Origin of the sequence: Stenotrophomonas sp. BR163 (assembly GCF_047520985.2) — a bacterium.
Classification (GTDB): domain Bacteria; phylum Pseudomonadota; class Gammaproteobacteria; order Xanthomonadales; family Xanthomonadaceae; genus Stenotrophomonas; species Stenotrophomonas sepilia.
In genome coordinates, this window is sequence record NZ_JAXBRE020000015.1 from 33,737 (window position 1) to 89,286 (window position 55,550).

Consider the following 55,550-nt stretch of genomic DNA (forward strand, 5'->3'; position numbering starts at 1 on the left):
GCCGGCCGCTGGCCGGCAACCCCATGAATCTTCGCAGACATGAACCCATTGCCGGCCAGCGGCCGGCACTACCATGGCGTTGCGCAGCACCCCGTATAGTCGGCCCATGACCATCACCGCCCCAGCCGACCTTCCCGCCATCCTGCACTCCCTGCGCAGTGCCTGGCAGTCGCAGCGCCCGTCGCTCGACCAGCGCGAAGCCGACCTGCGCCGCCTGCGCGAGGGGCTGAAGCCACGCCTGGACGAAATGGCGCAGGCCATCGCCGAGGACTTCGGGCATCGCGCCCACGTTGAATCGAAGCTGGCCGATGGCATGAGCGTGCTGTCGGCCATCGACCACCTGCGCCGCCACCTGCGGCGCTGGTCGAAGCCGCAGCGGGCATCGGCGGGATGGAAGTTGTGGCCAGCGCGCGCGCAGCTGCGGCCGACGCCACTGGGCGTGGTCGGGGTGATCTCGCCCTGGAACTACCCGGTCACGCTGGCATTGGTGCCTTTGGCCACCGCCATCGCTGCGGGCAACCATGTGCTGCTGAAGCCTTCGGAACACACGCCGCGCACCAGTGCGTTCCTGGCCGATCTGCTGGCCAGCGTGTTCCCGCCCGATCGGGTGGCGGTGGTGCAGGGCGGGGCGGAGGTGGCCGCAGCGGTGTCGTCGCTGCCGTTGGACCATCTGCTGTTCACCGGCTCGACGGCCGTCGGCCGCAAGGTGATGGCCGCCGCCGCCGAACATCTGGTACCGGTCACGCTGGAACTGGGCGGCAAGTCGCCGGCGATCGTTTGCAGCGACTTTCCACTTGAAAAAGCCGCTGCGCGGCTGGCCACCGGCAAGTGGTTCAACGCCGGCCAGACCTGCATCGCGCCGGATTATGTGCTGATCGATACCGCGCGCCAGCGCGAGTTCGTGCAGGCGCTGCAGCAGCAGGTGCGCGAGCGCTATGGCGACTTCAGCGATGCCGACGATTACACCCGCATCATCAATGAAGGCCAGTACCGGCGCCTGCAGGGCTATCTGGTGCAGGCGCGCGAACGTGGCGTGCCGGTGATTCCGCTGGCGCAGGTGGATGAGGCGTGCGCCGACCGCGAGCGTCTGCTGGTGCCGACCGTGGTGCTGGACCCGCCCGACGATCTGGACCTGATGCGCGAGGAGATCTTCGGGCCGATCCTGCCGGTGCGGGCCTACCCGGACCTGGAGGCGGCGCTGGCGGACGTGCTGTCCCGCGACCGGCCGCTGGCGCTGTATCCCTTCAGCCATGACACGGCCACGGTGGAGCGCATCCTCGGCCAGGTGGTGGCCGGTGGCGTGACGGTAAATGACACGCTGCTGCACTTCGCCGCCGATGGCCTGCCGTTTGGCGGGGTGGGGGCCAGCGGCATGGGCGCCTACCACGGCCGGGCCGGGTTCGATGCGATGAGCAAGCGGCTGCCGGTGCTGTGGCAGTCGCGCTGGGCGGCCAGCGACCGGCTGCGGCCGCCGTATTCGAAGATTGCGGGGTTGTTGAAGCTGCTGCTGCGATAGTGCCTGCCGCTGGCCGGCAAATGCGGGGTCCTGCCGACGGTTCATGGGGTTGCCGGCCAGCGGCCGGCACTACCGGTGGGTGCCCACCTGGGGTGGCACGCGTGCCAAGCCCACCCGGGTAGAATGCCCGCATGAAAATCGCCTCGTGGAACGTCAATTCGCTCAATGTCCGCCTGCCGCACCTGGAACAGTGGCTCAAGGACTTCGGCCCGGACATCGTCGGTATCCAGGAAACCAAGCTGGAGGACCACAAGTTCCCCGACTCTGCGCTGATCGCCGCCGGCTACCGCAGCGTGTTCGCCGGCCAGAAGACCTACAACGGCGTGGCGCTGCTGTCGCGTGAGCCTGCGCAGGACGTGCAGATCGGCATTCCCGGCTTCGAGGACGAGCAGAAGCGCGTCATCGCCGGTACCTTCGGCGACCTGCGGGTAATCAACCTGTATGTGGTCAACGGCCAGGACATCGGTACCGACAAGTACGAGTACAAGTTGCGCTGGCTGGACGCGGTGCATGCCTGGATCGCCGAAGAACTGCAGCGCCACCCGAAGCTGATCGTGATGGGGGACTTCAACATTGCCCCGGACGCACGCGACGTGCACGACCCGGAGGTGTGGAACGACAACCACATCCTGACCTCCACCGCCGAGCGCGGCGCATTGAACAAGCTGCTGCAGCTGGGCCTGCACGATGGCTTCCGCCTGCACAACGACGAGGCGGGCACCTTCAGCTGGTGGGATTACCGCGCCGCCGGCTTCCGTCGCAACCTGGGCCTGCGCATCGACCTGACCCTGGTCTCCGATGCGCTGAAGAGCGGTGCGGTGGCTTCGGGCATCGACCGCGAGCCGCGCACCTGGGAACGTCCGAGCGACCATGCGCCGGCGTGGGTACAGATCGGTTGAATGAACAAGGCCCGGCGATTGCCGGGCCCGTTCTGAAAGGCCCGCCGGCCAGCGGCCGGCGCTACCGCCGCGTCAGCGTATGCTCTTGCGGGTGAACAGATTGACGATCGCCAGCAGGATCACTGCACCGATCAGCGAGAACAGGAAGGTTCGAATGGTGATCGCTTCGTTGATGCCGCCGCCGAACAGCCAGCCGGAAATCAGCGCGCCGACGATGCCGACCACGATGTTGAGGATGATGCCCTGCTGGGCATCGCGCTTCATGATGATGCTGGCCAGCCAGCCTACGATGCCGCCGACGATCAGCCAGATGATGATGCCCATGATCGAACCTCCGGTGGGGAACGGTGACCAGTTGACGCGCACGGCCGTGAACCCGTCGTGCAATCGTGTGACGGGCGCGTGCGCATGAGCCTGCCAGCCACCCTCGACGGCCCGTGGCGCTTTGGTCCGGTGACGGTCTGGCGGCGCCCGCACGTGCCCGGCCATCGCGGCGAACCGCAGGCACGCCAGGTGCTGGCGCAGGCCCTCGGGGCCGATCCGGAGACGCTGCCGCTGGTCCGCGATGACAAGGGCCGGCCGGAACTGAGCGGCGCATTGGCCCACTACGGCACTGGCTGGAGCCACAGCGGCGAGGTGTTGCTGGTGGCGCTGGGCGAAGGCGTGCGGTTGGGCGTGGACCTGGAACTGCTGCGGCCGCGGGCCCGCCTGCTGGAGATCGTGCAGCGCTTCTTCCACCCCGAGGAGGTGGCCTGGCTGGAAAGCCTGGACCAGGCCGACCGCGAACACTGGTTCTTCCGCGTGTGGTGCGCCAAGGAAGCGATGCTGAAGGCGCACGGCCAGGGTATCTCGTTCGGCCTGCACCGCCTGCAGCTGGCGCCGGGGGCCGATGGTGCCCTGCACCTGCGCTGGTGCGACCCGGAACTGGGCGAGGCCGCGCGCTGGCACCTGCACGAATGGCAGGCCACCGGCCAGTTCCGGGCGGCGTTGGCCTGGTATCCGCACTGAGGCGGGGAATCAGTGCGCAAAACCGGCGATAATGCCGGCATGAGCGAACACCCACTTCCCGCCAGCGTGGCTGCCACGCTGGAACAGGGCCTGGCCAGCATGGGCCTGGATGCCGCGCTGGCGCCGCCGCTGCTGCGCTACTTGGCCCTGCTGCACCGCTGGAACGGTACCTACAACCTCACCGCCATCCGCGACCCGCAGGAGATGGTCACCCGCCACCTGCTCGATTCGCTGGCGATGCAGCCGTTCGTGGTCGATGGCAGCCTGGCCGACCTCGGCACCGGCCCCGGGCTGCCCGGCATCCCGCTGGCCATCGCCTGCCCGGGCCTGCAGGTCACCCTGGTCGAGAGCAACGGCAAGAAGGCGCGCTTCATGCGCGAGGCCGTGCGCCAGCTCGGCCTGGGCAATGCCCGCGTGGCCGAATCGCGCGCCGAGGCGCTGGACGAGGCCGGCCGTTACGACCAGCTGACCGCCCGCGCGATGGACACCCTGGCCGGCATCGTCCGCGTCGGTGGCCACCTGCTGCGCCCCGGTGGCGTGCTGCTGGCCATGAAGGGCGTCTACCCGCATGAGGAGATCGCGGAACTGCCGGCTGGCTGGCAGGTGCGTGAGGTGACCCCGCTGAGCGTGCCCGGCCTGGCCGGCGAACGCCACCTGGTCACCGTTACAGGTCCCTGATTCCGCCGCCAGCCCTTTGTGGAACAACGGGTTGGCGATCCACGATTTCCGCAAGGGGCCGGTTGTACGCATAATGACCGGTCCCAACCATCCGTCGACGAGGCACACCCGCATGGCCCGCATCATCGCCATCGCCAACCAGAAGGGTGGCGTCGGCAAGACCACGACCGCCGTCAACCTGGCCGCTTCCCTGGCCAACGCACCCAAGCGCGTGCTGTTGGTCGACCTCGATTCGCAGGGCAACGCGACCATGGGCAGCGGCGTGGACAAGCGTGAGCTGGCGGCCTCCACCTGCGATCTGCTGCTGGGCGAGAACAGCGCCGCCGATGTGCGCGTGCAGACCGCCGAAGGCTACGACCTGCTGCCGGGCAACATCGACCTGACCGCCGCCGAGATCCAGCTGATGGGCCAGAGCGAGCGCGAGCAGCGGCTGAAGCGCGCGCTGGCGCCGATCCGCGACGAGTACGACTACATCCTGATCGATTGCCCGCCGGCGCTGTCGCTGCTGACGCTCAACGCGCTGGCCGCCGCCGATTCGGTGATCGTGCCGATGCAGTGCGAGTACTACGCACTGGAAGGCCTGAGCGCGCTGGTGGAAACCATCGAAGCGCTGCGCACCAGCCTGAACCCCGCGCTGGAGATCGAAGGCGTGCTGCGCACCATGTTCGACGTGCGCAACAACCTGGCCAACGCAGTGTCGGCCGAGCTCACCGAGCACTTCGGCGACCGCGTGTTCCGCACCATCGTGCCGCGCAACGTGCGCCTGGCCGAGGCGCCCAGCCATGGCCAGAGCATCGTCGGCTACGACCGCGCCTCGCGCGGTGGCGTGGCCTACCTGGGCCTGGCTGGCGAGATCATCCGCCGCAACAACGAACGCAACAAGGCCGCCAAGGCCGTGGAGACCGTCTGATGACCAGCAGCAAGCCGGCAGCCAAGAAGCGAGGCCTCGGCCGTGGCCTGGACGCGCTGCTGGGCCCGAAGGGCGCGGTCAGCCAGGTGCAGGCCACCACGGCGGTGATCGAGCCGCTGCCGGGGGAAGTGCTGCGCAAGTTGCCGGTCGGCCAGCTGCAGCCGGGCAAGTACCAGCCGCGCCGCGAGATGGACGAGGGCAAGCTGTCCGAGCTGGCCGACTCGATCAAGTCGCAGGGCGTGATCCAGCCGATCCTGGTGCGCCAGCTGCCGGCGGGCAACTACGAAATCGTCGCCGGTGAACGCCGCTGGCGCGCATCGCAGCTGGCCGGGCTGGACGAAGTGCCGGTGGTGGTGCGCGAGCTGGAAGACCGCACCGTCATCGCGATGGCGCTGATCGAGAACATCCAGCGCGAAGACCTCAACCCGCTGGAGGAAGCCGAAGCGCTGCAGCGCCTGATCAGCGAGTTCACCCTCACCCATGCCGAGGCCGCCGAGGCCGTCGGCCGCTCGCGCGCGGCGGTGTCCAACCTGCTGCGCCTGCTGGAACTGCCGGTGGCGATCCGCCTGCTGCTGGAAACCCGCCGCCTGGAAATGGGGCATGCCCGTGCGCTGCTGACCCTGGCCCCCGAACTGGCCGGCAAGCTGGCCCAGGAAGCGGCCGACGAAGGCTGGTCGGTGCGCGAGGTCGAGCGGCGCGCGCAGGCCTTCGCCGCCGGCAAGGTGCCGAGCAGCCGTCCGGTGGCCACGCCGAAGGTGCAGCAGGCCGACATCGCCTCGCTGGAAACCGAGCTGTCCGAGGCGCTCGGCGCCAAGGTGGCGATCAACCACGGCCGTGGCGGCAAGGGCAAGCTGATCATCCACTACACCGATCTGGACACCCTGGACGGCGTGCTGGAAAAGCTGCGTACGCGCCAGGGCTGAACCCGGCGCCACATCACGCCGGCCGACGCATCCCCGCGACGTCGGCCACGCCGATGGCAGCGGGGTGCTTTGATCGAGACCCGCCATGACCATCCTGCTCACCGGCGCTGCCGGCTTCATCGGTGCCTACACCGCCCGCGCGCTGCTGGAGGCCGGCCGGGCCGTGGTCGGCCTGGACAACTTCAACGATTACTACGACCCGCAGATCAAGCGTGACCGCGTGGCCGCGCTGTGTCCGGCGCTTGACCTGCGCACCCTGGACCTGACCGACCAGCAGGGCCTGGCCGCGCTGTTCGACGAGGTGCAGCCGACGGCGGTGATCCACCTGGCCGCGCAGGCCGGCGTGCGCTATTCGCTGGAAAACCCGCATGCCTACGTCGACAGCAACCTGGTCGGCTTCGTCAACATGCTCGAGCTGTGCCGCCACCGTGGCGTGCAGCACCTGGTGTACGCCTCCAGCAGTTCGGTCTACGGCGATTCGGCCACGCCGCCGTTCTCCGAAGACCAGCGCGTGGACCAGCCGCGCTCGCTGTACGCGGCGACCAAGGCCGCCAACGAGCTGATGGCCTACACCTACGCGCAGCTGTACGGCCTGCATGCCACCGGGCTGCGCTTCTTCACCGTGTATGGCCCGTGGGGCCGGCCGGACATGGCACCGCTGCTGTTCTCGCGTGCGGTGCTGGCCGGTCGGCCGATCGACGTGTTCAACGAAGGCCGCATGCAGCGCGATTTCACACATGTCTCCGACATCGTATCCGGTATCCTCGGCGCCCTCGCGCATCCGGCCGACGGTCCGGTGCCGCACTGGGTGTTCAACCTCGGCAACCATACACCGGTCGAGCTGGAGCGCTTCATCAGCGTGATCGAACAGGCCGCCGGCCGCCCTGCGCAGAAGGTCTACAAGCCCATGCAGCCCGGCGACATGGTGCGCACGATGGCCGATACCCGGCGCGCACATGACGCTTTCGGCTTCGATGCGGTGACCCCGATCGAACAAGGCCTGCCGCCTGTGGTGCAGTGGTGCCGCGAGTATTTTGGTGATCGCGCCTGAGAATGGATCCTCACGCCGCCGGGTTCATCTTCGGATAACCTCGGTTTCGGAGAATGCGCGGTCTTTGTCCCCCCTTTGGCCGAGTGCCTTATGAGCCAACCCGAGCTTTCCGTTGTCGTCCCGGTATTCAACGAGCGCGACAATGTCGCCCCGCTGGTCGCCGAAATCACCGCTGCGCTGCGTGGCCGGCTGCCGTTCGAGATCGTCTACATCGACGATCACTCGCGCGATGACACCCTGGCGGTGCTGCAGGGACTGAAGGCGACCACGCCGGAACTGCGGGTGCTGCACCACGTGAACCAGAGCGGGCAGAGCACGGCGGTGCGCACCGGCGTCAAGCACGCGCGCGCGCCGTGGATCGCGACCCTGGATGGCGACGGCCAGAATGATCCGGCCGATATTCCCAAGCTGCTCGCCGCACGCGACGCCGCCGAGGCGCAGGTGAAGCTGTTCGCCGGCTGGCGCGTCAACCGCCAGGACAGCGGCAGCAAGCGCTGGGCCAGCAAGTGGGCCAACGCCATCCGTGCGCGCATGCTGCGCGACGACACGCCCGACACCGGTTGCGGCATCAAGCTGTTCGAACGCAGCGCGTTCCTCGACCTGCCGTACTTCGACCACATGCATCGCTACCTGCCGGCGCTGATGCAGCGTGCCGGCTGGAAGACCACCAGCGTGCCGGTCAACCACCGCCACCGCACCGCTGGCGTGTCCAAGTACAACAACCTCGGCCGTGCGCTGGTCGGCATCCGCGACCTGCGTGGCGTGGCCTGGCTGATCACCCGAAGCAAGCGCACCGCGGTGGAGGAGCGCTGATGGATCTGGAGCTGCACTGGCTGGATCAGCCCCTGACCTGGCTGTACTGGACCGGCCTGCATGTGACCGGCTGGAAGCTGATCGGCTACACCGGCGCACTGATGTTCGGCGGCCGCTGGCTGGTCCAGTTCATTGCCTCCAAGCGTGCCGGCAAGCCGGTCATCCCGCGCCTGTTCTGGTACATGAGCGTGATCGGCAGCCTGATGACCCTGAGCTACTTCCTGTTCTCGGCCAAGCAGGACTCGGTGGGCGTGCTGCAGAATCTGTTCCCGGCGTTCACCGCCCTGTACAGCCTGCACCTGGATATCAAGCACCGCGGCTGGAAGCGCGACAAGGCCAGCCACTGAGGCTGCGCCGGGATGCGGTCTGCCGTGGGTAGAGTCGACTGTCAGTCGACTTTCGCGCGGAGCGCGGGCTTTGCCACGTCTGGCCGAAGAGCAGCCGACTAACAGTCGGCTCTACCACGCGCCTTCGGCGCTGGGGCCCCGGCCTGCGGCCGGTTCCCGGTCCTGCCTGCGCTGCAGGCAGGACCTTCGTCCCATGCCACGGGCCGTGGGCGGTGCCATCATCGGGGCCTGCCTTCCCGGGAACCTGTGCTCGTGAAAACCCGTCTTGCCGTTGCCCTGCTGCTCGCCCTGTCCGCCCCCACCGTGGCCTTGGCCGCTGCGCCCACCGCCGCGCCCGCCAGCGTGGCCACCGAATCGCCTGCAGATGCCGCCTTCCGCGCGCTGTACGAGAAGGAATGGAAGTGGCGCCAGCAGGGCGGTGGTGAAGCCAGCGAGGACGAAGACGCCCCGGCCAACGCCACCCGCATGCCCGACGTCGGCCCGGCCGCGCAGCAGGCACGCCTGAAGGTGTGGGACGAGACCCTGGCCGCGCTGAAGAAGATCGACCCGAAGACCCTGTCGCCGGACAACCAGGTCAACTACGCGATCTATCGCGACCAGGTGTTCAACCTGGCCGAAGAGACGCGCCTGCGCGGCTACGAAATGCCATTCAACGCCGATTCCTCGTTCTGGTCCAACCTGTCCTTCATGGCCCGGCGCGAGATGAAGACCGTGCAGGACTACCAGAACTACATCGCACGGCTGAACGACGTGCCGCGTTACTTCGGCCAGCAGACCGAGAACATGCGCGCCGGCCTGAAGCGCGGCTTCAGCGTGCCGCGCGCGGTGCTGGATGGCCGCGAAGTGTCCATCGCCACCGTCGCCGAGCTGAAGGACCCGACCGAATCGCCGCTGTACGCGCCGTTCAAGAAGCTGCCCAACACCATCCCGGCCGCCGAACAGGCCAGGCTGCAGGCGCAGGCGCGTGAAGCGATCAGCGGCAAGGTAGTGCCGGCGTTCCAGCAGCTGCGCACCTTCTTCGTCAACGAGTACGTGCCGCAGGCGCGCACCACCCTGGCCGCCGAAGCGATGCCCGATGGCAAGGCGTACTACAGGCAGCAGATCCACGACTACACCACGCTGGACCTGTCGCCGGACGAGATCCATCGCATCGGCCTGGAGGAAGTCGCACGCATCCAGGGCGAGATGAACGCCATCATCAAGCAGGTGAAGTTCAAGGGCAGCTTCGCCGAGTTCCTGACCTTCCTGCGTACCGATCCGCAGTTCTATGCGAAAACGCCGGAAGAGCTGCTGTCGCGCGCCGCGTGGATCTCCAAGCGCGCCGATGGCCAGCTGGGCAAGTACATGACGTTGCCGCGCGCGCGCTTCACCATCGTGCCGGTGCCGCCGGACATCGCACCGTTCTGGACTGCCGGCCGCGGTGGCATGGGCACCTACTGGCTCAACACCTACAACCTGCCGTCGCGCCCGCTGTACAACCTGCCGGCACTGACCCTGCATGAATCCGATCCGGGCCATTCGCTGCAGGGCGCGATCGCCGCCGAGCAGAAGAACCTGCCGGAGTTCCGCCGCAACGCCTACATCTCCGCCTATGGCGAAGGCTGGGCGCTGTATTGCGAGAAGCTGGGGGTGGAGATGGGCATCTACGAAACCCCGTACGAGGATTTCGGTCGGCTGACCTACGAGATGTGGCGCGCCGCGCGCCTGGTGATCGACACCGGCGTGCACAGCAAGGGCTGGACCCGCGAGCAGGCGTTGGCCTACCTGCGTGACCACACCGCGCTGAGCGAGCATGAAGTGACCACTGAAGTGGACCGCTACATTTCCTGGCCGGGCCAGGCGCTGAGCTACAAGCTGGGCGAGATTGCCATCGTGCGCCTGCGTGCGCAGGCCGAGAAGGAGCTGGGCGACAAGTTCGACATCAAGGGCTTCCACGACACCCTGCTCAAGCAGGGCTCGGTGCCGCTGCCGGTGCTGGAACAGCAGATCCAGGCCTACATCGCCGAGCGCAAGAAGGCCTGACCGGTACCGGGTAGTGCCGGCCGCTGGCCGGCAATCCGACCCGGTCACGGGGTCGGATCCCTTTCCCGTGGAAAGGGCTCCGACCCCCTCTCACCTCAGCCTACCGCCCGCGGCTTGGCCACCCGTGCTGCGAAGGTCGGCAGCACCAGCAGGGTCAGCACGGTGGCGGTGATCAGGCCACCGATCACCACCGTCGCCAGCGGCTTCTGCACCTCCGCACCGGAACCGCTGGCGATCGCCATCGGAATGAAGCCGACGATCGCCACCAGCGCCGTGGTCAGCACGGCTCGGATGCGGCTGGAGGCACCGTTGATCGCCGCCTGCAGCGGCAGGTCGCCGGCATCCAGGCGTTCGCGGATCGCCTGCATCAGCACCAGGCCATTCAAGGTCGCCACGCCGGACACGGCGATGAAGCCGACCGCTGCCGATACCGAGAACGGCATGCCCCGCAGCAGCAGCGCGAGGATGCCGCCGACCAGCGCCAACGGCACGCAGCTGAACACCAGAATGGCTTCCTTGCCGCTGCGCAGGGCCATGAACAGCAGGCTGCCGATCAGCAGGAACACTACCGGTACCACCGTCGCCAGCCGCTTTTCCGCGCGCTGCAGGTTCTCGAACTGGCCACCCCAGGTCAGGTAGGCACCCGGCGGCAGTGCCACGTCGGCTACCGCGGCCTGCGCTTCGCCGACGAAGCCGCCCAGGTCGCGGCCACGCACGTTGGCCTGCACCACCACGCGGCGGCTGCCGTTGTTGCGGCTGATCTGGTTCGGCCCTTCGCTCACGGTAATGCGCGCCACCGACGACAACGGAATCACCAGCCCCGATGGCGTGGCGATCGGCAGCGATGCCAGCTGGTCCGGATCGTTGCGCGCGGCATCGTCCAGGCGCACCACCACGTTGAAGCGGCGGTCGCCTTCGAAGATCTTGCCCGCCGCAGTACCGCCGATGCCGGTGGACAGTGCATCACTCACATCCGCCGCAGTCAGCCCATACTGCGCCGCCGCCACATGATCGATCGCCACGTTCAGCGTGGGCAGGCCGGAGATCTGTTCCACCCGCACGTCGGCCGCGCCATCCACCGCACGCAGCTTCAGCGCCACCTGGTCGGCCACCTTCTGCAGCTGGCTGAAGTCATCGCCGAAGATCATTACGGCCAGGTCGGTACGCACGCCGGAAATCAGCTCGTTGAAGCGCAGCTCGATCGGCTGGCTGAACTCGAAACTGTTGCCCAGCTGCTGCCCGGCCAGCTTTTCGAAACGGGCCACCAGCGCGTCCTTGGCCAACTTCGGATCGGGCCAGTCCTTGCGTGGCTTCAGCACGATCACGCTGTCGGAGATGTTGGTCGGCATCGGATCGATCGCCGCCTCGGCGGTACCGGTACGCGAGAACACGGTCTCCACTTCCGGCTGCTTGGCAATCACCTTTTCCAACGCCAGTTGCATGGCCAGTGACTGCTCCAGCGACGTCGACGGCACGCGCAACGCCTGCATCGCCACGTTACCTTCGTCCAGCGTCGGCATGAACTCGCGGCCCAGCAGCGAGAACGAGCCGATGCCCACCACCACCATCATCACCGCACTGGCCACTACCGTGCGCGGATGCGCCACAGCCTTGCGGATCACCGGCTCGATGCGCGCGCGCAGCACGCGTATCAGCCTGGTCTCGTGCTCGCCGTCGTCTGCATGTGCATTGCCGTCCTTCAGCTTCGGCTCGCGCACCAGCAGCGCCGTCATCGCCGGCACGAAGGTGAAGGAGAACAGGAAGGCACCGACCAGGGCCAGCATGAAGGTCGCCGCCATCGGGTGGAACGTCTTGCCCTCCACACCTTCCAGGGTGAGGATCGGCGCGAACACCAGCAGGATGATCAGCTGGCCGAACGCCGCCGGGCGCGCCATCTTCAGCGCGGAATCGGCGGCCACGCGCAGCCGTTCCATCGCGGTCAGCGCCCGGCCCAGTTCGGCGCGGCGCTGGCCCAGCATCAGCAGCGTCGACTCGACCACGATCACCGCACCGTCCACCAGGATGCCGAAGTCCAGTGCACCCAGGCTCATCAGGTTGCCACTGATGCCGAAGCGGTTCATGCCGATCACTGCGAACAGGAACGACAGCGGAATCACCAGCGCAGTGATCGTCGCCGCACGCAGATTGCCCAGCAGCAGGAACAGCACCACCACTACCAGCAGCGCGCCCTCGGTGAGGTTCTTGGCCACGGTCTTGATGGTGGAATTGACCAGCACGCTGCGGTCCAGCACCGGTGCGGCCACGATGTCGGCCGGCAGCGACGTGTTCACCTGTTTCAGGCGCGCCGCAGCAGCCTGCGCCACGGTGCGGCTGTTGCCACCGGCGATCATCAGCGCGGTACCCAGCACGGCTTCATGGCCGTTGCGGCTGGCCGCGCCCAGCCGCGGCGCGCGGCTCAGTTCCACCGTGGCCACATCGGCCACGCGCACCACCACGCCATTGCGGGTGGCCACCGGCGCCTGTGCAAGATCCTCGGTGGTCAGCGCCAGGCCATCGGCACGCACCACCAGGCCTTCGCCGGCACGCTGCACGAAGCCGGCGCCGGCCTGCACGTTGGAACGCTGCAGGGCAGTGACCAGGTCGGCCAGGCCGAGGCCATGCGCGGCCAGTTTGGCGCTGTCCGGATGCACGCCGTATTCCTTGACGTAGCCGCCGACCGTATCGACCCCGGCCAGCCCCGGGCTGGAGCGCATCTGCGGCGCGATGATCCAGTCCTGCACGGTGCGCAGGTAGGTCGCGCGCTCTTCCGGCGTGCGCAGCAGGTTGCCTTCCGGCGTGCGGTAGACCTCGTCGGCCTGCCAGCCGGCTTCACCGGGCTTGGCCAGCCTGGCCGGATCGAACGCGGTGAAGTCCACCGTCCACATCAGCACCTCGCCAAGGCCGGTGGTGACCGGCGACAGCATCGGTGATGCACCATCGGGCAGGTCTTCCGATGCCTCGCGCATGCGTTCGGCCACCTGCTGGCGGGCGAAGTAGATGTCGGTGGCATCGGTGAAGATCGCGGTGACCTGCGAGAAGCCATTGCGTGACAGCGAACGCGTGGTGGTCAGGCCGGGAATGCCGGCCAGCGCGGTTTCCAGTGGATAGGTCACCTGCCGTTCGATCTGCTCCGGGGTCAGCGCCGGGGCCACCGTGTTGATCTGCACCTGGCGGTTGGTGATGTCCGGCACGGCGTCGATCGGCAGCTTGCCCAGCTGGAACAGGCCCACGGCGGCGATCAGCGCCGCCATGAACACCACCAGCCAGCGGTGGCGCACCGCTGTTTCAATGATCAGCTTGAACATGGTTGCCTCCTCAGTGGCCGTGCTCGGCTTCGCCCTTGGCCAGCTCGGCCTTGAGCAGGAAGGCGTTGGCACCGACGATGCGCTCGTTGCCGCTCAGGCCACCGAGGATCTCGATGCGGTCACCGGCACGGCGCCCGGCCAGCACTGGCTGCGCCTTGAAGCCACCTTCGACGGCGATGAACACCGCGCTGCTTCCATCGACGTTCTGCACCGCATCGGCGGGCACGCTGAGCGAGCCGTCCTGGCCTTCGGTGACCACCACGGCCGATACCGGCGAACCGGCCGGCGGCAGCGATGCATCCACCGGCGTGGCGCGGATCACTGCGACGCCACCCTGCTGCCGTACATCGGCGGCCGAACCGGTGACGGTAGCGGTGAAGCTGCCACCCGGCACGCTCACTTCCAGCGTCATGCCGGGCATGACCTGTGCAGCCAGCGCTGGCGGTGCGGTGAACACCAGCTCGTTCATCGACGGGTCGGCGACGTCGGCCACCGCACTGCCGGCGGCGACCACACCGCCCGGCGTGACCTGCACGTTGCCGACGATGCCGGCCACCGGGCTGGTGATGCGCACGCGTCCACTGGCATCGGGCGCACCGTTGGCGGCGGCCTGTGCCTGTGCGGCAGCGGCCTGGGCCTGTGCCGCCAGCGAACGCGCACGCGAGGCTTCCAGCTCCTGGCGGGCGACCACGCCCTGGTCGACCAAGGCCTTGTCGCGGCCATAGGCCAGGCGTGCGGCCTCGGCTTCGGCGGATGCGGCCAGCGCATTGGCGCGGAACACGGCTGCCTCGCCACTGACCACGATGGCCAGCGCCTGGTTCTGTTTCACCGCCGTGCCCGGCGCGACCAGCACGCGCTCGACGCGGCCGGTCACGGTCGAGGCCACCGAGGCACGGGCACCGACCGAGGGTTCCACCCGACCGGCGAGGCGGGTGGAACCGCCACCGCCACGGCCGACGGCAACCACTTCGATACCGGACGCCTTGATCTGCTCGGGCGTCAGCTGCACCACGCCTTCGTCGGCGTCAGCAGGCGCCTTCGCGATTTCTGCCTTGGCTTCCTTGCTGCTGCCGGCGTGGCCATGGCCATCGTCGGTGCCGGCCTTGGCCGCAGCGGGGTCTTCATTGGCAGGCGTCTGCGCGTTGCCGGCGCAGCCGGCCAGCAGCACAGTCAGCAGCATGCCGCCGATGAGCGGAAAAGTACGGGAGAGAGTCATGGGGCCTCCACAAAGGGTGCGCGCCCTTCAAGGCGGGCAAGATCGATTTCCGCGCCGACGCGCGACAGGCGCGCATCCACGGCGGCGGCGCGGGCGGCGATAAGAGCGCTGCGCGTGCTGCGCAGTTCCAGCTGCGAGATGCGTCCGGCGTCGAAGCCGATGCGGGCCAGGCGATACGCCTCTTCGGCGGCGACCACGCTTTCATCGGCGGCGCGGGTTCGGCTGCCGGCGGCCTTCAAACCGGCCACGGCCGAGAGGCGTGCCGCCTCGCTGTCGCGGCGCTGCTGGTCCAGGCGCGCCTCGGCCGCGCGCTGGTCGGCATTGGCGGCGCGGATGCCACCGCGGTTGCGGTCGAACAGCGGGATGCTGATGCTGACACCGAGGTTGTAGGCACGCTCGCCGCCTTCGCGGAAGCGTGTCTGCGCGGCGGTGACGCTGAGGTCGGGCAGGGCGCGCTTGCGCTCCACCTCGACCAGTTTGCCCGCCGCATCGGCTTCGGCTTCGGCGATGCGCACGGCCAGTGCTACATCGGTGGCACCGCGCGGCAGCGGCGGCGCACGGTCGAGCAGGCTGTCGTCGATCGACTGCACCGGCGCATCCAGCAATGCAGCACCGGCCAGGCGGGCCAGCGCGGCATCGCGGAAGGCCTGCGCTTCATCCAGCGCGGCGTTGGCGTTGGCCACTTCGCTCTGCGCCTGCACCGCGCGCAGTTGCGGTTCGCGGCCCTGCTTGACCATCGCGTTGACGGCGTTGGCGTCATCGCGGGTGATGCTCAATGCCTCTTCGGCCAGGGTGTAGCGGCGCAGTGCACTTTCCGCCTGTGCGTAGACCACCGCCAGCTGGCTGGCCACGTCGCTGCGGCTCTGCGCGCCACGCAGGTTGGCCGCCTGTGCCTCGGCGCGGGCCGCACGGACGCGCGCGCCACGCTGGCCCCAGACCTCCAGTGGCTGGGACAGGGTGAGCACAGTATCGGCCCTGCCCATGCCGCCATAGGAGCCGGTGCCCCAGGCATTTTCGGCGGAGTAGGAGAGGGAAGGGTTGGGCAACGCACGGGCCTGGTCGGCGCGCGCATCGGCGGCCTCGGCCAGCGCCGCACCGACGCGGGTGCCGGGCAGCTGGTCCAAGCGTTCAAGCAGGGTGTCATAGGAAGGGGCGGCTTGCGCCATCACCGATGCCGCCGGGGCCAGGCCCAGCAACACGGCGACGACCCGCCCGGCCGCACGCAGCGACCGAGGTGTCAGGATCGACATAGGGGGATTCCGGTTGTGAGTGAAACGGGAGCCCGCAATCGCGGGACGCGCTCAACTCACGCCCGGGGGGGACGCGTCAATTCATCCTGGGCGACCGCATAGGTCGCCGCGTCGCCGGCATTCATCCAGCGCGCCGGCAGCGGCGCACCGAAGGCGGCAAGGGTGCTGGCCGGCAGGCTCAGGTTGGAGTGGTGGCAGTGGTTGTGGCTGCAGGCACCGGCGTGCTTGCTGTCACTGTCACCCTCGGCATCGTTGGTGTTGCTTTCCACGTGCACCGCAGTGGTGTCGTGCGGTTCGACCGCGCAGGCCAGCACGTCGGCTACCGGCACGACCACGAATGCCGCCATCAGCAGCAGCATCAGGTACGTACGCAGTTGGCGGGTGATCCGGCGCATGGAAGGGAGGCTAGCAAGCGATTTTCGCCGGATACAATATCAATGGCCGCCTCGGGAATTCGTCGGAATCTCCCGTTCAGGTGGACCGGGCACGGGGTCGGATCCCTTTCCTCCGGAAAGGGCTCTGACCCCACCGCGTTGCCGGCCAGCGGCCGGCACTACCCGTGTCACGGCAGCTTCGCGATCACCTTGATCTCGAACTGGAACCCGTACAGCCAGGTCACGCCGATGCCGGTCAGGGTCGGGAGGCGGACGTTGCCTTGCAGATCGCACCGGCTCCAAGCCATGCGTACCAGCGCCTGCTTGTCGGGATTGGCTCTTGGTGGGAAAGGCCGGGGCGGGGACAATTCCGAAACACGCCCCGGAAGCCCAGGGAATCGACCAGATGAACTACTACGCGCTATCCCAGGCAAATCCGCCAGGATGCCCCTCGTACTATCTGGACGCTCAGCTTCACGACAGGTTCTATCCTTTCCATCCTGCTGTTTCCCATGGCCGATTCCCTTGGTACGCCAGGGCCAGAACTGACATGGCACGGGTCTTTACAGACCCCATGGTGCTGGTTGGCCCTGAGGCGAGTCATTCCCATGACATCGTCCGCATTACCTCGCACATTTACGTTGCAAGCCAGAAGTTCCTGGAAGCCTGCCTGAAATTTGATGCCAAGATGATCGACTTCAGGCGCATTCCCCATGTTTCAGAGGAGGGATGGACGACTTCAAAGAGCGAGTACAGTGCCATCATCTTCCATGAGACCTGCCTCTCCTCCGTCGCCTCTGAGGAAAACCAGATGGCGTATAGCAAGTATGGAGAGTCTCGCAGGATCAAGAAGCTGCGCGTAAAAAGCTCCTTCAATGAACATTTGTTCCGGCTTGAGAACATGGAAGGCTCTAGCAATACCTTGATCTGCTCGGAGGACTTTCGTGCTCACGTTGGCGATAGTCTCAGCGGCGTTGAATTTGTCGATACCACTGATGCGGAATGGCCGCGAATCAAGCCGATCTGACTCACCCGACGATGTGGAAGTAGGCGAGCGTAGCTCAACGCCCGTCGTTGTCGGCCAGCGGCCGGCACTACCCGGGTCACGGCAGCTTCGCGATCACCTTGATCTCGAACTGGAACCCGTACAGCCAGGTCACACCGATGCCGGTCAGGGTCGGGTGCGGCGCCTGGCCCCAGTACTCGGGCACGATCGCCCAGGCCTTCTCGAAGTTCTTCTCCGGATCGACCAGGAACACGGTCACGTCGATCACGTCATCGAACGTGCAGCCTGCGGCAGCCAACACCACATTGAGATTCTCGAAGGCGCGGCGCACCTGGGTTTCGAAGTCCGGTTCGGGCGAGCCGTCCTCGCGGCTGCCGACCTGGCCGGAGACGAACAGGAAACCGCTGGATCGGATCGCCGGCGAGTAGCGGTTGCGCTCGTACAGGGCCTGGCGGCCGGTGGGGAAAACGACATCACGCTGTGACATGGGAAGGAATCCGTGGGAGAGAACGCCATCCTCCGCGCCAGTGCTGTCTGGATAAACCGCGATGATCAGCCTAGATTGATTGCCAATCCCAAACAATCATGGCCCGCCATGGACCGTTTCGAGGCGATGCGGGCCTTTGCCCGCGTGGTGGAAACCGGCAGCTTCACCCGCGCCGCGCAGACCCTGCAGATCAGCCGCACCACGGTCACCCAGCTGGTGCAGCAGCTGGAGGCACACCTGCGGCTGCGCCTGCTCAACCGCACCACGCGCCGGGTCAGCGTCACCGCCGACGGTGCGGCCTACTACCCGCGCATCGCCCGCCTGCTGGCCGAGCTGGAAGAGGTGGAGGGCGGGCTGGGTGACGCAGCCAGCCAGCCGCGCGGCCGCCTGCGGGTGGATGTGCCCGGACCCTACGCGCGGTTGCGGCTGGTGCCGGCACTGCCGGATTTCCAGGCGCGCTACCCGGAGATCCAGCTGGACATCGGCGTCAGCGACCGCGAGGTTGACGTCATCGCCGACAACGTCGACTGCGTGATCCGCGGCGGCACCCCGGCCGACCCGGCGCTGGTGGCGCGGCCGCTGGCGGCGCTGCCGATCGGCTTCCACGCCAGCCCGGGCTATGTGCAGCGTTTCGGCTTGCCGACCGATCCGCGCGCGCTGGAAGGGCCGGACCACCACATGGTCGGCTTCCTCAGCCCGCGCAGTGGCCGGGCGCGGGTGTTCACTGCACAACGTGGCGATGAGCGCATCGAGGTGCAGGGCCGCTACACGGTCGGCTTCGACGACGGCAACGCCTATCTGGCGGCCGCGTTGGCCGGCCTGGGGGTGGTGGCGCTGCCCAGCTACATGGCCGCGCCGCACGTGGCGCGCGGCGAATTGCTGCCGCTGCTGCAGGACTGGCAGCTGCCACCCATGCCGATGCACGTGATGTTCCCGCCGAACCGGCACATGAGCCAGCGGCTGCGGGTGTTCATCGATTGGGTGGTGGAAGCGTTGGGGTGATGCACACGCACCTGTAGAGCCGAGCCCACGCTCGGCTGCTTCTCGCTCCAACGCTCAAGGCCCGCGCTTCGCGCGTGAGCCGAGCACGGGTTCGGCTACAGGGAGGGCTTCCTGCTGCAGGCATGCGAAAATCATCGCGGCACGCAACAGGAACCATCGCCACGCATGAATCGCATCGTCGCACTGGACACCGAAACCACCGGCATCTCCCACCGCCTGGGGCACCGCGTGATCGAAATCGGTGCCGTCGAACTGATCGACGGCCAGCTCAGCGGCCGCCAGTTCCACACCTACCTGCAGCCGCAGCGCAAGGTGGACTGGGGCGCACAGCGCGTGCATGGCATCAGCGATGCGATGCTGGTGGGCAAGCCGCTGTTCTCCAGCAAGGCCGCCGAACTGCTGGACTTCCTGCGCGGCAGCGAGATGGTCGCGCACAACGCCACCTTCGACGTGGGTTTCCTGGACAACGAGCTGCGCCTGGCTGGCATCCCCGGCACGCTGGCCCAGCATTGCCGCATCACCTGCAGCCTGAAGCTGGCGCGCGGGCGCTGGCCCGGCCAGGGCAACAAGTTGGACGATGTGCTGCAGCGCCTGCGCATTCCCAGCCAGCGCGGCCTGCACGGCGCGCTGAAGGATGCCCATCTGCTGGCCCAGGTCATCCCGCACCTGCGCTGAGCCGGCCCGGTCATTGTCGTAGAGCCGAGCCCACGCTCGGCTCAGGCGTTCCGGGACGCAGCAGCCGAGCATGGCTCGGCTCTACAGGGGGCGATCGCCGTGTTCAGTCCCCAGCCTGTGGGTAACTTGCGCAAGTGCTTGAACCGGTGCATAATGCGCGGCTCGCTGTGTCCGGTTTTCTGCCGGGCGGCGCCCCCGGGAGCACGTCCCCGGTCGCCCAACGCCAGCGTAACCCTTTGATTCTCTTGACGTGTGGTGGGCAACCATCGAGGCCGCCGTCTCCCGGGCTACGGGCTGACAACTACTACTATCGAGGTGCGCAATGTCCCGCGTATGCCAGGTTTCCGGCAAGCGAGTGCAGACGGGTAACAACGTCTCGCACGCCAACAACAAGACCCGTCGTCGTTTCCTGCCGAATCTGCACGAGCGCCGTTTCTGGGTGGCCAGCGAGAACCGCTGGGTCAAGCTTCGTGTTTCCGCGCATGCACTGCGCACCATCGACAAGAACGGCATTGATTCCGTTCTGGCTGAGCTGCGTGCGCGCGGCGAAAAGGTCTGAGGAGTAAAGCATCATGGCAGGCAAGCGCGATAAGGTCCGTATGATTTCCTCGGCCGGTACCGGCCACTTCTACACCACGGACAAGAACAAGAAGAACACCCCGGGGAAGATGGAATTCCTGAAGTACGATCCGGTCGTGCGCAAGCACGTCCTGTACAAGGAAGGCAAGATCAAGTAATCCGCACGGATTGCTGATCCCCGCGAAGAAACCCGCCCTTGTGGCGGGTTTTTTCATGTCTGGCACTTCCCCCTGGTGGGTGCCGACCCTGGTCGGCACTGCCGCACTCCCTGCGCACGCTGTCGCCAATGACGCCCTGCGCGGAATGATGGGCCGAATGCGATAAGTGATTGTGTATACCGGTTCCGGCTCTTCGTGCGCTCCAAATCAATTGGAATCACAGGCGTGGCCGTGCCCAAGATGGCAAGCCGCTGCAGTTGCAGCGGTCGGGCTTGCAATCCCGTGAAGTCAATCAATCAGTAGACTCGCCCGCCGTCGCCGGAGATCCCTCCGGCGACGGTTGGTGACCTATCCGCCTCTATGGCGGACGGTGCGTGGGGGCCTCGCGCCCGCCGGTTCGTTTGCTCATTGATTGCTTCCCGGTATTGCAACCACGCATCGTCCGCCACCTTCACGGTGGCCAGATCCGTTGAAGGAGGTTGCATGAACACCCCATCACACCGGCAGGACCTGGAACTGGGCTGGCTGCGCCTGCAGCGCATGCTGGAAGGCATCGAGGGCATGGCGCTGCTGCTGTGCGACCACCACCTGGCACTGGCCAACGGCGCACCGCCGACGCTGCCGGAGGCGCAGCTGGAGCGGGCCGCGCAGGCGATCGCCTGCATGGCGCTCAACGGCCGCCGTCACGCCGAATCGGTGCGGCAGCTATGCGAGGTGCCAGTGCGGCATTGAGGCTCTCCCTTGTAGAGCCGAGCCCACGCTCGGCTGCTCCGCTGTCGGGCCGAAAGGCAGTCGAGCATGGCTCGACTCTACAAATCCTGCTGGGCAGAATGGCCCATCACCTCCCGACGGGCGATACGATGCTGTTCGAGTGGTTGCTGGGTTCCTACCTGCTGCTGATCGACTGGCTGATCCGGCTGGTCGCGCTGTGCTGGATTCCCACCCGCACCACGCCGGGTGCGGCGCGCAGCTGGCTGCTGCTGGTCGGCTTCGTGCCGCTGCTGGGCCTGCCGCTGTATCTGCTGTTTGGCCACCCGTGGCTGTCACGCGAACGCATCCGCCGCCAGGCCGAGGCCTCGCAGGTCATCCGCGAGGAACAGGCGCTGCAGCACCGCCTGCGCTGGACCCCGCAGCCGGATACCGCAAGCGCCGAGATCGTGCCGCTGGTGCAGCGCCAGGGCGACTTCATGCCGGTGCACGGCAATGCGGTCGATCTGCTGACCGACTACGACGAATCGCTGCACACGCTCATCGCCGACATCGACCAGGCCGAAGACCGCGTGCACCTGCTGTACTACCTGATGTTCGACGACGCGGTGGGCGAGGCCATCGTCGAGGCACTGCAGCGTGCCGCCGCACGTGGCGTGCAGTGCCGTGTGCTGCTCGACGCGGTGGGTGCCAAGCGTGGCCTGCGCGCCTATCGCAAACGCCTGGAAGCTCGCGATATCGAAGTGCGTGCGATGCTGCCCGGTGGCCTGCGCTGGCGCCGCAGCGGCCGCATGGACCTGCGCAACCATCGCAAGATCGCGGTGATCGACAACGAAGTGGCCTATGTCGGTTCGCAGAACCTGGCCGGCCCGCAGTTCGTGCCCGGCCACCCGAACCGCGAGCTGGTGGCGCGCGTGCGCGGCCCGGCGGTGGCGCATCTGGAAGCGGTGTTCGCCAGCGACTGGTACATGGAAACCGGCCAGCGCCTGGACGTCATCGCCGATGTGCCCGAGTGCAGCGACGACATCGCCACCCAGCTGCTGCCCAGCGGCCCCGCCTATCCCTACAGCAACGCACGCGATGCGGTGGCGGCGCTGATCCACCTGGCGCGGCGCCGGCTGGTGATGGTCACCCCGTATTTCGTGCCCGACGAAGCCACGCTCAGCGCCTTGCGCATTGCGGCCTTGTCCGGCGTGCAGGTGCAGCTGATCCTCTCGGCCAGCAACAACCAGCGGCTGACGTCGTGGGCGCAGGAGGCCTACTACGACGAGCTGCTGCGCTGTGGCGTGCGCATCGCGCTGTACGAGCCGCAGTTCCTGCATGCCAAGCACATGAGCGTGGACGAGGACATCGCCGTGCTCGGCTCGATCAACATGGACATCCGCTCATTCGCGCTGAATGCCGAGATCGGCCTGGTCTGCTACGACCGCGCGCTGGTGCAGCAGCTGTGTGCGATCGAGGATGGCTACCTGCGCGAGTCGCGGCAGCTGGACCTGCAGCAGTGGCGCAGCCGCCCCACGTGGCGGCGCAGCCGCGAAGGCATCGCACGGCTGGCCGATGCGTTGATGTGAGGCGGCGGCAATCGCCCGCTTCGGCAACCCGGCCCGTCATCGCCGATGGCCTACAATCGGCGCATGACTGATTCACCGCGTAATGGCGAACTGGACCTGGCAATCATCGGTGGTGGTGCGGCCGGGGTGCTGGTGGCGATCCAGGTACTGCGCCAAGCCAAGGCGCCACTGGCGTTGGCCATTCTCGAACCGGCTTCGCAGCTGGCCCAGGGCATCGCCTATGCCACGCCGTGGCCGGAGCACCTGCTGAACGTGCCGGCGGCGAAGATGAGTGCGTTTGCCGACCAGCCGGGCGATTTCCTCGACTACCTGATGGCCGCCAACGCCTACCCGGGGCAGGCGCGCGAGGTGCTGGGCGAGCGTTACGTATGCCGCCACTACTTTGCGGCGTACCTGCAGCAGCGCCTGCAGGAGGCCGCTGCGGCCAGCCCGGCGCAGCTGCAGGTGATCGCGCAGCCGGTGCTGGGCCTGCAGCCGGATGACCATGGCTACCGGCTGACACTTGGCGATGCCCAGGCGCTGCACGCCGTGCAGGCGGTGCTCGCCACCGGCAACAGCATGCGGCCGCTGCCGGTGGCCGGTGCCGAGGCACTGCCCGCCGATGATGTGATCGAGGCCTGGGACTACGACGGCGTGCGTACCCTGGCCGGTGAGCAGGCCGTGGCTATCGTCGGCTCCGGCCTGAGCATGGCCGACACCGTGCTGGCGCTGGTCGCCGCCGGCCACACCGGCCCGCTGCACGTGATCTCGCGCCATGGCCTGCTGCCGCTACCGCATGCGCATGGCGGCCTGCCCACGTTCGACCCAGCCACGCTGCTGCAGATGAACCTGCGCCAGCGCCTGCGCGCGTTGCGCGGGTTTGCGCGCCAGGCGCAGGCCGACGGGCTGCCGTGGCAGGGCGTGATGGACCGCATCCGTCCGCATGGACAGGCGCTGTGGTGCAGCCTCGACGCGGCCGACCAGCGCCGCTTCCTGCGTCATGTGGTGCGCTACTGGGACGTGCATCGCCACCGCATCGCCGAAGAGGTCGACGCACAGCTGCAGGCGCTGATCGAAAGCGGCCAACTGCGCATTCACCGGTCCCGCCTGCAACGCGTCGGCCGCGAAGGCGATGTCCTGCGGCTGTCGGGTCGCGATGCCAACGGCAATGAACAGCACTGGACGATCAGCGGCGTTGTCAACGCCACCGGCGTGGAAACCCGCGCCAGTGCGCTGCGCAATCCGTTGCTGCAGCAGCTGCAGGCCGAGGGCCTGGCTCGCCCCGGCCCGCATGGGCTGGGCTTGGACAGCACGGTGCCGGGCGACCGCCTGCGTGCTGCCGGTGGCCAGCCGCAGGCACGGCTGGGCGTGCTCGGCAGCCTGCGCATCGGCAGCCTGTGGGAAAGCCTGGCGGTGCCTGAACTGCGTCAGCAGGCGCAGGCGCTGGCCAGCCAGGTGGTCGCAGGAGCCGCGACGGCGATGCCGTAAAATGGAGGCATGGATGTCTCCCACCTGCTTGATGGCCTGAACCCGGCCCAGCGCGAAGCCGTCTCCGCTCCCCCCGGCCACCACCTGGTGCTGGCCGGTGCCGGTTCCGGCAAGACCCGCGTACTCACCCACCGCATCGCTTGGCTGCATGAAGTCGATGGCGTGCCGACCCACGGCATTTTCGCGGTGACCTTCACCAACAAGGCGGCCGGCGAAATGCGCCACCGCATCGACGCCCAGCTGCCCCATGGCAGCCGTGGCATGTGGATCGGTACCTTCCACGGACTGGCCAACCGCCTGCTGCGCCTGCACTGGCAGGACGCCAAGCTGCCAGAAGGCTTCCAGGTGATGGACTCGGACGACCAGCTGCGGCTGGTCAAGCGCGTGGTGCAGGCGCTGGAGCTGGACGACGGCAAGTACCCGCCCAAGCAGATCGCGTGGTGGATCAACGCGCAGAAGGACGAAGGCCGCCGCCCGCAGCACATCCAGCCCGAACCGCACGATGCGTGGCTGGAAACCATGCGCCAGGCCTACATCGAATACCAGGCGCGCTGCGACCGCGCCGGCCTGGTCGACTTCGCCGAGCTGCTGCTGCGCGCGCATGAACTGCTGCGCGACAACCCGGCCCTGCTGGCGCATTACCGCGCCCGCTTCCGCGAGATCCTGGTGGACGAGTTCCAGGACACCAACGCCATCCAGTACGCCTTCGTGCGCGTGCTGGCCGGCGATTCCGGCCACGTGTTCGTGGTCGGCGACGATGACCAGGCCATCTACGGCTGGCGTGGCGCCAAGGTCGAGAACGTGCAGGGCTTCCTGCGCGACTTCCCGGGCGCACAGACCATCCGCCTGGAGCAGAACTACCGCTCCACCGCCAACATCCTCGGCGCCGCCAACGCGGTGATCGCGCACAACCCGGATCGCATCGGCAAGCAGCTGTGGACCGACAGCGGTGACGGCGAGCCGATCGACCTGTACGCGGCGTACAACGAGATGGACGAGGCGCGCTACATCGTCGAGCGTGCCCGCCAGTGGGTGCGCGACGGTGGCAGCTACACCGAAGTGGCCGTGCTCTACCGCAGCAACGCACAGTCGCGCGCGCTTGAAGAGGCGCTGCTGAGCGAACAGGTGCCGTACCGCGTGTACGGCGGCATGCGCTTCTTCGAACGTGCCGAAATCAAGGACGCGCTGGCTTACCTGCGCCTGCTGTCCAACCGCAACGATGACGCCGCCTTCGAGCGCGCGGTCAACACGCCTACCCGGGGCATCGGCGACCGCACGCTGGACGAAGTGCGCCGCGAGGCGCGCGCCCAGGGCATCTCGCTGTGGGAAGCAACGATGCTGGTCACCCAGGGCAACGCGCTGGCCGCACGCGCGCGCAATGCACTGGCCGGCTTCCTGGGGCTGGTCAACGAGCTGCAGGCGCAGACCGTGCACATGACCCTGGCCGAGCGCGTGGACCACGTGCTGGCCCGCTCGCAGCTGCGCGAGCACTGGAGCAAGGAAAGCCGCAATTCGCTGGATTCGGAATCGCGCACCGACAACCTCGACGAACTGGTCTCGGTCGCTTCGCGCTTCGTGCGCCGCGCCGACGACATCGAGGAAGTGGGCGAGGACATGGACGAGCTGGTCGCGTTCCTGGCTTACGCCGCGTTGGAGGCCGGTGAAGGCCAGGCGCAGGCGGGCGAGGACGGCGTGCAGCTGATGACCCTGCACTCGGCCAAGGGCCTGGAATTCCCGCTGGTGTTCCTGGCCGGCCTGGAGGAAGGCCTGTTCCCCAGCGCACGTTCGCTGGAGGAAAGTGGGCGTCTGGAAGAAGAGCGTCGGCTGGCCTACGTGGGCATTACCCGCGCGCGCCAGAAACTGGTGCTGAGCTATGCCGAATCGCGCCGCATCCACGGCCAGGACAACTACAGCCTGCCATCGCGCTTCCTGCGCGAGATTCCGCGTGAGCTGCTGCACGAAGTGCGCCCGAAGGTGCAGGTCTCGCGTCCGGCCTCGCTGGGCAGCAGCCGGGTGATGGGCCATGCCTCCATCGAGTTGCCACCGATCAAGCTCGGCGCACTGGTCACCCATCCCAAGTTCGGCGAAGGCATGGTGACCGACTACGAAGGCAGCGGCGCCCACGCCCGCGTGCAGGTCGAGTTCGCCGACGCCGGCAGCAAGTGGCTGGTGATGGCCTACGCCAACCTGACGGTGATCTGATCACCGTCGAGGGGTCGGATCCCTCCCGCAGGGAGGGCTCTGACCCCATCGCGGGGAAGCTCAGCCGCACGTATGGGGTCGGATCCCTTTCCGTTGGAAAAGGGATCCGACCCCGATTAGGCTGCGCTCATGACCCGCAACGTGCTCTTCCTCTGCAGTCAGAACCGCCTGCGCAGCCCGACGGCCGAGCAGGTATTCGCCGATTGGCCGGGTATCGAGACCGCCTCGGCCGGGTTGCTGGCCGATGCCGAGGAAGTGCTCAGCCCCGAGCTGCTGCAGTGGGCCGACCTGGTGTTCGTGATGGAGCGCGCCCACCGCAACCGGCTGTCCAGCCGCTACAAGGCGTGGTTGAACGGCAAGCGAGTGATCTGCCTGGATATTCCGGACGACTACGAGTACATGGACCCGGTGCTGATCGAGCTGCTCAAGCACAAGGTGACGCCGTTCCTGCGTTGACGGGCTGTTGTAGAGCCGAGCCCATGCTCGGCTGCTTCTGGCGGGAAAAGCAGCCGAGCACGGGCTATGCCGGTCGTCCTGACCGGCACCCTTCGGGCCGTCGCAAGCGACGTTGGCAGCGGCTCCTGCCGCTACCTTCGGCTCTACAATAGGCGGCACTTCTTCCAGGAACGCCCCATGACCGAACCCACGCTCCACGTCACCGTGAAGTTGAACGCCCGGTTGCAGCCGGAGCATCGCCACGAGCTGTTCGAAGACCCGCTCGATGCGCTGCTGCAGGCGGCCAATGTCGGCGAGATCACCGGTGGCGGCACCGCGATGTCCGACGACGGCGAGGTCGAATACGGCGATATCGAAGTGGCACTGGTCGACGTGGCCGGGGTGCCCAAGCTGATCGACCTGCTGGAGCAGCTGGGTGCGCCGAAGGGGTCGAAGATCCAGGGGGCAGGCGAAGCTGATCGCAGCTTCGGCGTGACCGAGGGCCTGGGCATCTACCTGGATGGCCTGAACCTGCCGGACGAAGTCTACGAACAGTGCGATTCCAACCACGTATTCGAGCAGCTGTCCGGGAACATCGATGGCCTGGGCGAGATCTGCAGCTGGTGGCAGGGCCCGACCGAAACCGCACTGTACATGTACGGCGAATCGTTCGAGGCGATGCGTGATGCGATTGCCGAATTCGTGTCCAGTTATCCGCTGTGCCAGAACGCACGCGTGGTGCAGATCGCCTGAGCGACATTGTTGTGGAGCCGAGCATGGGCTCGGCTCTACAGAAGTGGGCCGGCCGAGCGCGTCCCTCGGACCACGCGACGGTGCGCACGGGCCCCTGCACAGCGCCGGATTGATCCTGCTCAAGGCGCCGCCTCCACATCCGGTGTGCAATGGTGGCGTTCCCATCTGGCAGACCGCCACGGAGCCCCACCATGTACAAGCGCATCCTGATTGCCACCGACGGGTCCGAGCTGGCCGACAAGGGCCTGGCCAAGGGCCTGGAGCTGGCCAAGGACCTCAACGCCGAGGTCGATATCGTGACTGTCTCCGAGCCGTGGGCCGTCGGCATGTACGACGCCATGGGCTGGAGCGTGGGCTACATGAACAGCCCGGAATACAAGGCTGACCGCGAGGAAGGCGCGCAGAAGGTGCTGCAGCCGGCGCTGGCCAAGGCTGCCGAGCAGGGCATCGCCGCCAACCCGGTGCACGTGCTGGACCGCTACGCGGCCGACGGCATCATCGAGACGGCGGCCGAGCGCAACAGCGACCTGATCGTGATGACCTCGCACGGCCGCCGTGGCGTGACCCGCGTGCTGCTGGGCAGCCAGACTGCCGAGGTGCTGGCACGCAGCACGCTGCCGGTACTGGTCATCCGCTGATCCATACCCGCAGATTCAAGCGTTCCCGGGGAGGGACCCGACGCCGGTGCGCAGGATGCGTGCCGGCGTTGTTTTTTTGTGGGGGGATCGGCGGCCGTGCCGATGGCTTCGAGGGGGTCAGAGCCCTTTCCTGTGGAAAGGGATCCGACCCCGGTCACAACCCCGGTCACCTCACCAGCTGTACAGCTTCCAGTAGACCGGCGAGACACCGTCCTTGTCGTTGTCCATGCGGCCGTCGCCGTTCTTGTCATACATGTAGAACGGGGCACCGCGCGACGGGGTCACCTTGACCATGCGCAGCTGGCCGGACACACGGTATTCCTCGATGGTGTCACCGTTGTCCATGGTGCGCCTGGACACATCCGCGCCCTTGACGTCCACCGGGGGAGCACCCGCGCCACCCATGCTGGCGCAGCCAGCGAGCAGGAGCAGGGAAGCCAGCATCAGGGTCTTCATCGGCGGGGGCCTTTGCCTGGAAAGAGCCCTGATTATGCCCCATCGCGGTGTGCGCGCCGTGTCGCCGCGGTGCAGGCACGGGCGCGTAGAATCGGCGCATGAGCAGATTAGTCCTGATCGACGGGTCCAGTTACCTGTACCGCGCGTTCCACGCGCTGCCGCCCCTGTCCAACGCACAGGGCGAACCCACCGGCGCGCTGTTCGGCGTGGTCAACATGCTGCGTTCGACGCTGAAGGAGCGCCCCGCCTACGTCGCGTTCGTGGTCGATGCGCCCGGCAAGACCTTCCGTGATGACCTGTACGACCAGTACAAGGCCAACCGCCCGCCGATGCCCGATGAACTGCGCAGCCAGGTCGAGCCGATGTGCCGCATCGTCGAAGCGCTGGGCATCAGCATCCTGCGCATCCCCGGCGTGGAAGCCGACGATGTGATCGGCACGCTTGCGCTGCAGGGCCTGGCGCAGGATCTGAAGGTGACCATTTCCACCGGTGACAAGGACTTTGCCCAGCTGGTGCGGCCGGGCATCGAACTGGTCAACACCATGACCGGCAGCCGCATGGATTCCGACGCGGCGGTGATGGACAAGTTCGGCGTGCGCGCCGATCAGATCATCGACCTGCTGGCGCTGATGGGCGACGCGGTCGACAACGTGCCGGGCGTGGAGAAGTGCGGGCCGAAGACCGCTGCCAAGTGGCTGGCCGAGTACCAGCACCTGGACGGGGTGATGGCGGCGGCGCCGACCATGAAGGGCAAGATCGGCGAGAACCTGCGCGCTGCGCTGGAACGCCTGCCGCTGAACCGCGAATTGGTGACGATCCGCACCGACCTCGCGCTTGAGGCCAGCCCGACCAGCCTGGCGCTGCGCGAGCAGGACGTGCCGGCGCTGACCGAACTGTATACGCGCTACGGCTTCACCCAGGCCCTGAAGGAACTTGGTGCACCTGTGCCGGCGCCGGCAGCGGCCAGCGAGGCAACCCCGAGCCTGCGCGGCACTGCGGCCGGCTTCGCACGTGGCAGCGTCGAGGCGCCCGCCGCCGGCACGCTGGATCCGGCACTGTCCGCGCCGGGTGAATACGAGACCGTTCTGACCGCCGAGCAGCTGCAGGCCTGGGTCGAACGCCTGCAGCAGGCAGACCTGATCAGCTTCGACACCGAGACCGACGCACTGGATGCGATGCGCGCGCGCCTGGTCGGCATCAGCCTGGCGGTCGAGCCGGGCAGGGCCGCCTATATTCCGGTCGGCCACGATTACCCCGGCGCGCCGGCCCAGCTGCCGATGCAGCAGGTGCTGGATGCGCTGCGCCCGGCGCTGCAGGACCCGGCGAAGAAGAAGCTGGGCCAGCATGGCAAGTACGACCTGCACGTGCTGCGCCGCCACGGCGTGGAGGTGCAGGGCTACCACGACGACACCATGCTCGAGAGCTTCGTGCTCAACTCCACCGCCACCCGCCACGACATGGATTCGCTGGCCCTGCGTTACCTGGGCTACAGCACCCTCAAGTTCGAGGACGTGGCCGGCAAGGGTGCCAAGCAGATTCCGTTCTCGCAGGTGGGCATCGACGAAGCCAGCCGCTATGCCGCCGAAGATGCCGACATCACCCTGCGCCTGCACCATGCATTGCAGCCGCAGCTGCTGGCCGAGCCGGCGCTGGACAGCGTGTACCGCGATATCGAGATGCCGCTGGTGCCGGTGCTGGCCAGCATCGAAGCCAATGGCGTGCGGATCGACACCGACGAACTGCGCCGGCAGAGCCAGGACCTGTCCTCGCGCATGCTGGCCGCGCAGCAGAAGGCCACCGAGCTGGCCGGGCGCAGCTTCAACCTCGATTCGCCCAAGCAGCTGCAGGCGGTGCTGTTCGACGAGCTGAAGCTGCCGGCGGTGGTGAAGACCCCGAAGGGCCAGCCCAGCACCAACGAAGAGGCGCTGGAGGCGATTGCCGACCAGCATGAACTGCCGCGGGTGATCCTCGACTACCGCGGATTGGCCAAGCTGCGCAGCACCTACACCGACAAGCTGCCGGAGATGGTCAATCCGGACACCGGCCGGGTGCACACCAGCTACCACCAGTCCGGCGCCGCTACCGGCCGCCTGTCCTCGTCGGACCCGAACCTGCAGAACATCCCGATCCGCACCGAGGACGGTCGTCGCATCCGCCGCGCGTTCGTGGCGCCGGAAGGCTGCCAGCTGCTGGCCGCCGACTATTCGCAGATCGAGCTGCGGATCATGGCGCACCTGTCCGAGGACCCGGGCCTGGTGCGCGCCTTCGAGCAGGGTGCCGACGTGCACCGCGCCACCGCCGCCGAGGTGTTCGGACGCACGCTGGAAGAGGTGACCCCGAACGAGCGCCGCGCCGCCAAGGCGATCAACTTCGGCCTGATGTACGGCATGAGCGCCTTCGGCCTGGCCCGCAACCTGGGCATCGACCGTGGCCAGGCGCAGGACTACGTGGCGCTGTACTTCAGCCGCTATCCGGGCGTGCGCGACTTCATGGAACGGATGCGCCAGCAGGCCCGTGACCAGGGCTATGTGGAAACCCTGTTCGGTCGCCGCCTGTACCTGAACGACATCCACGCCCGCAACCAGGGCCTGCGCGCAGGTGCCGAACGCGCGGCGATCAACGCGCCGATGCAGGGCACCGCCGCCGACATCATCAAGCGTGCAATGGTGAATGTGGACCAGTGGCTGCGCGACAGCGGGGCACCGGCACGGATGATCCTGCAGGTGCACGATGAACTGGTCTTCGAAACCGAAAGCAGTTTCGTTGAAGACTTGCGTTTGCAGGTGGTGGAACGCATGTCGCAAGCGGCCAAACTGCGGGTGCCGCTGGTGGTCGACACGGGCGTCGGCAACAACTGGGACGAAGCGCACTGACGGCATTTCAGGCCGAAAACGACGTGAATGTGTTCATGAGTCGGGGGTTTCTGACTCGACCATGAATGTTGCCCCGATTGAATTTCATTAAATGGGGCCCCTTCACGAACCGTTAGTGTTCGGAGTGCTTCTATAACTCCCGACAGGCGCAATGCCTGTTGTGGATCTCTCCCATCCCCTGGAGCAGATCTCGGAACGGGGACTCCTCCCCAAGTGCCCGTTCCCCGGCCCCGTTGACCTCCCCCTGGTCAGCGGGGCTTTTTATTTGTACTGCCGGAACCGCAGATGGGGTCAGGATGGGCCACTGTCCAGCAGGGGAAGACCATGCCCGACCTGTTCGCGCTGGCCATGCCGTGGTGGGAATTCATCCTGCGCGCGGTGGTCGCCTGTTCGAGGCGGTATTTCGCCGCGAGCTGATCAGCCGCGCCGACTTCGATGCCGCGCTGCGCCAGCAGGGCGGGCTGCAGATTGAAGACGTGCAGATTGCCCTGCTGGAGACGACAGGGCACATCACCATCATCGCGCGGAAGGGCAGCTGACCAGCGCCGAGCCCACGTCCCGCGCGACGACACCCCTCAGAGCCAGTCGCGCGGCACCAGGTAGTCGGCCAGGCGCGATTCGGGGCTGCCGGGTTCGGGCGAGAAGCCGTATTCCCAGCGCACCCGCGGCGGCAGGCTCATCAGGATGCTTTCGCTGCGGCCACCGCTCTGCAGCCCGAACAGGGTGCCGCGGTCGTAGACCAGGTTGAATTCCACGTAGCGGCCGCGGCGGTACAGCTGGAACTCGCGTTCGCGTTCGCCATGTGGTGTGTCCTTGCGCTGCTGCACGATCGGCAGGTACGCATCGAGGAAGCCGTCGCCGACCGCGCGCAGATAATCGAAATCGCGCTCGAAATCGCCGTGCAGGTCGTCGAAGAACAGACCGCCGACGCCGCGCGTTTCGTTGCGATGACGCAGGAAGAAGTATTCGTCGCACCAGCGCTTGTGCGCGGCGTAGCGTTCGTCGCCGAACGGCGCACACAGATCGCGTGCGACCCGGTGCCAGTGCTGCACGTCCTCGTCGAACGGATAGAACGGGGTCAGGTCGAAGCCGCCGCCGAACCAGCTGGCTACCACTTCACCGTCGCGCTGCGCCTGGAAGAAGCGCACGTTGGCATGGGTGGTCGGCACGTACGGGTTGAGCGGGTGGAACACCAGCGACACGCCGGTGGCGCGCCAGGAGGCGCCCGCCAGTTCCGGGCGGTTGGCCGAGGCCGACGGCGGCAGGCGGCTGCCAGCGACGTCGGAGAAGCCGATGCCGGCCTGCTCGAACACTGCGCCGTCGCGCAGCACGCGGGTACGCCCGCCACCGCCCTCGGCACGCTGCCACAGGTCTTCCTGGAAGCGGGCCCGGCCATCGACGGCCTCGATCGCCGCACAGATGCGGTCCTGCAGCTCGGTGAGGTAGGCGCGAACGCGCTCGAATTCGTTCATGGCGCGTACTTTACCGCAGGGCCCGGCCAACGCTGCGGACAGGCCCTGGCAGGCTCAGCGCTTGCGATTGGAAGTGCGCGGCGCCGGAGCGTCCTCGGCCGTCGCTTCGTCCACCGCCTCCTGCAGGACGCGACCCAGCTCCAGGGCGCTCCAGTTTCCGGTGTCCAGCACATCGCAGGCGACGTGGCGCCCGCTGCGGTCGGCGGCGCACAGCCGCTCCAGCGTCGCATGGGCGTCGACGTCGCTGCTGCGGCCCTGCGCTGCGACCAGGTTCTCGCAGCCCTCGCGCACGCCGGCACGGCACACGGTGGTGTAGTGCTCTGCCGCCTGTCGCCACTGGCCGGACAGCGCAAGACGGTTGCCAAGAATGTTGCAGCCCTGCAGCTTGCCCTGCGCGCAGCAGGCTTCGGCACCGCCGCTGGCCAGCGCTTGCGGGCAGTCCTGCGGCAGCGGTAGCACCGTGTAGTGTTTCGGCGGGCTGCAGGTGCTCGCGCCCTCGCCGGTCGGCACGAACACCTGGAAGCGTGTCCACGTGTCCAGGCCCAGCAGCTGGCCCCCGGGCAACGGCCGCAGCACGAAGTCGCCGCCCTTGTCGTGGCGGATGCGGACGTCGCCGTCTTCGACACGGGCACGCAGCTGGCTGTCCCAGCCGATGCCGACCCGTCCTGCATCGCCGAAGTCCAGCGTATCCATCAGGCCACCCGCGGCGCGGAAGGTGCCGCAGGGCAGCGCCGTAGCCGGCTGCGGCCGCAACGAGGCGCCCAGCGCCTGCAACGCAGGCAGGCGCTCACAGGCGGCGCTGTCATTGCCGGGCGCGCACGCTGTGGCCAGTGCCTGCACCGCCTGCAAGGGGTCGCCGGATTCCCACGAGAGCTCGGCCACGCGGCTGCAGAAGCCGCCATGGCCGACCTGCTGGCACAACTGCAACAGCTGCTGGCGCTGCGCGGCCGGCACCACCACCGGCGTGGAGGGTGACAGCACGGAGCTCACGGCTTCGACCATCGCCGCACCCATCGCGGCCTTGACGATCTGCTCCTGCAGCGCCGGATCCGCTTCCAGCGCCGCTGCACAGGCCGGTGTCTCGTTGCTGAAGCCGCCATTCCGGCACGGCACGGGCAGTTCGATGCCGGCCAGTGCGGTATCGAGGATGGCCTGTTGCTGCGCCTCATCCGGCGTGGCCGGCGCCCTGGCCTCGTCATGCCAGCGATCGGCCAGCTGCAGGCACATGCCGGGCACGCCTTCCCGGCACGCCGCTGCCAGCGCGGTGGGGGTCGCCTCGTGGCGGTTGTCCAGGCAGGCCGCCGCATCGGCCAGGCAGCTGCCCGCAGCCGGCGCGGCGGCTGCGGCGCACTGTGCAGGGGCCTGCAGGGTGTAGACCGTGCCGTCCACCTCGAGGATGCGGCCACGGTCGCGCACCTGCAGCGCGCTGGGCAGGCCATATTCCAGATTCACCAGCTGCAGCTTGCCTTCGATCTGCTGGAATGCTACCGGGGTCGGTGCGCTGCCGAAGTGCTTCTGCTCGCCACGGTTGGATGAGCTGACGCGCAGCGTGCTGCTGCCTTCGTCGGCCTTGAACAGGCCGCATTGCGGTGACTGTGCCGCGGCCACCGGCGTGGCCAGCAGCAACGCCCAGGCCAGCCAGTGGCGGTACGGTGCGAATGAGAGCATGTCGTCTCCTTGACGATCAAAGGCAAAACGCCGGGTGCTGCCGGAGGCCTTGGCCCACGCCCGGCAGAACTCAGTGGAAGCGCGCGCGCACGTCGGGGCGCAGCAGGCGCCAGGCCAGCCAGCCCTGCAGGCCGAGAAGCACGAACGACATGCCGACCACGGTCAGCGTGATCAGCCAGCGTTTCAGCTGCAGTTCCTGCAGCAGGGCCGGGTCATCGGCCAGCAACGGAATGAAGTCGCCCATGAACAGGTCCAGCCACCAGGCGGCTGCGAAGTTGGTCAGGGCACTCAGCAGCAGCAGTACCACGAAGCTCCACAGGCCCCAGCGACGTTCACGCAGCAGGCCCCAACTGGACACGGTCGAGGCCAGGCAGAACAGCGCGACGATCATTGACGCAGCCACCGGGTGCGACAGCAGCCAGACCAGGCTGTGCATCTGCTGGAGCTGCACTTCGCTTTCCACCAGGCGCCACAGCGCGAGGTTCTGCAGCGGCCACAGCACCAGCCCCTGCAGCACGAAGTAGATCGTCAGCAGCAGTGACAGCCAGAACGAAGCCTGTGCGACCGGGCGCACCCAGGCGTGATAGGCCGGAGAAAGCGGCGAGGGGATCGACGGGATCGACATTGACATCCGATGTCCTTGCAGTCGGCGCCCGCCTGCTCAGCGGGCCGTCGCCCGGGTGGCGACGGCCGGCAGGATATGGTGTTCGCTCAAGGGTGCCAAGGGCAGGCCATGCGGCGGTTGCAGCGGCACCCAGGCCAGTTCGGCAATTTCGGCGCGCGCCTGCGGCGCACCGTCCACCTGCACCCACCACGCCTGTGCCTGCACGCGGTGGCCGGGCTCGTTCACCGCCCAGTCCTCGAACGTGCCCAGCGCGATGGCGGCATCGGCGCGCAGCTGCACGCCCAGTTCCTCGTCCAGCTCGCGGGCCAGCGCCTGCAGGGGCGCCTCGCCGGGTTCGGGCTTGCCACCGGGCTGGATGAAGCGGCGCGCACCCTGCTTGCGCACCACCAGCGCCCGGCCGCGGTCATCCAGGATGACCGCAGCCACGATCCGGATCGTGGCTGCGGCGTTGCTCACTTCAGGTTCTGCTCGAACAGCTTGAGGATGCGCTTGTACTGGTCCAGCCAGGAATCGGCACGCACATAGCCGTGGCGTTCCAGCGGGTATGGGGCGATCGACCAGTTGTCCTTGTGCAGTTCGATCAGGCGCTGGGTGAGGTTCACCGAGTCCTGGAAGAACACGTTGTCATCCATCATGCCGTGGGCGATCAGCAGGTTGTCCTGCAGGTTCTGCGCGTACTCGATCGGCGAGGACACGCGGTACGCCTCCGGGTCGATGTCCGGGGTGTTGAGGATGTTGCTGGTGTAGCCGTGGTTGTAGTTGTGCCAGTCCACCACCGGGCGCAGCGCGGCGCCGGCCTTGAAGGTGCCCGGCGCACGGAACAGCGCCATGAAGGTCATGAAGCCGCCATAGGAACCGCCGTAGATGCCGGCGTGGTCGCGGTCACCCTGCTGGGTGTCGACCAGCCAGTCCAGGCCGTCCTTGTAGTCTTCCAGTTCCGGGTGGCCCATGTTGCGGTAGATGGCCGTGCGCCAGTCGCGGCCGTAGCCCTCGCTGCCGCGGTAGTCCATGTCCAGCACGATGTAGCCCTTCTGCACCAGCAGGTTGTGGAACATCTGCTCGCGGAAATAGGCCGGGTAGCGCTGGTGCACGTTCTGCAGGTAGCCGGCGCCGTGCACGAACATCACGATCGGATACTTGCGGCCCGGTTCCTTGTTTTCCGGTTCGTAGTACTTGGCCCAGACCACGCCGGCACCATGCTTGGACGGCACTGCCACCAGCTTCGGCTGGATCCACTGGCGTGCCTTGTAGTCGGCGGTGCGGGTGTCGGTCAGCACGCGCGCCTGGCCACCGGCACTGGGCAGTACCGCCAGCTGCGGCGGCAGGTAGGCGCCGGAGTAGCGCACCAGCAGCTGCTGGCCGTCGGGCGACAGCGAGAAATCCTCCACGCCGTTGAGGCTGGTCAGCTCGCGCACCTGGCGGCTGCCGGTGTCGACCGCGCAGACTTCGTAGTCATGCGGCGCCTGCTGGTTGCACAGGAAGTAGAAGCCCTTGCCATCGGCCGACGGCACCGGCGCCGAGGTTTCCCACTTGCCGCTGGTCAGCGCCTGCGGCTTGGCGGTGCCGGCCTGGGTGTACAGGTGCGAGAAGCCCGATTCCTCGGACAACAGCCACAGCGTGCGGCCATCGGCCATCCAGCCGAAATCGTTGAAGCCCCAGTTGATCCAGGCGTTGTCGGTCAGGCGGTGGCGGTTCTGCACGCGGCCGTCGGCAGCATTGAGGCTGATGATCCAGCGGTCCTTGTTGTCGTTGGCGCGCAGCATCACCGCGGCCTGCTGGCCGTCGGCGCTCCAGCGGATGCCGCCGCCCATGAAGTCGCTCATCACCTGCACGCTGCGCTCGCCCTTCAGCGCATCCTTGCCGGCCTTGCGGCGCAGTTCGGCCAGCGGGTCGGTGCTGATGCCCGGCAGGCCGGACAGCGAGACCTTCTCGGCCTTGCCGGTGCGCACGTCCACGTACCACAGGGTGTGTGGCTCGAAGCCGTTACGGCCGACGCGGGTGCGGGTGTCCTCGGTTTCCTCGTAGCCCGACTCGGTCACGTACAGCGGCATCTTGCTGGTGCGGCCGTCGTCAAAGTCCTTCGGCTTGGTCACCACGATCAGGTGGGTCAGGTCCGGCGACAGCACGCTGTCACCGATCTCGACGTCGGCGCCCAGGTAGACCGGGCCCGGTGCGCGGGTCGGATCAGCCTGGCGCCAGCGCTGGTCCTGGTCCTTCAATGCCTCGCGCTGCTCGCGGTCGCGGCGCAGGGTTTCCAGCGTGCGCAGCTGCTGGTCGCGCAGCACGTCGGCCTTCGGCGGCGTGCGCGGGTCCTTCTCGGCCTTCAGGCTGGCCACCTGCTGCACGCCGCTGGCGGCGGTCCAGTGGAACCAGTTCTGGCCGACGCGCCAGATCACGCCGTTGTCTGCGGCAAAGTTCACGTTGCCGGCGCGCTCGTTGCTGCGGGTCAGCTGGGTCAGCGCGCCGCTGCGCAGGTCGCGCACGAACACATCGCCATTGCGCACGAAGGCGCTGCGGCTGCGGCTGCGGTCGTAGACCGGATCGGCGACGTCCAGGGTGCCGCGCTGGTCATCGGCCACCTGCGCGGCCACGCCGCCGGCCACCGGCTGGCGGAAGGTGTCGCGCACCGGGCTGCCGTTGCGCTTGAGCTGGTATTCCACCTGCTGGCTGTTCCACGACCACCAGGCCTTCTCGACCGGCGGGCCGATCCAGTCCGGGTCGGCCATGGCCTGTTCGATGGTGATCGGCGTCGGCGCGGCATGCGCGGCCGGTGCGGCCAGCACGGCCGACAGCAGGAGGGACAGGGGCAGCACTCGGGACATGGGCGGACGGCACCAGAAGAGGAAACCGGGCAAGGGTAGCAGCCGTCCGGGCCGGGGGCAGGGGCCACAGGTCATGGCAGCGGAATCGGCAAAACGGCACCGCCCGGGTTGCTGCGACGGCGTGTGCGGCATGATGGTCATTCCGTTCGGATGGAACCGATATGTACCGCTACGACTACAGGATCTCTCTGGGCGTGCAGCACCCGACAGAGGCCGGCGCCGGAATTGCCGCCCGGCTGGATCTGGAACCGGCGTTTTCCCGTGATGTCGGGACCGGATATCGGGATCGCGACGGTACCTTGATCCGGGTTCATGCGGCGACCCGCGTGGTGTTCGTACTGGAGCGGGGCAAGGACGGCTGGCTGATGGATGCCTGGCCGGCGTTGGTCGATCTCCTGCGGGCACGCACCGACGTGATCAGGGAACTGCTGCATGAGGGGGCCGGGATCGGCCTGCGTGTTGGCATCTTTGGAAAGACGGCATGGGCGAGTTTCGAGCTGGATCCGCAGTTGCTGCGGCTGATGGCGGACCTGCAGCTGGATTTTCAGGTGGAGACCTATTTCCCCGACCCGACGGACACGACCGGCGCCAGCGAAACGTCGGCGGACACCTAGTGCAACCGGTTGCCGTGGTCGCGCATCCATTCTCCTGAACCCGCATCATCCATCGAACAGGAGCCCGACCATGCAGGAACTGATCCCGATCACCCTCTTCATCTGCATCGCCTACGCGATCCATGCCATTGCAGATGCGCGCGCGCGCAGCAAGCTGGTGGCCCCGCACGTACCGGAGGAAGTGATCCGCTCGCTGGCCGTGCTGGAAGAAGAGCGCCGCCGCCAGGGTGCGTTGCGCTGGGGCATCAGCCTGGTCTGCCTGGCCCTGGCCATGGCCCTGCTGGAAGCCATCGGGGCCCGTGACCTGACCTTTGGCGCCGCCGCCGCGCTGGTCGGCAGTGCCGGCCTCGGCCAGCTGCTGGCCTGGCACTTCACCCGGCCTGCCGCGCGCAAGGGCTGAGGCAGGCATGCCACGGGCACAGGGGGCGCCCCGCGCATGAGCCTGCTCGGCGAAGCGCTGTCGGCACTGCGGGGCCGTCGCCGCGAGGATACGGCGGCGACGGCGGCCCCCGCCAAAGCGCTGGACGCGGACCAGGCTCTGGTGCGGGCCATCATCGATGGCTCGCAGTCGGCCTTCGCGCAGCTGGTGGAGACCCACCAGCGCACCTGCGCGCATGTGATCGGACGCATGGTGGGCGACCGCGACCAGGTCGCCGACCTGCTGCAGGAAACTTTCCTTGCCGTGTTCCGCCAGCTGCATCGGTTTCGTTTTGAATGCTCGCTGCGCACCTGGGTTTCCCGGATCGCCTACACCACGGCGCTGCAGCACCTGCGCCGGCGGCGGCTGGAGGCGCAATGGAGGGTGGCGGTGGAGGTGCCGGAGGATCTGGGGATCGGCGATGAAGGCCCCGGGCCGGCCGAGTTGAGCGAGGCGCTGCAGGCCGGGCGCCAGCTCGGCGCGGCACTGGAACGGCTGAGTCCGCCGCAGCGCCTGATCGTCGGCCTGCATTACCTGGAGGATTTCGATCTGGCCGAGATCGAACAGGTGACCGGGCTGGCGCGCGGTACCATCAAGAGCCATCTGCACCGCGCGCGCCAGATCCTGAAGCAGGAACTGACGCGGCATGCCACCGCCGGAGAGCTGCTGTGAATCCACCGACCGACCCTCGCGATGCGGAAGCGCGCGCGCTGGCACAGGCGTTGCGTGAGCAGGCACAGCAGGAAGACACGCCGGATGTGAGCGAGGCGCTGCAGAAGCGCATTGCCGCTGAGTCGCGCGACGGTGGCGTGGGTTATGTGGTGGTGCAGGTGCTGTTGTTTGGCGCCCTGCTGGCTGCGGCGGCCTGGTATTTCTGGCACTGAGGCACCCGCCGGGCAAGGGGCCGCTCCAATCGCGGTGGGTAGAGGCCGACCTGGGTCGGCGTTTGGGCGTGTGTGCCAACCAAGGTTGGCAACTACCAGAACGGTTGACCCCTGCGACAAAGTGAAGCAGCGCGTCACCCGGTCGCATCCCGTCTTAACGAAATCCTCCTAAAGTGGTCTGGTATCCCACCGGTCGCAGGCAGGAGGCGTCCCTTGGACGCGTTGTTGTTGTCCCGGATCCAGTTCGGATTCGTCATCAGTTTCCACGTGCTGTTCCCCGCCTTCACCATCGGCACGGCCAGCTGGCTGGCCTTCATCGAATGGCGCTGGCTGCGCACGAGGCTGCCCGTGTGGCGCGAGCTGTACTTCTTCTGGCAGAAGATCTTCGCGGTGTCGTTCGGCATGGGCGTGGTCAGCGGCATCGTCATGGCCTTCCAGTTCGGTACCAACTGGCCGCGGCTGAGCGAGGTGGCCGGCACGGTCATCGGCCCGCTGCTGACCTACGAGGTGCTGACCGCGTTCTTCCTGGAAGCCAGCTTCCTCGGCGTGATGATGTTCGGCTGGGGCCGGGTCTCGCCGCGCCTGCATTTCCTGTCCACCTGCATGGTTGCGCTGGGCACGCTGTTCTCCACGTTCTGGATCCTGTCGTCCAACAGCTGGCTGCACACGCCGGCCGGCTACGAGATGGTCAACGGCATCGTGCATCCGGTGGACTGGTGGCAGGTGGTGTTCAATCCCTCATTCCCCTACCGCCTCGCGCACATGGCGCTGGGCTCGTTCATCACCACCTGTTTCGTGATTGGTGGCGTGGGCGCGTGGTACCTGCGCAAGGGCACGCACGTGGAAGCGGGCCGGCGCATGCTGATCGCCGCCGTGGCATTCGCCGCGCTGACCGTGCCGGTGCAGATCTTCGTCGGCGACATGCACGGCCTGAACACGCTCAAGCACCAGCCGATGAAGATCGCGGCGGTGGAAGCGCATTGGCATGAGACCCGGGAAGGCGAGGGCGTACCGCTGGTGGTGTTCGCGCTACCCAACGAGAAGGAGGAGCGCAACGATTTCGAAGTGGCCATCCCGAAGCTGGGCAGCGTGATCCTGACCCACAGCCTGGACGGCACCTTCGACCCGCTGACCTCGGTACCGGCCAGCGAGCGGCCGCCGGTGACGCCGGTGTTCTTTGCCTTCCGCATCATGGTCGGGCTGGGCACGCTGATGCTGCTGCTGGCCTGGGTGTCGGCCTTCCAGCTGTGGCGCAACAAGCTGCTCGATTCGCCATGGCTGCTGCGCGGCTGGAACTGGATGCTGTCCAGCGGTTTCATCGCGCTGCTGTCGGGGTGGTTCGTCACCGAGATGGGGCGCCAGCCGTGGGTGGTGTATGGCCTGCTGCGCACCGCCGATGCGGTCGGCCCGCAGAGCGCGTGGATGACCGCGCTGTCGCTGGGCGTCTACGTGGTTGGCTACGCCTTCGTGTTCGGCTGGGGCATCTGGTACCTGGTGAAGATCCTGCGCCACGGACCGCAGCCCTACGCCGAAGGGCCGTCGCTGGACCACGGCAGCCACACCCCGGCGCGCCCGCTGTCGGCAGCCGACGAACCGCTGGAGGAGCGCTGACATGGACCTGATGACCTGGCTGCCGGTGGCGTGGTTCGCGGTGATCGGCTTCGGCGTGCTGATGTACGTGGTGCTGGACGGCTTCGTGCTTGGCATCGGCATCCTCGCCCCCTTCGCCGAGGACGAGGAGCAGCTGGACCTGATGATGAACACCGCCGCGCCGATCTGGGACGGCAACGAGACCTGGCTGGTGCTGGGGGGTGCCGGCCTGCTGGCGGCCTTCCCCAGGGCCTATGCGGTGCTGTTGTCGGCGCTGTACCTGCCGGTGCTGGTGCTGGTGGTGGCGCTGGTGTTCCGTGGCGTGGCCTTTGAATTCCGCTTCAAAGCACATCGGTCACGCCGGCTGTGGAGCGTGGCGTTCGGCCTCGGTTCGCTGCTGGCGACGTTCGCCCAGGGCGTGATCCTGGGCACGCTGGTGCAGGGCATCCCGCTGGTGGACGGTGTCTATCAGGGCGGGCCGTTCGCTTGGTTCAGCCCGTTCGCGATGCTGACCGGTGCCGCGCTGGTGGCCGGCTATGCGCTGCTGGGCAGCACCTGGCTGATCCTGAAGACAGAGGGACGCGTGCAGGCGCTGGCGCGGCAGATGACCCGGCCGCTGGTGGTGGCGGTGATCGCGGCGATGGGCCTGGTCAGCAGCTGGCTGCCGTTCCTCGACTCGCGGTTGATGGCGCGCTGGTTCAGCGACGGCAACTTCTGGTGGCTGTCGCCGGTGCCGCTGCTGACCCTGGCGGTAGCCGCCGCGCTGTGGCGCAGTGCCACCCACCCGCGCCACGACCTGCCACCGTTCCTGCTCAGCCTGGCCCTGTTCGTGCTCGGCTTCCTCGGCCTGGTACTGGGCATGTGGCCCTACCTGCTGCCACCGTCGATGACCTTGTGGCAGGCCGCCGCGCCGGCCTCCTCGCTGGGCTTTACCTTGGTTGGCCTGGTCATTCTGCTGCCGGTCATCCTCGGCTACACGGCGTGGTCGTACCGGGTGTTCCGTGGCAAGGTGCACGCCGATACCGGTTACCACTGATCGATTGAAGCGGGGGCCGCCGGTGCCGGCTCCCGTGTTGGGGAATGTGAAACCTGCACACCCCGTGCAGGACGTGCTAGCGTGCGCTCCTTTCCGGCAGCCAGGGGGGCAGCCGGCGACGTCCTGGACGGACGCACGGCTGCAGGACTGGGGGGCCGCCGCGCGTCGCCGTAATGGCTCGTGCCTATCGTTCTCCCGTTGAAGCACCTTCGCTAAATGATCGAATTCTCCATCGTCGACTGGGCTGCCTGGGCGCCCGGCCTGAGCGAACGTAGCCAGTGGCTGGGCTGGGCCGATGCGCCGTATCCGCCGGTTGGCGAAGACACGCCGGCGCTGGCCGAGATCCCGGCAATGCAGCGCCGCCGCATCGAGCGGCTGGGCCGGATGGCGATCCAGGCCGCCTGCTGGTGCGAGGAGGGGCAGGGGGCGGACAGCCAGGTCCCGCTGGTGTTCGCCAGCCGCCACGGCGACGTGGCCCGTTCGATGGAGCTGCTGGGGGCGCTGTCCAATGATCAGCCCTTGTCACCAACGGGGTTCGGCCTGTCGGTGCACAACGCGATCGCTGCGTTGTACTCGATCGCGCGCGGCCACCGTGGCAACTACCTGGCGCTGGCCGCCGGCCAGGCCACGGTCGAAACCGCCTGCCTGGAAGCGGCCGGTCTGCTCGCCGATGGCGCCCGCGAAGTTCGGGTCGTGGTGTATGAGTCGCGCCTTCCCGAGATTTACGCGACGTTCGCCGACGAACCCGACCCGTTCTTTGCCTGGTGTTGGCGTTTGACGGCGCCGATGCCGGGCCAGCCGACCCTCTCCCTGCAGTGGGAGGCGGCGCCGGAGGCCCCTGCCACCGCCCCGGGCGCGCTGCCGCACGCGCTGGACCTGCACCGCTTCCTGCTGTCCGGTGCGCCGGCGCTGGAGCACGTGGCCCAGGGCCAGCGCTGGCACTGGGCGCGCCGTGGCTGAGGCGCTGCGCCGCCTCGATCATGCCTGGCGGGTGCTCGGCACCGGCCTGAGCTTTGCCGCATTCGGCATGGGTGGCCTGCTGCTGGGCGTGCTGGTGATGCCGGTGCTGCTGCTGATGCGCGACCCGGCGGTCCGTCGCCGCCGGGCGCGCCGGGTGGTTCAGGTTGCCTTTGCCAGCCATCTGCGCCTGATGCGCGCGCTGGGGGTGATGACCTACCAGATCGAGGGCGGTGAACGCCTGCAGCGCGACGGTTTGCTGGTCCTGGCCAATCACCCGACCCTGATCGACGTGGTCTGCCTGATCTCGCTGCTGCCCAACGCCGATTGCGTGGTGAAACGGGCCGTGGCCTGCAACCCGTTCATGCGCGGTCCGGTGCGGGCGGCCGGCTACATCTCCAATGACGATGGCGCTGGCCTGGTCGATGACTGCGTGGCGGCGGTGCACGCCGGCGGCACCCTGGTGATCTTCCCCGAAGGCACCCGCAGCGTGCCGGGCCAGCCGCCGCGGCTGCAGCGCGGGGCCGCCAACATCGCCGTCCGCGGCCGGCTGGACATCACCCCGGTGCGGATTACCTGCACCCCGCCCACGTTGACCAAGGGACAGAAGTGGTATCGTGTCCCCTCACGTCGCTTTCACGTTCGGCTGCAGATCGGCGAAGATATCCCGATCGCGCCCTTCCTGGCCGATGACGACTCGCCAAGGGGGGATGCCTTGGCAGCCCGCCGCGTCACCGAGCACCTTTCTCGTTATTTCGACCTGTCTGGAGATCCGCCCCGTGCAAGCACTTGAGCACGAGATCAAGGAATTGATCATTTCCTCCCTTTCGCTGGAGGACATCACGCCGGAGGACATCGATCCGACCGCGCCGCTGTTCGTCGAGGGCCTCGGCCTGGATTCGATCGACGCGCTGGAGCTGGGCCTGGCGCTGCAGAAGAAGTACGGTGTCAGCCTCTCGGCCGATTCGGAAGAAACCCGTCGCCATTTCTCCAGCGTGCGCGCGCTCGGCGAGTTCGTCGCCGCCCGCCAGTCGTAACGGCGCCAGGAATTGCCATGACCAAGAATGAACTGTTCGAACGCATCGTCAGCATCCTGACCGACAGCTTCGAGATTGAAACCGCCCGGATCACCCCCGAGGCCCGCCTGTATGACGACCTGGACATCGACAGCATCGATGCGGTCGACCTGATCGTGCAGCTCAAGCCACTGCTCGGCCGCAACCTGCAGCCGGAAGCGTTCAAGGCCGTGCGCACCGTGCAGGACATCGTCGATGTCGTGCATGGACTGCTGCCGGACCAGGCAGCCGCCTGACCGCAGCGCCGGCGGCTTCGCCATGGCTCGCGCACGTACCGTCGTGGTGGCAGCGATTTCGCTTGCCTACCCGCTGCTGGTGTACCTGGCGATGGGCCGCTTCGAGCCGCGCTGGCTGTCGCTGCTGCTGTTCACCCTGGCCCTGCTGCGTGCGCTGAGCACGCGCCAGCCGTTGTGGTGGGCCGCCGCCGCCGGCACCGGCCTGCTGGCGGTGCTGGCCACCGTGCTCAACCAGGCCCTGCCGCTGAAGCTGTATCCGGCGCTGGTCAATGCGGTGATGCTGGCGGTGTTCGGCACCAGCCTGCGCTTCGGGCCGCCGTTGGTGGAGCGCCTGGCGCGGCTGCAGGAGCCGGACCTGCCCCCGTTCGCGGTGGCCTATACCCGCCGCGTCACCCAGGTGTGGTGCGGCTTCTTCGTTCTCAACGGCAGCCTGGCCCTGCTGACTGCGCTGTACGCGTCGGACCGGGCCTGGATGCTCTACAACGGACTGTTGGCGTACGTGATGATGGGCGTGTTGTTCGCAGGTGAGTGGCTGGTGCGGCGGCGGGTGAAGGCGGCGCACGCGCATGGCTGAGTGGATTGCCCTGGACCGGCTGCTGCTGGAGGCGCGGCCGCAGCGCAGCGTCGGCCTGTGCGACGGAGACATGGTTGACCACGCCTGCTTCCGCCAGCGCGTGCTGGGCTGGCGCGCCGCCTTTGCGGCGGCCGAAGGCCGCGACTGGGCCCTGTACTTCGATGACGCCGTGGCCTTCGCTGCGGCGCTGTTCGGCGCCTGGCATGCCGGCAAGCGGGTGTTCCTGGCCGCTGACAACCTGCCGGCCACGCTGCAGGCGCTGCAGCCGCAGGTGAGCGGTTTCGCGGGCGACGTGCCGGCCGACTACCGCCCGCTGGCGGCGCTGGACGCCGCACTGGACGACGAACTGCAGGCGCTGGACGAGCGCGCCTGCGAGCTGTGTGTGTTCACCTCCGGCAGCACCGGCCAGCCCAGTGCGATCGGCAAGCGCCTGGACCAGCTGGCGCGTGAGGTGGAAGCGCTGCAGGCCGCGTTCGGCGCGCAGCTGGAAGGCGCGCAGGTGCACGGCACGGTGTCCCACCAGCACATCTACGGGCTGCTGTTCCGGGTGCTGTGGCCGCTGGCCGCCGGCCGCCTGATCCATCCGCGCCGGTTCTTCCACGAAGACCTGGTGGGCGCGCTGGCCGGTACCGACACGGTGCTGGTGGCGACGCCAGCCCACCTCAAGCGCCTGCCCGAGCAGCTCGACTGGGCCAGCCTGCATGGCCGCCTGCGCGCGGTGTTCTCCTCCGGTGGCCCGCTGCCCGAAGAAGCCGCACGCCAGGTACGGCAATGGCTGGGCGTGGCACCGACCGAGGTTTACGGCAGCAGCGAAACCGGGGGTATCGCCTGGCGCCGCTGGGATACCGACCTGCCACCGTGGCAACCGTTGCCGGGTGTGCAGTGGCGGATCGACGACGGCTGCCTGGCGGTGGCCTCGGCGCATCTGGAAACCCCGGATTGGTGGCGTACCCAGGACCGCGTGGAAGCGTTGGCCGATGGCCGCTTCCGGCTGCTGGGCCGTGCCGACCGCATCGTCAAGATCGAGGAGCGCCGCGTTTCGCTGGATGCGCTGGAACGCGCGCTGCGCGAAGACACCGAAGTGGACGATGTGAGAGTGCTGGTCCTGCCGGGACAGCGTGAGCAGCTGGCAGCGGTGGTGGTACCGGCCAACCTGGCGCTGCTGGAGGGCGGTGACGCCGCGCGCCGCGCGCTGGGCCAGCGCCTTGGCGCGCGCCTGGCACAGGCGCATGACGCGGTGACCCGGCCGCGCCGCTGGCGCCTGGTGAAGGCGTTGCCGATCAATGCGCAGGGCAAGGTGACCCAGGCGGCATTGGCGGCGCTGTTCCAGCCACTGATGCCGGTGCCGGTCTGGGACCGCCGCGACGCCGCCAGCGCCACGCTGCGCATGACCCTCGACCCGGCGCTGCGGCCGTTCCAGGGCCACTTCCCGCAGGCGGCGATCCTGCCCGGTGTTGCGCAGCTGGACTGGGCGATGCGTTTCGGCCGCCAGGCATTTGCGATACCGCGCGCGTTCCTGCGCATGGACGCGGTGAAGTTCCAGCACGTGGCCCGCCCCGGCGATGAGTTGACCCTGCAGCTGGACTGGGATGCCGCACGCAACGTGCTGGCCTTCCGCTATACCTCCAGCCACGGCGTGCATGCCAGCGGCAAGGTGGTTTTCGCCGATGCGGACTGACCCGGCCGTTGCCGGTGCCGCGTTTGCGCCACTGGTGGTGATTCCCGTCTACGACCACGAGCACGCCATCGTGGCGGTGGTCGACGGTGTGCAGGCCGCTGGCCTGCCTTGCCTGTTGGTCGACGATGGTTCGCATGAGGCGTGCGCGGCGGTGCTGCGCACGCTGGCACAGCGCCAGGGCGTCGACCTGCTGCGCCTGGACGCCAACCAGGGCAAGGGTGGGGCGATGCTGGCCGGTTTTGCTGAAGCCGGCGCGCGCGGCTACAGCCACGTGCTGCAGATCGACGCAGACGGCCAGCACGATACCGCTGACCTGCCACGCTTCATCGAGGCCGCGCGTGTGCATCCCGACGCGGTGATCTGCGGCATTCCGGCCTACGACGCCAGTGTTCCCAAGGCACGCCTGTATGGCCGCTACGCCACCCACGTCTGGGTCTGGATCAACACGCTGTCGCTGCACCTGCGCGACACCATGTGCGGCTTCCGGGTGTATCCCCTGCCACCGGTGCTGCGCCTGATCGGTGAAGAGACCATCGGCCGGCGCATGGATTTCGATACTGAAGTGATGGTGCGCCTGTACTGGCGCCAGCTGCCGGTCGAGCACCTGGCCACGCGCGTGACCTATCCCGCCGATGGCGTGTCGCACTTCGATGTGTGGCGCGACAACGTGCGCATCAGCCGCATGCACACCCGCCTGTTCTTCGGCATGCTCTGGCGCGCACCGCGCCTGCTGTGGCACCGCGTGCAGGGGCAGCGCTGAGATGGCGACCGCGCAGGACGCCCCGCACTGGGCCGACATCGGCGAATCGACATCGGTGGCCGGCGTGCTGTTCCTGTGCTGGGTGCACCGCTGGTTCGGGCGCTGGCCATTCCGCCTGTGCGCGTGGCCAGTGGTGGCCTGCCATTGGCTGGGTAACCGTGTGGGGCGACAGGCCTCGATGCAGTACCTGCAGCGGCTGCAGGCATACAGCGGCGTGCTCGGCCGCGCGCCAACCCGGCGCGACAGCCTGCGCCACTTCTTCGCCTTCGCCGACACGATGCTGGACAAGATCCTCGGCCTGGGCGGGCGCTACCCGGCCAACCGTATCCACCTGCACCGCGACCTGGTGCTGCAGAAGATCGCGCGCCGCGAAGGCGGTCTGATCCTCACCGCGCACATCGGCTGCCTGGAACTGTGCCAGGTGCTGGCCGAACAGGTGCCGGGGTTCCGCATCACCGTGCTGGTGCACACCGCGCATGCGCAGCGCTTCAACCGCCTGCTGCAGCGGCTGGACCCGCTGGCGGCGGTGGAGCTGGTGCAGGTGACCGGAATGGGGCCGGCCACAGCGATGATGCTGGCCGAGCGCGTGGCGGCGGGGGGCTTCGTCGCCATCGTCGGCGACCGCACGCCGGTGCAGGGCGGTCGCAGCGTCACCGCCGATTTCCTCGGCCATCGCGCCCCGTTCCCGATCGGCGCCTATGTGCTGGCCGCCGCGCTGGGCTGCCCGGTCTACACCATGGCCTGCCTGCACCAGGGCGAGGGCTATCGCGTGGCTTTTGAACAGTTCGCCGAACGCATCGTGCTGCCGCGTGGCTCGCGCGACGCGGCACTTGCCGAACAGGCACAGCGCTTCGCGCGCTGGCTGGAACTCCAGGTCATCCAGTCCCCGTTGGATTGGTTCAATTTCTTCCCCTTCTGGGATCAGGCTCCGCATGACGACTGACGCCGTACCCGTGTGCCGCTTTGGCGATGCACCGTTGACCATCGAAGACGTGGTTGCCCTGGCCCAGCGCCAGTGCGAGGCCGCACTGAGCGACGCGCCGGCGTTCCGCGCGCACATCCAGCGCGGTGCCGACTTCCTTGACCGCCTGCTGCGCGAGGATGGCGTGATCTACGGTGTGACCACCGGCTATGGCGATTCGTGCACGGTGAACATCCCGCCGGCACTGGTGGCTGAACTGCCGCACCACCTGTACACCTACCATGGCTGCGGCCTGGGCCGTTACCTGGACCCGGTCGAGACCCGTGCGGTGCTGGCCGCGCGCCTGGCGTCGCTGGTGCGTGGCATGTCCGGTGTCAGCCTGCCGCTGCTGGAAGGCCTGGCCACGCTGCTGCAACACGACGTGCTGCCGATGATCCCGGCCGAAGGCTCGGTGGGGGCCAGTGGTGACCTGACCCCGCTGTCCTACGTGGCGGCGGTGCTGTGCGGCGAGCGCGAGGTGCTGCACGATGGCCGCGTGCAGCCTGCTGCCGAGGTGCTGGCGAAGATCGGCATGATCCCGCTGAAGCTGCGGCCGAAGGAAGGCCTGGCGATCATGAACGGCACCGCGGTGATGACCGGCCTGGCCTGCCTGGCCTGGCAGCGCGCCGACTACCTGGCACGGATGGCCACGCGCCTGACCGCGTTCAACGTGCTGGCCAGCGACGGCAACGCGCACCACTTCGACGAAACCCTGTTCGCGGCCAAGCCGCACCCGGGCCAGGGCCGCATCGCCGCGCGCCTGCGCAGCGACCTGCACAGCGAGCGTCCGCCACGCAATGAACAGCGCCTGCAGGACCGCTATTCGCTGCGCTGCGCGCCGCACGTGATCGGCGTGCTGGAGGACAGCCTGCCGTTCCTGCGCCAGCTGATCGAAACCGAACTGAACAGCGCCAACGACAATCCGCTGATCGATGCCGATGGCGAGCGCATCCTGCATGGCGGCCACTTCTACGGCGGCCACATCGCGCTGGCGATGGACACCCTGAAGAACACCGTAGCCAACGTGGCCGATCTGCTCGACCGCCAGTTGGCGCTGGTGGTCGATGCCCGCTACAACCATGGCCTGCCGGCCAACCTGTCGGCGGCCACCGGCCCGCGCGCGGCCATCAACCATGGCCTGAAGGCGCTGCAGATCAGCGTGTCGGCCTGGACGGCCGAAGCGCTGAAGCAGACCCTGCCGGCCAGCGTGTTTTCGCGCTCCACCGAGTGCCACAACCAGGACAAGGTCAGCATGGGCACCATCGCCGCGCGCGACTGCCTGCGCGTGATCGAGCTGACCGAGCAGGTGGTGGCCGCAATGCTGATCGCCGCCCGCCAGGGCCTGGCGCTGCGCGAACGGGTTGGCCTGAACGCCCAGCTGCATGGCAGTCTGGCCGACATGTACGCCGACCTGGGGCAGCGCATCGCCCTGGTTGAAGAAGACCGCGCGCTGGATCGCGAACTGCGGGAACTGCTGGTGGAGATCCGCGCGCAACGTTGGGAGCTGTATGCCGGTGAATGAGGCTATTGAACGGGTTGGCGAAATTGCGTTGACCCCCGCCTTCCATGACTGCGATCCGATGAACGTGGTCTGGCATGGCAACTACTTCAAGTACTTCGAGATCGCGCGCTGCGCGCTGCTCGGGCGCTACGACTACGACTACCCGCAGATGCTCGAATCGGGCTACCTGTGGCCGGTGGTCGATGCGCGGGTGAAGTACGTGCGCCCGCTGCTGTTCAACCAGGCGCTGCGCGTGATTGCGCGCATCGTGGAATGGGAGAACCGGCTGAAGATCGAGTACGAGATCCTTGATGCGGAAAGCGGCCAGGTGCTGACCCGTGCGATGACCATCCAGGTCGCGGTGGACGCGGCCAGCAAGGAAATGCTGTACCAGTGCCCGCCGGTACTGTGGGAACGCCTGGGAGTGCCTGCGCCGTGAACATGCTTGCCCGTCTTTCCAGCGTGCTGCTGTGCGCGCTGATGTTCATTGCCGCACCGCAGGTGCAGGCCGCCGACCCCGCCATCGATGCGATCACCCAGGCGGTGGCGCGGCCGGACGTGCTGCGCGGCCAGTTCAGCCAGGAAAAGCAGGTCAGCGGCTTCAAGAACCCGCTGCGCTCGCAGGGCCGGTTCGTGGTCGCGCGCCAGCACGGCGTGATCTGGACCACGCTCAAGCCGTTCCCCTCCGAAGTGGTGGTCACCGCCGACCGCATCCTCAGCCGCCAGCGCGATGGCAGCACCCGTGTCGAGCTCGATGCGCGGCAGCAGCCGGCGATGCGTTCGGTGAACGCGATCATGTTCGCGCTGATGAGTGGAGACGTGCAGGCGCTGTCCGGCCAGTTCAACGTGGCGGCCAGCCGTGAAGGGCAGGGCTGGCGGCTGCGGCTGACGCCGAAGTCGGCGATGCTGGCCAAGGCGTTCCAGTCGCTGACCCTGCAAGGTGACCGCTACGTGCGCCAGGTCGAGATCGTCGAGGCCAACAAGGACCGCACGCAGATCCAGTTCAGTGCACTGAGCGAAGCGCCGGCCACGCTCACCGCCGACGAGGCGCGCCGCTTTGAGTGAGGGGGCAGCATCGAACGGGCCGGACCGGTTGCGGCGCTGGTGGCACTGGCTGGGCATCGCCTGGCTGGTGCTCCTGCTGGTGTTGGGTGCGCAGCAATGGCGCCTGTGGAGCCAGCAGTCGCGGATCGACACCGACATCCTCGCCCTGCTGCCGCAGGACGCGCATGACCGCCTGTTGAGTGACGTCACCCGGCGCATCGCCGACGGCAGCTCGCGCCAGGTGGTGGTGCTGCTGGGCAGCAAGGATGGCGCCGCCGCCAAGCGCGCACAGGCCGCGTTCGCTGCGGCGATGGCGGCGGATGCCGACAGTGCGTTGCTGGTGCCCAGCGGTTCGATCGAAGGCTGGTTCGACGAGGCGCGCGCGTTCTACGCGCCGTACCGCGACCGCCTGCTGACCCCGGCCCAGCGCGAGCAGCTGCAGGGCAGCGAGCCGGGCGCGTTGGCCGAGCAGGCGTTGGCTGCGCTGTACGGTCCGATGGGCGCCCCGCGCCTGACCGATTGGCGCCAGGACCCGCTGTCGCTGTGGCCGCAATGGTGGCAGCAGCGGGCGCAGGGGTCGGGGTTGCGGCTGGGCGATGACGGCCTGCTCGAAGCCGAGGGCAGGCATTGGGCCGTACTGCAGTTCGACACCCCGGGGTCGGCGTTCCAGCTTGACGGCGAGCGCCATCTCGACGGCCTGCTGGAACGTGCCGGGCTGGCCGCCAGGGCGGCGGCGCCAGAACTGGAAATCCTGCATGCGGGTGTGCCGCTGCACGCCGAAGCGGCGGCGGTGCAGGCCAACCAGGAGATCAACACGATCGGCTGGGGCTCGCTGGCCGCGGTGCTGCTGCTGGTGTGGCTGGCGTTCCGTTCGCTGCGACCGATCCTGCTGGTTGCCGCCTCACTGCTGATCGGCTGTGGCGTGGCGCTGGCGGTGACCGTGCTGGTGTTTGGCAAGGTGCATGTGCTGACCCTGGTGTTTGGTGCGTCGCTGGTGGGCGTGGCCGAGGACTACGGCATCCACTGGTTCGCTTCGCGCCAGGCCGAACCGGCTGATCGTCGCTGGAAACTGCTGCGGCACCTGCTGCCCGGCCTGTGGCTGGCCCTGCTGACCAGTGCGCTGGCCTACCTGGCACTGGGCCTGGCCCCGTTCCCGGGCCTGCGCCAGATGGCATTGTTCTCGGTGGTCGGCCTGGCCGCCGCCTTCCTTACGGTGATTTTCTGGTTCCCGTGGCTGGATGGCGGCGAGATCCGCCAGACCCGTTTCTCGCAGTGGCTGGGCAACACGCTGGAGCGCTTCCCGCGCCTACAGGGGCGCCGGCCGGTGACGGTGTTCGTGGTGATCACGCTGGCACTGGCTGCAATCGGCATCGCCCGCCTGCACAGCAACGACGACCTGCGCAGCCTGCAATCGTCGCCGCCCGCGCTGATGGCGCAGCAGATCCGCTTGAGCCAGCTGCTGGGCATGCCCAGCCCGGCACAGTTCTACCTGGTACAGGGCACCGACGCGGCGCAGCTGCTGCAGCGTGAGGAAGCGTTGACCGAACGCCTGCGCGTACTGGCCAACCAGAAGCGCATTGGGGGCTATCGCGCGATCAGCGATTGGCTGCCGTCGCCGTCGCGCCAGCAGGCCGATGCGGCGCTGACTGCGAAGGTTGAACCGGGTGTGCTTGCGGCCGTGTCCGAGACCGTGGGAGAGCCACTGCAGCGACCGCCGTTCGCGGACGCGCCACTCACCGCCGAAGCGTTCCTGGCCTCGCCGGCCTCGCAGCCGTTCCGGCACCTGTGGGTGGGCCAGGTCGGCGGGCAGATGATCAGCGTGGTGATGGTCGATGACCTGTCGCGCGCGGATGCGCTGGCCACCCTGCGCGGCGCGGCCGAGGGCCTGCCCGGTGTGCGCTGGGTGGATCGCACCGCCGACTTCTCGCAGCTGCTGGGCCACTACCGCAAGCTGATGGGCGGGCTGCTGGTGGTCGGCATCGTGCTGGTGTTCGGCGCGCTGTGGCTGCGCTACCGCCGCCAGGCCTGGCGCGTGTTCGCGCCGACCCTGATTGCCGGCGCATTGACCTTGGGCCTGCTGGGCCTGTTCGGCCAGCCGCTGCAGCTGTTCAACGTGCTGGCACTGATGCTGCTGCTGGGCATGGGCATCGACTACGGCATTTTCCTGATCGAGCACCGCGGCGACGCCAGTGCCTGGCTGGCCGTGTGCGTGGGCGCGGCCAGCACCTGGCTGTCGTTCGGCCTGCTGGGCCTGTCGCAGACCCCGGCGTTGCGCGCGTTCGGCCTGACCCTGCTGTTCGGCATCGGCCTGGTCTGGCTGATCTCGCCGCTGTTCCGTCCGCCGCCGCACGATCTGCCGCCGGCCTGAGCCTGTTTTCCGACTTCCTTCTTTCCACTTGATCGAGCAACAAGGACGCACCGATGAACACTGCTGTGGATGCTGTCGAACGCACTGAAATCCTGATCATCGGCGCCGGCCCGGCCGGTTCCGTGGCCGCGGCGATGCTGCGCCAGCAGGGCCGCCAGGTCCTGATGCTGGAGCGCCAGCAGTTCCCGCGCTTCTCCATCGGCGAAAGCCTGCTGCCGCAGAGCATGGAGTACATCGAGGCGGCCGGCCTGCTGCAGGACGTGGTCGAGGCGGGCTTCCAGTACAAGAACGGTGCCGCCTTCGTGCACGGCGAAGCGCGTACTGCGTTCGATTTCAGGAAGAAGTTCTCGCCGGGTTGGGGCACCACCTACCAGGTGCAGCGCGCCGACTTCGACAACGTGCTGGCACGCGGCGCCGAGCGCATGGGCACCACGCTGCGCTTCGGCGACGAAGTGCTTGCGGTCGAGCCGGGCGAGCAACCGGCGGTGACGGTACGTCGCCCGGACGGCAGTGAATACCGCATCGAGGCCGATTTCATCCTCGATGCCTCCGGCTTCGCGCGGCTGCTGCCGCGGCTGCTGCAGCTGGAGTCGCCGTCCAACTTCCCGGTGCGCGGCGCGATCTTCTGCCACGTGCGCGACAACATTCCGGCCGAAGCGGACTTCGATCGCAACAAGATCCTGATCACCACCCACCCCGAGCACATCGACGTCTGGTACTGGACGATCCCGTTCTCCAATGGCTGCTGTTCGCTGGGCGTGGTCGCCGAGCCGTCGTTCTTCGAGCGCTACGAGGGTGACGACCTGCAGAAACTGCAGGCGATCGTCGGCGAGGATCCGAACCTGACCCGGCTGCTGGCCAATGCCGAATGGGCGGTGCTGCCGGTACGCCGCATCACCGGCTACTCGGCCAATGTCAGTTCGTTGTGGGGGCCGGGCTATGCCCTGCTGGGCAATGCCGGCGAGTTCCTCGACCCGGTGTTCTCGTCCGGCGTGACCATCGCCTTCAAGTCCGCGCAGCTGGCCAGCGCATGCCTGGCGCGCCGCTACGCCGGCGAAGCCGTGGACTGGGAAGCGGAGTTCTCGGTCCCGCTGCGGGCGGGCGTGAAGACCTTCCGCCGCTTCGTCGAAAGCTGGTACCAGGGCGGTTTCCAGAAGATCATCTACCACCCGCAACAGCAGCCCGAAGTGCGCGACATGATCAGCTCCATCCTGGCCGGCTACGCCTGGGACACCAACAACCCCTACGTGGCCGACGACAGTGGCCGCCGCATGCGCGTGCTGGAGCAGCTGTGCGGCGCGTGATCGCCCGTACTGCGGTGCTGCTGCTGTGCCTGCTGCTGGCCGCCTGTGCCGGCCGCATGCCGAAACCGCAGGTGGAACTGCCGCCGCTGCGCCTGGCGCCAGCCAGCCTGCCGGCGCCGCTGGCGCTGCAGCAGCAGCTGCATTTCCGCTTCGGCACGCATGAGCGCGATCTCGACGCGCTGCTGGAAGCCGACGCCCAGCAGGTGCAGCTGGCCGTGCAGGCGATGGGCCAGACCGGCGTGCGCCTGCAATGGGACGGCCAGCAGCTGACCCAGCAGCGCGCGCCATGGCTGCCACCGCAGGTGCGCGCCGAGCGCGTGCTGGATGACCTGCAGTTCGCGCTGTGGCCGACCGCGGCCATTGCCGCCGTGCTGCCGGCGGGCTGGCAGGTCAGTGATGATGGCTATCAGCGCAGCCTGTCGCGTGAGGGCACCGTGTGGCTGCACCTGCAGCGGCTGGACGATGGCAGCGTGCAGCTGGACAACCGCGCCGAAGGCTATGCGCTGCGCATCGAATCGATCGACATGGCCGGGCCGGACCGATGAGCGCACCGATCTACCTGAACGACCTGGGTGTGGTCTGTGCACTCGGCGCTGGCCGCGCCGCAGTGACGTCGGCACTGTTCGCCGACGCGCCGGGC

At 67.9% G+C, this 55,550-nt stretch carries 56 protein-coding genes and 2 pseudogenes (1 of these 58 cut by a window edge); 45 read left to right on the forward strand and 13 right to left on the reverse strand.

The window, feature by feature from the left end; translation table 11 throughout:
- The first annotated feature begins 106 nt into the window (after positions 1–106).
- Together ACM0PY_RS13435 and xth are read left to right on the forward strand one after the other, a co-directional pair.
- Positions 107–1,516 carry a coniferyl aldehyde dehydrogenase gene (locus ACM0PY_RS13435; RefSeq protein WP_414609325.1) on the forward strand — a complete coding sequence of 470 codons (1,410 nt, stop codon included), beginning with the start codon at positions 107–109 and terminating at the stop codon, positions 1,514–1,516.
- 131 nt (positions 1,517–1,647) lie between these two features.
- Positions 1,648–2,415, forward strand: a complete 768-nt coding sequence (xth, locus tag ACM0PY_RS13440) for an exodeoxyribonuclease III (RefSeq protein ID WP_134970836.1) — start codon at positions 1,648–1,650, stop codon at positions 2,413–2,415.
- Between the two features lie 72 nt (positions 2,416–2,487).
- Here the strand turns inward: xth and ACM0PY_RS13445 are convergent, their stop codons facing one another.
- The gene (locus tag ACM0PY_RS13445; protein WP_005411656.1) at positions 2,488–2,739 is read right to left on the reverse strand and encodes a GlsB/YeaQ/YmgE family stress response membrane protein; all 252 of its coding nucleotides are present in this window, start codon (positions 2,737–2,739) and stop codon (positions 2,488–2,490) included.
- 84 nt (positions 2,740–2,823) lie between these two features.
- Between ACM0PY_RS13445 and ACM0PY_RS13450 the strand changes: the two genes are divergently transcribed.
- The 8 genes from ACM0PY_RS13450 to ACM0PY_RS13485 all read left to right on the forward strand — a co-directional run bounded on the left by ACM0PY_RS13450 (position 2,824) and on the right by ACM0PY_RS13485 (position 10,167).
- Positions 2,824–3,423 (forward strand): 4'-phosphopantetheinyl transferase family protein, encoded by a 600-nt coding sequence (locus tag ACM0PY_RS13450; RefSeq protein ID WP_061480448.1) that lies wholly within the window; start codon positions 2,824–2,826, stop codon positions 3,421–3,423.
- 39 nt (positions 3,424–3,462) lie between these two features.
- Entirely contained in the window at positions 3,463–4,101 is a 639-nt protein-coding gene (rsmG, locus tag ACM0PY_RS13455) for a 16S rRNA (guanine(527)-N(7))-methyltransferase RsmG (RefSeq protein WP_134970834.1), read from the forward strand.
- Between the two features lie 112 nt (positions 4,102–4,213).
- Positions 4,214–5,011 (forward strand): ParA family protein, encoded by a 798-nt coding sequence (locus ACM0PY_RS13460; protein WP_005411653.1) that lies wholly within the window; start codon positions 4,214–4,216, stop codon positions 5,009–5,011.
- Positions 5,011–5,934: a ParB/RepB/Spo0J family partition protein gene (locus tag ACM0PY_RS13465; protein WP_088435750.1), complete on the forward strand. Its 924-nt coding sequence runs from the start codon at positions 5,011–5,013 to the stop codon at positions 5,932–5,934. Before ACM0PY_RS13460 ends, ACM0PY_RS13465 begins: the two co-directional genes overlap by 1 nt.
- 85 nt (positions 5,935–6,019) lie before the next feature.
- Complete coding sequence (locus ACM0PY_RS13470) at positions 6,020–6,985, forward strand: NAD-dependent epimerase/dehydratase family protein (RefSeq protein ID WP_180883638.1); 966 nt, start codon at positions 6,020–6,022, stop codon at positions 6,983–6,985.
- A gap of 90 nt (positions 6,986–7,075) precedes the next feature.
- On the forward strand, positions 7,076–7,798 hold the full coding sequence (locus ACM0PY_RS13475) for a glycosyltransferase family 2 protein (RefSeq protein ID WP_005420380.1): 723 nt from the start codon (positions 7,076–7,078) through the stop codon (positions 7,796–7,798).
- Entirely contained in the window at positions 7,798–8,145 is a 348-nt protein-coding gene (locus ACM0PY_RS13480; RefSeq protein WP_058979230.1) for a lipid-A-disaccharide synthase N-terminal domain-containing protein, read from the forward strand. Before ACM0PY_RS13475 ends, ACM0PY_RS13480 begins: the two co-directional genes overlap by 1 nt.
- Before the next feature lie 252 nt (positions 8,146–8,397).
- Positions 8,398–10,167: a DUF885 domain-containing protein gene (locus ACM0PY_RS13485; protein ID WP_134970832.1), complete on the forward strand. Its 1,770-nt coding sequence runs from the start codon at positions 8,398–8,400 to the stop codon at positions 10,165–10,167.
- Between the two features lie 95 nt (positions 10,168–10,262).
- Here the strand turns inward: ACM0PY_RS13485 and ACM0PY_RS13490 are convergent, their stop codons facing one another.
- From ACM0PY_RS13490 to ACM0PY_RS13510, 5 genes and pseudogenes are all read right to left on the reverse strand, one after another.
- Positions 10,263–13,472 carry an efflux RND transporter permease subunit gene (locus ACM0PY_RS13490; protein ID WP_134970830.1) on the reverse strand — a complete coding sequence of 1,070 codons (3,210 nt, stop codon included), beginning with the start codon at positions 13,470–13,472 and terminating at the stop codon, positions 10,263–10,265.
- A 10-nt stretch (positions 13,473–13,482) separates the two neighbouring features.
- The gene (locus tag ACM0PY_RS13495) at positions 13,483–14,688 is read right to left on the reverse strand and encodes an efflux RND transporter periplasmic adaptor subunit (RefSeq protein WP_134970828.1); all 1,206 of its coding nucleotides are present in this window, start codon (positions 14,686–14,688) and stop codon (positions 13,483–13,485) included.
- On the reverse strand, positions 14,685–15,938 hold the full coding sequence (locus ACM0PY_RS13500; RefSeq protein WP_180883642.1) for a TolC family protein: 1,254 nt from the start codon (positions 15,936–15,938) through the stop codon (positions 14,685–14,687). The genes ACM0PY_RS13495 and ACM0PY_RS13500 overlap by 4 nt, the downstream gene beginning before the upstream one ends.
- 56 nt (positions 15,939–15,994) lie before the next feature.
- Positions 15,995–16,333, reverse strand: coding sequence for a hypothetical protein (locus ACM0PY_RS13505; protein WP_180869771.1), 339 nt, complete (start codon positions 16,331–16,333; stop codon positions 15,995–15,997).
- A gap of 167 nt (positions 16,334–16,500) precedes the next feature.
- Positions 16,501–16,584, reverse strand: a pseudogene (locus ACM0PY_RS13510) (RidA family protein); the annotation flags it as partial.
- 134 nt (positions 16,585–16,718) lie between these two features.
- Between ACM0PY_RS13510 and ACM0PY_RS13515 the strand changes: the two are divergent.
- Complete coding sequence (locus ACM0PY_RS13515) at positions 16,719–17,339, forward strand: hypothetical protein (RefSeq protein WP_180883644.1); 621 nt, start codon at positions 16,719–16,721, stop codon at positions 17,337–17,339.
- 76 nt (positions 17,340–17,415) lie between these two features.
- Here ACM0PY_RS13515 and ACM0PY_RS13520 read toward each other — a convergent pair whose 3' ends face one another.
- Positions 17,416–17,805, reverse strand: a complete 390-nt coding sequence (locus ACM0PY_RS13520; protein WP_134972322.1) for a RidA family protein — start codon at positions 17,803–17,805, stop codon at positions 17,416–17,418.
- Between the two features lie 108 nt (positions 17,806–17,913).
- Here ACM0PY_RS13520 and ACM0PY_RS13525 point away from each other — a divergent pair, with 108 nt between their 5' ends.
- The 11 genes from ACM0PY_RS13525 to ACM0PY_RS13575 all read left to right on the forward strand — a co-directional run bounded on the left by ACM0PY_RS13525 (position 17,914) and on the right by ACM0PY_RS13575 (position 27,993).
- Entirely contained in the window at positions 17,914–18,807 is an 894-nt protein-coding gene (locus ACM0PY_RS13525) for a LysR family transcriptional regulator (RefSeq protein WP_134972323.1), read from the forward strand.
- A 165-nt stretch (positions 18,808–18,972) separates the two neighbouring features.
- On the forward strand, positions 18,973–19,482 hold the full coding sequence (gene dnaQ, locus ACM0PY_RS13530) for a DNA polymerase III subunit epsilon (protein WP_134972324.1): 510 nt from the start codon (positions 18,973–18,975) through the stop codon (positions 19,480–19,482).
- 322 nt (positions 19,483–19,804) lie between these two features.
- Entirely contained in the window at positions 19,805–20,041 is a 237-nt protein-coding gene (gene rpmB, locus ACM0PY_RS13535; RefSeq protein WP_005411638.1) for a 50S ribosomal protein L28, read from the forward strand.
- Positions 20,042–20,051: 10 nt separating this feature from the next.
- Positions 20,052–20,219: a 50S ribosomal protein L33 gene (rpmG, locus tag ACM0PY_RS13540; RefSeq protein ID WP_169411268.1), complete on the forward strand. Its 168-nt coding sequence runs from the start codon at positions 20,052–20,054 to the stop codon at positions 20,217–20,219.
- Positions 20,220–20,702: 483 nt separating this feature from the next.
- Positions 20,703–20,951, forward strand: coding sequence for a hypothetical protein (locus ACM0PY_RS13545; protein ID WP_180883646.1), 249 nt, complete (start codon positions 20,703–20,705; stop codon positions 20,949–20,951).
- A 128-nt stretch (positions 20,952–21,079) separates the two neighbouring features.
- Positions 21,080–22,498 carry a cardiolipin synthase gene (gene cls / locus ACM0PY_RS13550; protein ID WP_049471149.1) on the forward strand — a complete coding sequence of 473 codons (1,419 nt, stop codon included), beginning with the start codon at positions 21,080–21,082 and terminating at the stop codon, positions 22,496–22,498.
- A 45-nt stretch (positions 22,499–22,543) separates the two neighbouring features.
- Complete coding sequence (locus tag ACM0PY_RS13555) at positions 22,544–23,965, forward strand: FAD/NAD(P)-binding protein (protein WP_134972325.1); 1,422 nt, start codon at positions 22,544–22,546, stop codon at positions 23,963–23,965.
- A 9-nt stretch (positions 23,966–23,974) separates the two neighbouring features.
- A complete protein-coding gene (uvrD, locus tag ACM0PY_RS13560; protein WP_134972326.1) occupies positions 23,975–26,167 on the forward strand; it encodes a DNA helicase II in 2,193 nt (730 codons plus the stop codon).
- 129 nt (positions 26,168–26,296) lie between these two features.
- Complete coding sequence (locus tag ACM0PY_RS13565) at positions 26,297–26,623, forward strand: low molecular weight protein tyrosine phosphatase family protein (RefSeq protein ID WP_005420343.1); 327 nt, start codon at positions 26,297–26,299, stop codon at positions 26,621–26,623.
- A gap of 177 nt (positions 26,624–26,800) precedes the next feature.
- Positions 26,801–27,355, forward strand: a complete 555-nt coding sequence (locus ACM0PY_RS13570) for a hypothetical protein (protein ID WP_111176037.1) — start codon at positions 26,801–26,803, stop codon at positions 27,353–27,355.
- A gap of 191 nt (positions 27,356–27,546) precedes the next feature.
- Positions 27,547–27,993, forward strand: coding sequence for a universal stress protein (locus tag ACM0PY_RS13575; protein WP_069138872.1), 447 nt, complete (start codon positions 27,547–27,549; stop codon positions 27,991–27,993).
- A 171-nt stretch (positions 27,994–28,164) separates the two neighbouring features.
- On the opposite strand, the gene ACM0PY_RS13580 is transcribed toward ACM0PY_RS13575, so the two are convergent.
- Positions 28,165–28,449, reverse strand: a complete 285-nt coding sequence (locus tag ACM0PY_RS13580) for a DUF2782 domain-containing protein (RefSeq protein WP_005420332.1) — start codon at positions 28,447–28,449, stop codon at positions 28,165–28,167.
- A 98-nt stretch (positions 28,450–28,547) separates the two neighbouring features.
- On the opposite strand from ACM0PY_RS13580, the gene polA reads away from it, so the two are divergent.
- Positions 28,548–31,322: a DNA polymerase I gene (polA, locus tag ACM0PY_RS13585; RefSeq protein WP_180883650.1), complete on the forward strand. Its 2,775-nt coding sequence runs from the start codon at positions 28,548–28,550 to the stop codon at positions 31,320–31,322.
- Positions 31,323–31,693: 371 nt separating this feature from the next.
- Positions 31,694–31,861, forward strand: a pseudogene (locus ACM0PY_RS13590) (YetF domain-containing protein); the annotation flags it as partial.
- A 36-nt stretch (positions 31,862–31,897) separates the two neighbouring features.
- On the opposite strand, the gene hemF reads toward ACM0PY_RS13590, so the two are convergent.
- The 5 genes from hemF to ACM0PY_RS13615 form a co-directional block, all read right to left on the reverse strand.
- Positions 31,898–32,794, reverse strand: coding sequence for an oxygen-dependent coproporphyrinogen oxidase (gene hemF / locus ACM0PY_RS13595; RefSeq protein WP_049415973.1), 897 nt, complete (start codon positions 32,792–32,794; stop codon positions 31,898–31,900).
- Positions 32,795–32,848: 54 nt separating this feature from the next.
- Positions 32,849–34,462: a hypothetical protein gene (locus tag ACM0PY_RS13600; protein ID WP_180883652.1), complete on the reverse strand. Its 1,614-nt coding sequence runs from the start codon at positions 34,460–34,462 to the stop codon at positions 32,849–32,851.
- Between the two features lie 70 nt (positions 34,463–34,532).
- On the reverse strand, positions 34,533–35,093 hold the full coding sequence (locus tag ACM0PY_RS13605) for a hypothetical protein (protein ID WP_180883654.1): 561 nt from the start codon (positions 35,091–35,093) through the stop codon (positions 34,533–34,535).
- 30 nt (positions 35,094–35,123) lie between these two features.
- Positions 35,124–35,543 (reverse strand): NUDIX hydrolase, encoded by a 420-nt coding sequence (locus ACM0PY_RS13610; RefSeq protein ID WP_005420325.1) that lies wholly within the window; start codon positions 35,541–35,543, stop codon positions 35,124–35,126.
- The gene (locus ACM0PY_RS13615; protein WP_180883657.1) at positions 35,540–37,909 is read right to left on the reverse strand and encodes a S9 family peptidase; all 2,370 of its coding nucleotides are present in this window, start codon (positions 37,907–37,909) and stop codon (positions 35,540–35,542) included. Before ACM0PY_RS13615 ends, ACM0PY_RS13610 begins: the two co-directional genes overlap by 4 nt.
- Before the next feature lie 161 nt (positions 37,910–38,070).
- Between ACM0PY_RS13615 and ACM0PY_RS13620 the strand changes: the two genes are divergently transcribed.
- The 21 genes from ACM0PY_RS13620 to ACM0PY_RS13720 form a co-directional block, all read left to right on the forward strand.
- A complete protein-coding gene (locus ACM0PY_RS13620) occupies positions 38,071–38,523 on the forward strand; it encodes a hypothetical protein (protein WP_111201088.1) in 453 nt (150 codons plus the stop codon).
- 70 nt (positions 38,524–38,593) lie between these two features.
- Positions 38,594–38,923 (forward strand): hypothetical protein, encoded by a 330-nt coding sequence (locus ACM0PY_RS13625; RefSeq protein WP_005414880.1) that lies wholly within the window; start codon positions 38,594–38,596, stop codon positions 38,921–38,923.
- A gap of 36 nt (positions 38,924–38,959) precedes the next feature.
- The gene (locus ACM0PY_RS13630; RefSeq protein ID WP_111201089.1) at positions 38,960–39,613 is read left to right on the forward strand and encodes an RNA polymerase sigma factor; all 654 of its coding nucleotides are present in this window, start codon (positions 38,960–38,962) and stop codon (positions 39,611–39,613) included.
- On the forward strand, positions 39,610–39,825 hold the full coding sequence (locus ACM0PY_RS13635; RefSeq protein ID WP_053498343.1) for a hypothetical protein: 216 nt from the start codon (positions 39,610–39,612) through the stop codon (positions 39,823–39,825). The genes ACM0PY_RS13630 and ACM0PY_RS13635 overlap by 4 nt, the downstream gene beginning before the upstream one ends.
- A 213-nt stretch (positions 39,826–40,038) precedes the next feature.
- Positions 40,039–41,436 carry a cytochrome ubiquinol oxidase subunit I gene (locus ACM0PY_RS13640; protein WP_134972790.1) on the forward strand — a complete coding sequence of 466 codons (1,398 nt, stop codon included), beginning with the start codon at positions 40,039–40,041 and terminating at the stop codon, positions 41,434–41,436.
- 1 nt (position 41,437) lies between these two features.
- Positions 41,438–42,451 carry a cytochrome d ubiquinol oxidase subunit II gene (gene cydB / locus ACM0PY_RS13645; RefSeq protein WP_111128549.1) on the forward strand — a complete coding sequence of 338 codons (1,014 nt, stop codon included), beginning with the start codon at positions 41,438–41,440 and terminating at the stop codon, positions 42,449–42,451.
- A gap of 216 nt (positions 42,452–42,667) precedes the next feature.
- The gene (locus tag ACM0PY_RS13650) at positions 42,668–43,411 is read left to right on the forward strand and encodes a beta-ketoacyl synthase chain length factor (protein ID WP_180883659.1); all 744 of its coding nucleotides are present in this window, start codon (positions 42,668–42,670) and stop codon (positions 43,409–43,411) included.
- Entirely contained in the window at positions 43,404–44,201 is a 798-nt protein-coding gene (locus ACM0PY_RS13655; RefSeq protein ID WP_134972853.1) for a lysophospholipid acyltransferase family protein, read from the forward strand. Before ACM0PY_RS13650 ends, ACM0PY_RS13655 begins: the two co-directional genes overlap by 8 nt.
- On the forward strand, positions 44,188–44,445 hold the full coding sequence (locus ACM0PY_RS13660; protein WP_005411610.1) for a phosphopantetheine-binding protein: 258 nt from the start codon (positions 44,188–44,190) through the stop codon (positions 44,443–44,445). The genes ACM0PY_RS13655 and ACM0PY_RS13660 overlap by 14 nt, the downstream gene beginning before the upstream one ends.
- Positions 44,446–44,462: 17 nt before the next feature.
- Positions 44,463–44,720, forward strand: a complete 258-nt coding sequence (locus ACM0PY_RS13665) for an acyl carrier protein (protein WP_005411609.1) — start codon at positions 44,463–44,465, stop codon at positions 44,718–44,720.
- A 22-nt stretch (positions 44,721–44,742) separates the two neighbouring features.
- Positions 44,743–45,294, forward strand: a complete 552-nt coding sequence (locus ACM0PY_RS13670) for a COG4648 family protein (protein ID WP_049416044.1) — start codon at positions 44,743–44,745, stop codon at positions 45,292–45,294.
- Positions 45,287–46,972 (forward strand): ApeI family dehydratase, encoded by a 1,686-nt coding sequence (locus tag ACM0PY_RS13675; protein ID WP_235646730.1) that lies wholly within the window; start codon positions 45,287–45,289, stop codon positions 46,970–46,972. The genes ACM0PY_RS13670 and ACM0PY_RS13675 overlap by 8 nt, the downstream gene beginning before the upstream one ends.
- Entirely contained in the window at positions 46,962–47,732 is a 771-nt protein-coding gene (locus ACM0PY_RS13680) for a glycosyltransferase family 2 protein (protein ID WP_134972331.1), read from the forward strand. The genes ACM0PY_RS13675 and ACM0PY_RS13680 overlap by 11 nt, the downstream gene beginning before the upstream one ends.
- Before the next feature lies 1 nt (position 47,733).
- Positions 47,734–48,675: a lysophospholipid acyltransferase family protein gene (locus tag ACM0PY_RS13685; protein WP_088497001.1), complete on the forward strand. Its 942-nt coding sequence runs from the start codon at positions 47,734–47,736 to the stop codon at positions 48,673–48,675.
- Complete coding sequence (locus tag ACM0PY_RS13690; protein WP_180883663.1) at positions 48,665–50,215, forward strand: HAL/PAL/TAL family ammonia-lyase; 1,551 nt, start codon at positions 48,665–48,667, stop codon at positions 50,213–50,215. Before ACM0PY_RS13685 ends, ACM0PY_RS13690 begins: the two co-directional genes overlap by 11 nt.
- Positions 50,202–50,633: an acyl-CoA thioesterase gene (locus tag ACM0PY_RS13695; RefSeq protein ID WP_043034444.1), complete on the forward strand. Its 432-nt coding sequence runs from the start codon at positions 50,202–50,204 to the stop codon at positions 50,631–50,633. The genes ACM0PY_RS13690 and ACM0PY_RS13695 overlap by 14 nt, the downstream gene beginning before the upstream one ends.
- Before the next feature lie 2 nt (positions 50,634–50,635).
- Positions 50,636–51,259, forward strand: a complete 624-nt coding sequence (locus ACM0PY_RS13700) for a LolA family protein (protein ID WP_180883817.1) — start codon at positions 50,636–50,638, stop codon at positions 51,257–51,259.
- Positions 51,252–53,606, forward strand: a complete 2,355-nt coding sequence (locus tag ACM0PY_RS13705) for an MMPL family transporter (RefSeq protein ID WP_180883665.1) — start codon at positions 51,252–51,254, stop codon at positions 53,604–53,606. Before ACM0PY_RS13700 ends, ACM0PY_RS13705 begins: the two co-directional genes overlap by 8 nt.
- 53 nt (positions 53,607–53,659) lie before the next feature.
- Positions 53,660–54,910, forward strand: coding sequence for an NAD(P)/FAD-dependent oxidoreductase (locus ACM0PY_RS13710; RefSeq protein WP_134972334.1), 1,251 nt, complete (start codon positions 53,660–53,662; stop codon positions 54,908–54,910).
- Complete coding sequence (locus tag ACM0PY_RS13715) at positions 54,898–55,455, forward strand: DUF3261 domain-containing protein (RefSeq protein WP_134972335.1); 558 nt, start codon at positions 54,898–54,900, stop codon at positions 55,453–55,455. Before ACM0PY_RS13710 ends, ACM0PY_RS13715 begins: the two co-directional genes overlap by 13 nt.
- Positions 55,452–55,550: the 5' portion of a beta-ketoacyl-ACP synthase gene (locus tag ACM0PY_RS13720; protein ID WP_061480631.1), read on the forward strand. It continues 1,086 nt past the right edge of the window; 99 of the gene's 1,185 nt are visible here — the first part of the coding sequence; the start codon lies at positions 55,452–55,454; the stop codon falls past the right edge of the window. Before ACM0PY_RS13715 ends, ACM0PY_RS13720 begins: the two co-directional genes overlap by 4 nt.

Bases quoted from the DNA above. Each gene is read 5' to 3' on its own strand.
- ACM0PY_RS13435 (WP_414609325.1), top strand. From the start codon at position 107: ATGACCATCACCGCCCCAGCCGACCTTCCCGCCATCCTGCACTCCCTG.
- xth (WP_134970836.1), top strand. From the start codon at position 1,648: ATGAAAATCGCCTCGTGGAACGTCAATTCGCTCAATGTCCGCCTGCCG.
- ACM0PY_RS13445 (WP_005411656.1), bottom strand. From the start codon at position 2,739: ATGGGCATCATCATCTGGCTGATCGTCGGCGGCATCGTAGGCTGGCTG.
- ACM0PY_RS13450 (WP_061480448.1), top strand. From the start codon at position 2,824: ATGAGCCTGCCAGCCACCCTCGACGGCCCGTGGCGCTTTGGTCCGGTG.
- rsmG (WP_134970834.1), top strand. From the start codon at position 3,463: ATGAGCGAACACCCACTTCCCGCCAGCGTGGCTGCCACGCTGGAACAG.
- ACM0PY_RS13460 (WP_005411653.1), top strand. From the start codon at position 4,214: ATGGCCCGCATCATCGCCATCGCCAACCAGAAGGGTGGCGTCGGCAAG.
- ACM0PY_RS13465 (WP_088435750.1), top strand. From the start codon at position 5,011: ATGACCAGCAGCAAGCCGGCAGCCAAGAAGCGAGGCCTCGGCCGTGGC.
- ACM0PY_RS13470 (WP_180883638.1), top strand. From the start codon at position 6,020: ATGACCATCCTGCTCACCGGCGCTGCCGGCTTCATCGGTGCCTACACC.
- ACM0PY_RS13475 (WP_005420380.1), top strand. From the start codon at position 7,076: ATGAGCCAACCCGAGCTTTCCGTTGTCGTCCCGGTATTCAACGAGCGC.
- ACM0PY_RS13480 (WP_058979230.1), top strand. From the start codon at position 7,798: ATGGATCTGGAGCTGCACTGGCTGGATCAGCCCCTGACCTGGCTGTAC.
- ACM0PY_RS13490 (WP_134970830.1), bottom strand. From the start codon at position 13,472: ATGTTCAAGCTGATCATTGAAACAGCGGTGCGCCACCGCTGGCTGGTG.
- ACM0PY_RS13495 (WP_134970828.1), bottom strand. From the start codon at position 14,688: ATGACTCTCTCCCGTACTTTTCCGCTCATCGGCGGCATGCTGCTGACT.
- ACM0PY_RS13500 (WP_180883642.1), bottom strand. From the start codon at position 15,938: ATGTCGATCCTGACACCTCGGTCGCTGCGTGCGGCCGGGCGGGTCGTC.
- ACM0PY_RS13505 (WP_180869771.1), bottom strand. From the start codon at position 16,333: ATGCGCCGGATCACCCGCCAACTGCGTACGTACCTGATGCTGCTGCTG.
- ACM0PY_RS13515 (WP_180883644.1), top strand. From the start codon at position 16,719: ATGAACTACTACGCGCTATCCCAGGCAAATCCGCCAGGATGCCCCTCG.
- ACM0PY_RS13520 (WP_134972322.1), bottom strand. From the start codon at position 17,805: ATGTCACAGCGTGATGTCGTTTTCCCCACCGGCCGCCAGGCCCTGTAC.
- ACM0PY_RS13525 (WP_134972323.1), top strand. From the start codon at position 17,914: ATGGACCGTTTCGAGGCGATGCGGGCCTTTGCCCGCGTGGTGGAAACC.
- dnaQ (WP_134972324.1), top strand. From the start codon at position 18,973: ATGAATCGCATCGTCGCACTGGACACCGAAACCACCGGCATCTCCCAC.
- rpmB (WP_005411638.1), top strand. From the start codon at position 19,805: ATGTCCCGCGTATGCCAGGTTTCCGGCAAGCGAGTGCAGACGGGTAAC.
- ACM0PY_RS13545 (WP_180883646.1), top strand. From the start codon at position 20,703: ATGAACACCCCATCACACCGGCAGGACCTGGAACTGGGCTGGCTGCGC.
- cls (WP_049471149.1), top strand. From the start codon at position 21,080: ATGCTGTTCGAGTGGTTGCTGGGTTCCTACCTGCTGCTGATCGACTGG.
- ACM0PY_RS13555 (WP_134972325.1), top strand. From the start codon at position 22,544: ATGGCCTACAATCGGCGCATGACTGATTCACCGCGTAATGGCGAACTG.
- uvrD (WP_134972326.1), top strand. From the start codon at position 23,975: ATGGATGTCTCCCACCTGCTTGATGGCCTGAACCCGGCCCAGCGCGAA.
- ACM0PY_RS13565 (WP_005420343.1), top strand. From the start codon at position 26,297: ATGACCCGCAACGTGCTCTTCCTCTGCAGTCAGAACCGCCTGCGCAGC.
- ACM0PY_RS13570 (WP_111176037.1), top strand. From the start codon at position 26,801: ATGACCGAACCCACGCTCCACGTCACCGTGAAGTTGAACGCCCGGTTG.
- ACM0PY_RS13575 (WP_069138872.1), top strand. From the start codon at position 27,547: ATGTACAAGCGCATCCTGATTGCCACCGACGGGTCCGAGCTGGCCGAC.
- ACM0PY_RS13580 (WP_005420332.1), bottom strand. From the start codon at position 28,449: ATGAAGACCCTGATGCTGGCTTCCCTGCTCCTGCTCGCTGGCTGCGCC.
- polA (WP_180883650.1), top strand. From the start codon at position 28,548: ATGAGCAGATTAGTCCTGATCGACGGGTCCAGTTACCTGTACCGCGCG.
- hemF (WP_049415973.1), bottom strand. From the start codon at position 32,794: ATGAACGAATTCGAGCGCGTTCGCGCCTACCTCACCGAGCTGCAGGAC.
- ACM0PY_RS13600 (WP_180883652.1), bottom strand. From the start codon at position 34,462: ATGCTCTCATTCGCACCGTACCGCCACTGGCTGGCCTGGGCGTTGCTG.
- ACM0PY_RS13605 (WP_180883654.1), bottom strand. From the start codon at position 35,093: ATGTCAATGTCGATCCCGTCGATCCCCTCGCCGCTTTCTCCGGCCTAT.
- ACM0PY_RS13615 (WP_180883657.1), bottom strand. From the start codon at position 37,909: ATGTCCCGAGTGCTGCCCCTGTCCCTCCTGCTGTCGGCCGTGCTGGCC.
- ACM0PY_RS13620 (WP_111201088.1), top strand. From the start codon at position 38,071: ATGTACCGCTACGACTACAGGATCTCTCTGGGCGTGCAGCACCCGACA.
- ACM0PY_RS13625 (WP_005414880.1), top strand. From the start codon at position 38,594: ATGCAGGAACTGATCCCGATCACCCTCTTCATCTGCATCGCCTACGCG.
- ACM0PY_RS13630 (WP_111201089.1), top strand. From the start codon at position 38,960: ATGAGCCTGCTCGGCGAAGCGCTGTCGGCACTGCGGGGCCGTCGCCGC.
- cydB (WP_111128549.1), top strand. From the start codon at position 41,438: ATGGACCTGATGACCTGGCTGCCGGTGGCGTGGTTCGCGGTGATCGGC.
- ACM0PY_RS13650 (WP_180883659.1), top strand. From the start codon at position 42,668: ATGATCGAATTCTCCATCGTCGACTGGGCTGCCTGGGCGCCCGGCCTG.
- ACM0PY_RS13665 (WP_005411609.1), top strand. From the start codon at position 44,463: ATGACCAAGAATGAACTGTTCGAACGCATCGTCAGCATCCTGACCGAC.
- ACM0PY_RS13670 (WP_049416044.1), top strand. From the start codon at position 44,743: ATGGCTCGCGCACGTACCGTCGTGGTGGCAGCGATTTCGCTTGCCTAC.
- ACM0PY_RS13675 (WP_235646730.1), top strand. From the start codon at position 45,287: ATGGCTGAGTGGATTGCCCTGGACCGGCTGCTGCTGGAGGCGCGGCCG.
- ACM0PY_RS13680 (WP_134972331.1), top strand. From the start codon at position 46,962: ATGCGGACTGACCCGGCCGTTGCCGGTGCCGCGTTTGCGCCACTGGTG.
- ACM0PY_RS13685 (WP_088497001.1), top strand. From the start codon at position 47,734: ATGGCGACCGCGCAGGACGCCCCGCACTGGGCCGACATCGGCGAATCG.
- ACM0PY_RS13690 (WP_180883663.1), top strand. From the start codon at position 48,665: ATGACGACTGACGCCGTACCCGTGTGCCGCTTTGGCGATGCACCGTTG.
- ACM0PY_RS13695 (WP_043034444.1), top strand. From the start codon at position 50,202: ATGCCGGTGAATGAGGCTATTGAACGGGTTGGCGAAATTGCGTTGACC.
- ACM0PY_RS13700 (WP_180883817.1), top strand. From the start codon at position 50,636: ATGCTTGCCCGTCTTTCCAGCGTGCTGCTGTGCGCGCTGATGTTCATT.
- ACM0PY_RS13710 (WP_134972334.1), top strand. From the start codon at position 53,660: ATGAACACTGCTGTGGATGCTGTCGAACGCACTGAAATCCTGATCATC.